The sequence below is a fragment of the Treponema sp. Marseille-Q4523 genome (assembly GCF_016901105.1).
GTDB lineage: Bacteria > Spirochaetota > Spirochaetia > Treponematales > Treponemataceae > Treponema_D.
Genome location: NZ_JAFEVM010000001.1, coordinates 1 through 57,362, shown reverse-complemented (window position 1 = coordinate 57,362; position 57,362 = coordinate 1). Strand labels below are relative to the sequence as shown.

53 protein-coding genes and 1 tRNA gene (1 of these 54 running past the window's edge) are annotated in these 57,362 nt (G+C 50.6%); 27 read left to right on the top strand and 27 right to left on the bottom strand.

The window, feature by feature from the left end; all coding sequences use genetic code 11:
* On the top strand, positions 1-828 hold the 3' portion of the coding sequence (locus tag JSQ97_RS00270; protein WP_205074190.1) for a glycosyltransferase family 2 protein. Its footprint begins 210 nt before the window's first position; the window shows 828 of its 1,038 coding nt (coding positions 211-1,038); its start codon lies off the left edge, out of view; its stop codon occupies positions 826-828.
* Between the two features lie 24 nt (positions 829-852).
* On the opposite strand, the gene JSQ97_RS00265 is transcribed toward JSQ97_RS00270, so the two are convergent.
* The 4 genes from JSQ97_RS00265 to JSQ97_RS00250 form a co-directional block, all read right to left on the bottom strand.
* Positions 853-1,230, bottom strand: coding sequence for a type II toxin-antitoxin system HicB family antitoxin (locus tag JSQ97_RS00265; RefSeq protein ID WP_205074189.1), 378 nt, complete (start codon positions 1,228-1,230; stop codon positions 853-855).
* A complete protein-coding gene (locus JSQ97_RS00260; protein ID WP_370590014.1) occupies positions 1,227-1,412 on the bottom strand; it encodes a type II toxin-antitoxin system HicA family toxin in 186 nt (61 codons plus the stop codon). The genes JSQ97_RS00265 and JSQ97_RS00260 overlap by 4 nt, the downstream gene beginning before the upstream one ends.
* A 216-nt stretch (positions 1,413-1,628) precedes the next feature.
* On the bottom strand, positions 1,629-1,976 hold the full coding sequence (locus tag JSQ97_RS00255) for a hypothetical protein (protein ID WP_205074188.1): 348 nt from the start codon (positions 1,974-1,976) through the stop codon (positions 1,629-1,631).
* 186 nt (positions 1,977-2,162) lie between these two features.
* Positions 2,163-2,495: a winged helix-turn-helix transcriptional regulator gene (locus tag JSQ97_RS00250; RefSeq protein WP_205074187.1), complete on the bottom strand. Its 333-nt coding sequence runs from the start codon at positions 2,493-2,495 to the stop codon at positions 2,163-2,165.
* Positions 2,496-2,842: 347 nt separating this feature from the next.
* Between JSQ97_RS00250 and JSQ97_RS00245 the strand changes: the two genes are divergently transcribed.
* From JSQ97_RS00245 to tpiA, 3 genes are all read left to right on the top strand, one after another.
* On the top strand, positions 2,843-3,232 hold the full coding sequence (locus JSQ97_RS00245) for a nuclear transport factor 2 family protein (RefSeq protein WP_205074186.1): 390 nt from the start codon (positions 2,843-2,845) through the stop codon (positions 3,230-3,232).
* Positions 3,233-3,389: 157 nt separating this feature from the next.
* Positions 3,390-4,661, top strand: coding sequence for a phosphoglycerate kinase (locus tag JSQ97_RS00240; protein WP_205074185.1), 1,272 nt, complete (start codon positions 3,390-3,392; stop codon positions 4,659-4,661).
* 363 nt (positions 4,662-5,024) lie between these two features.
* Positions 5,025-5,774 carry a triose-phosphate isomerase gene (gene tpiA / locus JSQ97_RS00235; RefSeq protein ID WP_205074184.1) on the top strand — a complete coding sequence of 250 codons (750 nt, stop codon included), beginning with the start codon at positions 5,025-5,027 and terminating at the stop codon, positions 5,772-5,774.
* 50 nt (positions 5,775-5,824) lie between these two features.
* Here tpiA and JSQ97_RS00230 read toward each other — a convergent pair whose 3' ends face one another.
* The 5 genes from JSQ97_RS00230 to JSQ97_RS00210 all read right to left on the bottom strand — a co-directional run bounded on the left by JSQ97_RS00230 (position 5,825) and on the right by JSQ97_RS00210 (position 14,520).
* A complete protein-coding gene (locus JSQ97_RS00230) occupies positions 5,825-6,775 on the bottom strand; it encodes an MBL fold metallo-hydrolase (RefSeq protein WP_205074183.1) in 951 nt (316 codons plus the stop codon).
* On the bottom strand, positions 6,772-9,225 hold the full coding sequence (locus tag JSQ97_RS00225; RefSeq protein WP_205074182.1) for a hypothetical protein: 2,454 nt from the start codon (positions 9,223-9,225) through the stop codon (positions 6,772-6,774). Before JSQ97_RS00225 ends, JSQ97_RS00230 begins: the two co-directional genes overlap by 4 nt.
* Before the next feature lie 93 nt (positions 9,226-9,318).
* Entirely contained in the window at positions 9,319-12,021 is a 2,703-nt protein-coding gene (greA, locus tag JSQ97_RS00220) for a transcription elongation factor GreA (RefSeq protein WP_205074181.1), read from the bottom strand.
* Positions 12,022-12,122: 101 nt separating this feature from the next.
* Positions 12,123-13,055: a tetratricopeptide repeat protein gene (locus tag JSQ97_RS00215; protein WP_205074180.1), complete on the bottom strand. Its 933-nt coding sequence runs from the start codon at positions 13,053-13,055 to the stop codon at positions 12,123-12,125.
* A 202-nt stretch (positions 13,056-13,257) separates the two neighbouring features.
* Entirely contained in the window at positions 13,258-14,520 is a 1,263-nt protein-coding gene (locus JSQ97_RS00210) for a branched-chain amino acid aminotransferase (protein ID WP_239446788.1), read from the bottom strand.
* A gap of 223 nt (positions 14,521-14,743) precedes the next feature.
* Between JSQ97_RS00210 and JSQ97_RS00205 the strand changes: the two genes are divergently transcribed.
* The 8 genes from JSQ97_RS00205 to JSQ97_RS00170 all read left to right on the top strand — a co-directional run bounded on the left by JSQ97_RS00205 (position 14,744) and on the right by JSQ97_RS00170 (position 23,986).
* On the top strand, positions 14,744-15,571 hold the full coding sequence (locus JSQ97_RS00205) for an FAD synthetase family protein (protein WP_205074179.1): 828 nt from the start codon (positions 14,744-14,746) through the stop codon (positions 15,569-15,571).
* A 10-nt stretch (positions 15,572-15,581) separates the two neighbouring features.
* Positions 15,582-15,851: a 30S ribosomal protein S15 gene (gene rpsO, locus JSQ97_RS00200; RefSeq protein ID WP_205074178.1), complete on the top strand. Its 270-nt coding sequence runs from the start codon at positions 15,582-15,584 to the stop codon at positions 15,849-15,851.
* Between the two features lie 577 nt (positions 15,852-16,428).
* Complete coding sequence (gene pnp, locus JSQ97_RS00195) at positions 16,429-18,525, top strand: polyribonucleotide nucleotidyltransferase (RefSeq protein ID WP_187383998.1); 2,097 nt, start codon at positions 16,429-16,431, stop codon at positions 18,523-18,525.
* A 17-nt stretch (positions 18,526-18,542) separates the two neighbouring features.
* Positions 18,543-18,992 (top strand): dUTP diphosphatase, encoded by a 450-nt coding sequence (gene dut / locus JSQ97_RS00190; RefSeq protein WP_205074177.1) that lies wholly within the window; start codon positions 18,543-18,545, stop codon positions 18,990-18,992.
* A complete protein-coding gene (locus JSQ97_RS00185; RefSeq protein WP_205074176.1) occupies positions 18,989-20,227 on the top strand; it encodes an LptF/LptG family permease in 1,239 nt (412 codons plus the stop codon). Before dut ends, JSQ97_RS00185 begins: the two co-directional genes overlap by 4 nt.
* A complete protein-coding gene (locus tag JSQ97_RS00180) occupies positions 20,161-21,294 on the top strand; it encodes an LptF/LptG family permease (protein WP_370590013.1) in 1,134 nt (377 codons plus the stop codon). Before JSQ97_RS00185 ends, JSQ97_RS00180 begins: the two co-directional genes overlap by 67 nt.
* Before the next feature lie 2 nt (positions 21,295-21,296).
* Positions 21,297-22,430, top strand: a complete 1,134-nt coding sequence (gene tgt, locus JSQ97_RS00175; RefSeq protein ID WP_370590012.1) for a tRNA guanosine(34) transglycosylase Tgt — start codon at positions 21,297-21,299, stop codon at positions 22,428-22,430.
* Positions 22,431-22,471: 41 nt separating this feature from the next.
* Positions 22,472-23,986 (top strand): HEAT repeat domain-containing protein, encoded by a 1,515-nt coding sequence (locus JSQ97_RS00170; protein WP_205074175.1) that lies wholly within the window; start codon positions 22,472-22,474, stop codon positions 23,984-23,986.
* A 228-nt stretch (positions 23,987-24,214) separates the two neighbouring features.
* On the opposite strand, the gene JSQ97_RS00165 is transcribed toward JSQ97_RS00170, so the two are convergent.
* The 4 genes from JSQ97_RS00165 to pta form a co-directional block, all read right to left on the bottom strand.
* Entirely contained in the window at positions 24,215-25,270 is a 1,056-nt protein-coding gene (locus tag JSQ97_RS00165) for a uroporphyrinogen decarboxylase family protein (protein WP_239446783.1), read from the bottom strand.
* Positions 25,271-25,375: 105 nt separating this feature from the next.
* A complete protein-coding gene (locus JSQ97_RS00160; RefSeq protein WP_205074248.1) occupies positions 25,376-27,946 on the bottom strand; it encodes a helicase-related protein in 2,571 nt (856 codons plus the stop codon).
* Positions 27,937-29,190, bottom strand: a complete 1,254-nt coding sequence (locus JSQ97_RS00155; protein WP_205074174.1) for a CapA family protein — start codon at positions 29,188-29,190, stop codon at positions 27,937-27,939. The genes JSQ97_RS00160 and JSQ97_RS00155 overlap by 10 nt, the downstream gene beginning before the upstream one ends.
* On the bottom strand, positions 29,191-30,222 hold the full coding sequence (gene pta / locus JSQ97_RS00150; protein ID WP_205074247.1) for a phosphate acetyltransferase: 1,032 nt from the start codon (positions 30,220-30,222) through the stop codon (positions 29,191-29,193).
* 987 nt (positions 30,223-31,209) lie between these two features.
* Between pta and JSQ97_RS00145 the strand changes: the two genes are divergently transcribed.
* From JSQ97_RS00145 to JSQ97_RS00115, 7 genes are all read left to right on the top strand, one after another.
* A complete protein-coding gene (locus JSQ97_RS00145; protein WP_205074173.1) occupies positions 31,210-32,313 on the top strand; it encodes an ABC transporter substrate-binding protein in 1,104 nt (367 codons plus the stop codon).
* 2 nt (positions 32,314-32,315) lie between these two features.
* Positions 32,316-33,311: a FecCD family ABC transporter permease gene (locus tag JSQ97_RS00140; protein ID WP_205074172.1), complete on the top strand. Its 996-nt coding sequence runs from the start codon at positions 32,316-32,318 to the stop codon at positions 33,309-33,311.
* Positions 33,304-34,092: an ABC transporter ATP-binding protein gene (locus JSQ97_RS00135; protein WP_205074171.1), complete on the top strand. Its 789-nt coding sequence runs from the start codon at positions 33,304-33,306 to the stop codon at positions 34,090-34,092. The genes JSQ97_RS00140 and JSQ97_RS00135 overlap by 8 nt, the downstream gene beginning before the upstream one ends.
* 141 nt (positions 34,093-34,233) lie before the next feature.
* Positions 34,234-34,593, top strand: a complete 360-nt coding sequence (locus JSQ97_RS00130) for a bactofilin family protein (protein WP_205074170.1) — start codon at positions 34,234-34,236, stop codon at positions 34,591-34,593.
* Between the two features lies 1 nt (position 34,594).
* Entirely contained in the window at positions 34,595-35,452 is an 858-nt protein-coding gene (locus JSQ97_RS00125) for a tetratricopeptide repeat protein (RefSeq protein WP_205074169.1), read from the top strand.
* 15 nt (positions 35,453-35,467) lie between these two features.
* Positions 35,468-36,889 (top strand): tRNA (N(6)-L-threonylcarbamoyladenosine(37)-C(2))-methylthiotransferase MtaB, encoded by a 1,422-nt coding sequence (gene mtaB / locus JSQ97_RS00120; RefSeq protein WP_205074168.1) that lies wholly within the window; start codon positions 35,468-35,470, stop codon positions 36,887-36,889.
* A 59-nt stretch (positions 36,890-36,948) separates the two neighbouring features.
* A tRNA-Pro gene (locus JSQ97_RS00115) sits at positions 36,949-37,021 on the top strand.
* A gap of 73 nt (positions 37,022-37,094) precedes the next feature.
* On the opposite strand, the gene JSQ97_RS00110 is transcribed toward JSQ97_RS00115, so the two are convergent.
* Complete coding sequence (locus tag JSQ97_RS00110) at positions 37,095-38,222, bottom strand: lipid II:glycine glycyltransferase FemX (RefSeq protein WP_205074167.1); 1,128 nt, start codon at positions 38,220-38,222, stop codon at positions 37,095-37,097.
* 160 nt (positions 38,223-38,382) lie between these two features.
* Between JSQ97_RS00110 and JSQ97_RS00105 the strand changes: the two genes are divergently transcribed.
* The 3 genes from JSQ97_RS00105 to JSQ97_RS00095 all read left to right on the top strand — a co-directional run bounded on the left by JSQ97_RS00105 (position 38,383) and on the right by JSQ97_RS00095 (position 41,336).
* On the top strand, positions 38,383-39,378 hold the full coding sequence (locus JSQ97_RS00105; protein ID WP_205074166.1) for a hypothetical protein: 996 nt from the start codon (positions 38,383-38,385) through the stop codon (positions 39,376-39,378).
* A gap of 59 nt (positions 39,379-39,437) precedes the next feature.
* A complete protein-coding gene (locus JSQ97_RS00100) occupies positions 39,438-40,301 on the top strand; it encodes a CPBP family intramembrane glutamic endopeptidase (protein ID WP_205074165.1) in 864 nt (287 codons plus the stop codon).
* A gap of 210 nt (positions 40,302-40,511) precedes the next feature.
* Positions 40,512-41,336 (top strand): Mrp/NBP35 family ATP-binding protein, encoded by an 825-nt coding sequence (locus tag JSQ97_RS00095; protein WP_205074164.1) that lies wholly within the window; start codon positions 40,512-40,514, stop codon positions 41,334-41,336.
* A gap of 134 nt (positions 41,337-41,470) precedes the next feature.
* Here JSQ97_RS00095 and JSQ97_RS00090 read toward each other — a convergent pair whose 3' ends face one another.
* The gene (locus JSQ97_RS00090; protein WP_205074163.1) at positions 41,471-42,328 is read right to left on the bottom strand and encodes a hypothetical protein; all 858 of its coding nucleotides are present in this window, start codon (positions 42,326-42,328) and stop codon (positions 41,471-41,473) included.
* A gap of 126 nt (positions 42,329-42,454) precedes the next feature.
* Here JSQ97_RS00090 and JSQ97_RS00085 point away from each other — a divergent pair, with 126 nt between their 5' ends.
* The 5 genes from JSQ97_RS00085 to csrA are packed head-to-tail and all read left to right on the top strand — an operon-like array spanning position 42,455 to position 46,761.
* Positions 42,455-42,889, top strand: coding sequence for a hypothetical protein (locus JSQ97_RS00085; RefSeq protein WP_187383809.1), 435 nt, complete (start codon positions 42,455-42,457; stop codon positions 42,887-42,889).
* Between the two features lie 38 nt (positions 42,890-42,927).
* Positions 42,928-44,802: a flagellar hook-associated protein FlgK gene (gene flgK, locus JSQ97_RS00080; protein WP_205074162.1), complete on the top strand. Its 1,875-nt coding sequence runs from the start codon at positions 42,928-42,930 to the stop codon at positions 44,800-44,802.
* Positions 44,803-44,834: 32 nt separating this feature from the next.
* Positions 44,835-46,079 (top strand): flagellar hook-associated protein 3, encoded by a 1,245-nt coding sequence (locus JSQ97_RS00075; protein ID WP_205074161.1) that lies wholly within the window; start codon positions 44,835-44,837, stop codon positions 46,077-46,079.
* A gap of 6 nt (positions 46,080-46,085) precedes the next feature.
* The gene (gene fliW, locus JSQ97_RS00070) at positions 46,086-46,529 is read left to right on the top strand and encodes a flagellar assembly protein FliW (protein WP_205074160.1); all 444 of its coding nucleotides are present in this window, start codon (positions 46,086-46,088) and stop codon (positions 46,527-46,529) included.
* 1 nt (position 46,530) lies between these two features.
* Positions 46,531-46,761, top strand: a complete 231-nt coding sequence (gene csrA / locus JSQ97_RS00065; protein WP_187383813.1) for a carbon storage regulator CsrA — start codon at positions 46,531-46,533, stop codon at positions 46,759-46,761.
* 59 nt (positions 46,762-46,820) lie between these two features.
* Here the strand turns inward: csrA and tsaB are convergent, their stop codons facing one another.
* The 12 genes from tsaB to JSQ97_RS00005 form a co-directional block, all read right to left on the bottom strand.
* Positions 46,821-47,513, bottom strand: a complete 693-nt coding sequence (tsaB, locus tag JSQ97_RS00060) for a tRNA (adenosine(37)-N6)-threonylcarbamoyltransferase complex dimerization subunit type 1 TsaB (protein ID WP_205074159.1) — start codon at positions 47,511-47,513, stop codon at positions 46,821-46,823.
* 29 nt (positions 47,514-47,542) lie between these two features.
* On the bottom strand, positions 47,543-47,974 hold the full coding sequence (gene tsaE, locus JSQ97_RS00055; protein ID WP_187383815.1) for a tRNA (adenosine(37)-N6)-threonylcarbamoyltransferase complex ATPase subunit type 1 TsaE: 432 nt from the start codon (positions 47,972-47,974) through the stop codon (positions 47,543-47,545).
* Positions 47,971-48,234, bottom strand: coding sequence for a hypothetical protein (locus JSQ97_RS00050; protein ID WP_205074158.1), 264 nt, complete (start codon positions 48,232-48,234; stop codon positions 47,971-47,973). The genes tsaE and JSQ97_RS00050 overlap by 4 nt, the downstream gene beginning before the upstream one ends.
* Before the next feature lie 31 nt (positions 48,235-48,265).
* On the bottom strand, positions 48,266-49,360 hold the full coding sequence (locus JSQ97_RS00045) for a PilZ domain-containing protein (protein ID WP_205074157.1): 1,095 nt from the start codon (positions 49,358-49,360) through the stop codon (positions 48,266-48,268).
* Complete coding sequence (locus tag JSQ97_RS00040; RefSeq protein WP_205074156.1) at positions 49,350-49,949, bottom strand: hypothetical protein; 600 nt, start codon at positions 49,947-49,949, stop codon at positions 49,350-49,352. The genes JSQ97_RS00045 and JSQ97_RS00040 overlap by 11 nt, the downstream gene beginning before the upstream one ends.
* A 26-nt stretch (positions 49,950-49,975) precedes the next feature.
* Entirely contained in the window at positions 49,976-52,036 is a 2,061-nt protein-coding gene (gene fliD / locus JSQ97_RS00035; protein ID WP_205074155.1) for a flagellar filament capping protein FliD, read from the bottom strand.
* Positions 52,037-52,062: 26 nt separating this feature from the next.
* Complete coding sequence (locus JSQ97_RS00030) at positions 52,063-52,449, bottom strand: flagellar protein FlaG (RefSeq protein ID WP_187383820.1); 387 nt, start codon at positions 52,447-52,449, stop codon at positions 52,063-52,065.
* A gap of 102 nt (positions 52,450-52,551) precedes the next feature.
* Positions 52,552-53,403, bottom strand: a complete 852-nt coding sequence (locus JSQ97_RS00025) for a flagellin N-terminal helical domain-containing protein (RefSeq protein WP_187383821.1) — start codon at positions 53,401-53,403, stop codon at positions 52,552-52,554.
* 272 nt (positions 53,404-53,675) lie between these two features.
* Positions 53,676-54,536, bottom strand: a complete 861-nt coding sequence (locus JSQ97_RS00020; RefSeq protein WP_187383822.1) for a flagellin N-terminal helical domain-containing protein — start codon at positions 54,534-54,536, stop codon at positions 53,676-53,678.
* A gap of 227 nt (positions 54,537-54,763) precedes the next feature.
* Positions 54,764-55,417, bottom strand: a complete 654-nt coding sequence (gene rdgB, locus JSQ97_RS00015) for an RdgB/HAM1 family non-canonical purine NTP pyrophosphatase (RefSeq protein ID WP_205074154.1) — start codon at positions 55,415-55,417, stop codon at positions 54,764-54,766.
* A 111-nt stretch (positions 55,418-55,528) separates the two neighbouring features.
* Positions 55,529-56,443, bottom strand: a complete 915-nt coding sequence (locus JSQ97_RS00010) for a helix-turn-helix domain-containing protein (protein ID WP_205074153.1) — start codon at positions 56,441-56,443, stop codon at positions 55,529-55,531.
* 188 nt (positions 56,444-56,631) lie between these two features.
* On the bottom strand, positions 56,632-57,318 hold the full coding sequence (locus tag JSQ97_RS00005) for a DUF2715 domain-containing protein (protein WP_205074152.1): 687 nt from the start codon (positions 57,316-57,318) through the stop codon (positions 56,632-56,634).
* Between the last annotated feature and the right edge of the window lie 44 nt (positions 57,319-57,362).

Here is a 57,362-nt window from a genome sequence, read left to right as displayed (position 1 = left end):
ACATATACAAAGCGGTTTAAGGAGCGGGGGCTGCCGCTCGTGTTTTTGGAACACGGTAAAAACCTCGGTACGCTCGAAGCGCGCCGTACTGCGGTGAACGCCGCCTCGGGCGAATACACAGCCTTTGCCGATCCGGACGATGAGCTTCCGCCTAATGCTCTCCGTATATTGTACGATACTGCCCGTACGTCGGGTGCGGACATCGTGCACGGTGCGGGTACGGTGTGCGGCATGGAAGGTGAGCCTGATGCGCGCATCGCCTCTTTTGCGCGAAAAGCGCAAAGCGTATACGAGGGCGTTTTAACCGGTGGCGAAATCCTCCGTAAGTTTATCGTTGAAAGCGCATATAACGGCTTTGTGTGGGGTAAACTCTTCAAAACCGCCCTCGTTCAAAAAGCATACGATGAGATCCCCTTTGCCTATTGCACGATGGCCGAAGACCTGCTCCTCTATTTTTTTATCGCATTGACGGCATCGAAGTTTGCCGACGCGCCGGCGGACGGGCGTACTCGAAACGCGTGTACGTATTTCGGCATACGGGACACGGTGTATAACTACCGCATCAATACCGGTATTTCTTCCCGCCGACAAATTGCCGACCTTGCTTCATGGCAAAAAGTGTGTTCGGCTTCTTCGGTATTTACGATCATTTTCTCCTATTTGGATGAGCATCCCCTTTCCGACGACATACGCGAAGCGGTACGGGCTTCGGGGCGCGCGCACTATGCCGATAATTTGAAGCAGCTCGAAGTCTGTGTTGACCCCGCACTACAGCAGGAAGCGCGCGCGGTGCTCGACGAGTGGTGGGGCGTGGAAATCGCACGGTAGGAAGCGGAGGATGTGCCGTTCCGGTTATATCACAAGATTCAGTTTTTCACATAATGCGTCTTGTAATGTTTTGCTGAAATTGACTCCCGCTTTTTCCGCCTGAATATTAAGCCATGCAGGAATTGTCAATGTCTTTTTTATTGCCTTTTCATTTACTTTAAATTCGCCGCATACAAACGATACGAAACTTTTTTTATCCGTTTTAATTTTATTTGCCGCCGACGCCTTCGGTAAGGTGTCGACCGTATAATCGTCTTGCAAAAAAAGCTCCATCGCTTCAACCGCATTTGTATACGTTTCGGCTTCCGTATCGCCCTGCGTAGAACATCCGGGTAAATCGGGAAACTCAACCCAGAAACCGTCGTCTTCATTATGAAAAATAGCAGGATATATAACTTTCATTTTTTTACCTCCAGTTCGGTTCGTTTTAGAATAGCCGCTAAAAGACCTTTTTTCACATCTTTGCCGTGCACGGGAATTATCTCTGTTTTTCCGTTTTTCGTGATTTTATGATGGCTGCCTTTTACCGATACCAATTCCCAACCGTCTTTTAATAATAAACGTAAAAGTTCTTTGTCTTTCACATCTATTATTGTAATACGTGTAATACGTATTTGTCAAGGGTTCGCATAACTCAATAGAAAATGCACGACGAGGCGATTGTATCGTAAATGTATGCGTGTAAAAATGAGGCGCTTCGCTCCCGCACTTGTTGCCGTCCGACGGCAACGATAGGGTGGCACACGGAAATCAATTTTTACCTAAAAGGTCGGATGTCGAGTTTTTGAAAGCAAATGACACTACAGTTTTTCGATCTCCGCTTCCGAAAGACCGGTCGCTTTCGCTATCACTTCAATGCTCAGTTGCATACCTGATAAAATTTTTGCCGTTTCCCGCTTTGCCTGATACGATCCAGCGGCGATACCATCGCGTCGGCCTTGTAAGATTCCGTCTCTTCTGCCTTTGCGTATTCCCCGTTCAAAACCGATCTTTTCACCCGCCATGCGTAAGTCATCTTCATGAATATTCAACGACATATACCAGCTCCTATAAAAACTGCGGAACTCGTAGACGGGTAAGCCTTTGCCGAAGGGATCCTGCGCCGTTTCCGCATAAAAGAGCGAACGGATTTCCGTCAATAAAAGCAAATACAATAAGTTTTAAGCCGTATTTTCGCCTGCTCTTTTTGATTCGTTTTATTCGTGCGGAGGCTTTAATACCCCGCTGCCGCTTGAAGCTTCGCTGCGAGGCTGCGTCGGATTGTTAATTTTATCATATCTTTTTTCCATCGCGTCAAACAGATATGCGTATTCGGCTTTTTTCCCATCGGGCATTCAGCTTTGCATTTTATGTAATTCGGCGATATAACTCAAACCGAAAATCTCAATCTCGTCTAACACTTTTTGAAATTTAGTTCCCAATTTACTCAAAGAGTATTCAACATGAGGCGGGACTTCGGCAAAGACTTTTCGGTCGATCAGTTTATCTTTTTCAAGCTGACGCAGCTGTCTTGTTAAAACTGTTCGAGTTGTTGCAGGCATTACTCTTTGAAGTTCATTAAACCTTTTTGTACCCGTACTCAGATGATATAAAATTATAATCGCCCATTTTCCTTGCAATACTCTTTGCGTAGTAGCGAAGGGGCACTTATCATAAATCGACATCATAAAAAACTCCCATAAAAACTTTTGCAGGAAATATCAATTTCCGAAAAAGTTTTTAGCCGTGCGCGTGCGAGCACACGTTCAATAGTCGAGTTTGCAAAATAAAGCGTATTCGTATTCATGCGATTTTTATCGAAACACTACGTATACACGTTTTCTGCAAACATCCAGCAAACTCGAGATAAAAAGCGACGGCGATATTTCAGACGGCGTTTTTTATCGTACCTCCTTGTAAGTATTATTTTTGATACTATATATTATAAATGTTCGTACTTGTAAAATCAAGACAAGAGAGTATAATTATACCTATAGAAGCGAAAAAACTTCTAAATATTTACCGGAGGACTTTTATGAAAAATGAAGCAATGAAGGTATTTGCTGCTTATCGAGATGCATTGGAAAAGGGTGATTTTGCCGGAGCTTTTGCAGCAATGGCCGATACTGTTGTATGGCACATGGGAGGCGAAAGTTCGCTTTCAGGTACGATTACGGGGAAACAGGCGTTGGGTGAGCGTTTAGGGGAATTTGCGAAAAGGAGCGGCGGCACATTTAAAGTTATTACCAATTGGGCTGCGAGCAACGGGTGTTTTGTTGCTGCAAGTGTTGTTTCCTTAGCGCAGAGAGGTTCTGACACGCTCAATGATCCGGGTATTGATCTGTTCAAAATAGAAAACGGCAAGATACAAGAAGTATGGACTTTTGCCGAACAACAATCGGCAGAAGATACATTTTGGGGCTAAGTATAGAATTTTAAGGTAAAAAATAAAACGTAAGATAAACTTCGGAGAACCGCCTGCGACAATTCTCCATGCGTACGATTGAATATTGCGCCGAAAAAACATATAATAAAAAAATCGAATCGCAAAAAAAATTCTAACCATTACAGCAGGGGGCATTATGATTAAAACCGTAAAAGATGTCGATTTGAAAGGCAAGCGCATCGTCATGAGAGTCGATTTCAACGTTCCGATGAAAGACGGCGTCGTTCAGGACGACACGCGCATTATGGCGGCGCTGCCGACGATCAAATACATACTCGAACAAAAGCCGCGGAGTCTCGTTCTCATGAGCCACCTCGGCGATCCTGCAAAAGACGTAAAAAAAGCCGCCGAAAAAGCGGAAAAGGCGGGAAAGCCGTTTACCGAAGAGGACAAAGAAAAATTCATCGCGGGTAAAAACCGCATGGCGCCCGTTGCCGCGTATTTGGAAAAAAAACTCGGTACGCACGTCGCGTTTGCGCCCGATGCGCTCGGTCAAAAAGCCGCCGTCGACGCTCTGCCTGAAGGCGGGGTCATGATGCTCGAAAACGTCCGCTTCCATAAAGAAGAGACGGCAAAGACGGCCGAAGAGCGCGAGGGCATGGCGAAAGAGCTTTCGACTTACGGCGACATTTTCGTCAACGATGCCTTCGGCACTGCGCACCGCGATCAGGCATCGACTGCGACGATCGCAAAGTTTATGAAAACGGAATGCGTCGGCGGTTTTCTCATGGAAAAAGAAGTGAAGTATCTCGATCCGATGCTTCACAATCCTCCGAAACCGATGGTCGCGATCATCGGCGGGGCGAAAGTTTCTTCGAAGATCGCAGTGCTCGAAAGCCTTTTGAAAAACGCATCGACGCTCGTCATCGGCGGCGGTATGTCGTACACGTTTTTGAAAGCGCAGGGACACAGCGTCGGAAAATCGCTTGTCGAGGACGATTTTATCGATACGGCGAAAAAATTGTTAAGCGAAGCGAAAGAAAAAGGCGTAAACATCATTTTGCCGGTCGATCATCGGGGCGCCGAGTCTTTCGACGCGAACGCTTCCGCCGTTGCGATCGACGGTACCGATATTCCCGACAATCTCATGGCGCTCGACGTGGGGCCGAAAACGCTCGAACTCTATAAAAAGGCGATCGGAGAAGCGAAGTCGATCATTTGGAACGGGCCGGTCGGCGTCTTCGAATTCGAAGCGTTTTCGAAAGGAACCGAAGCGGTTGCACGCATGGTCGCAGAAGCGACGTCACGCGGCGCTATGACGGTAGTCGGCGGCGGAGATTCGGTCGCTGCGGTGAACAAATTTCACCTCGCCGATAAGATGAGCCACGTTTCCACGGGCGGCGGGGCGTCGCTCGAATTCCTTGAAGGAAAAACGCTTCCGGGCATCGCGATTTTGGCACAAAAATAATTTATCGATAAACGGCGAATTTGGAATGCCGATTGACAGCTATGCTTTCGGCGAGAACTTCGTTCGCTGCGCTCACTACCGAGTTTGCTCTGCAAACTCGCCGTGTATGCCGCGGTCGAGCTTTTGGAGACAGGCTTCCGTAAGCCTAACGCTCGAAACGGCACGCAGCCGGAACCTCGCCGTAAGCATAATTTGATTTTCTTTCCAAACTCGCCATTCTATCGGTGAGCGGAACGGTTGGAAAAGGGACTGTCTTAAAAGTTTCTTATTTTTTCGACAATCCTGCGAGTTTTGAAAACTCGAAATTGAACCTATTGATAAACGGCGAGTTTGGAAATTATTAATTTTTTTACAGGAGTTTTTATGGCACGGACACATTATATTGCGGGAAACTGGAAGATGAATACGAGCAAAGCCAAAGCGGTCGCGCTCGCAAAGGATTTGGTTCTGCAGCTGAAAGGCAAACCGAACAAGTATATGATCGCTCCGCCTTTCGTCTACCTCGACGCGGTCGCGCAGGTTGTAAAAGGGAGCAATATTATTTTGGGCGCACAGGATGTCGCCTCTACCGGAAACGGCGCGCACACGGGCGAAGTGTCGGCGGAAATGCTCAAAGATATCGGAGTGCAAACGGTGATCATCGGGCATTCGGAGCGGCGGCATGAAATCGGCGAAAGCGATATGCTTATCAACGCGAAAGTGCGCAAAGCGCTCGCATCGGGTCTCGATGTCGTGCTGTGCATCGGAGAGCTGCTTTCCGAACGCGAAGAAGGAAAGGCGGAAAGCGTGTGCGCGTTCCAGCTCGACGCGGGGCTTTCAGGCGTAACGGCCGCCGAAATGGCGCGCGTTACGATCGCATACGAGCCGGTGTGGGCGATCGGTACGGGAAAAACCGCGACGCCCGAAGACGCGCAGGCGATCCACGCGTTTTGCAGAGCTCACATCGAAAAGCTCTACGACAAAAAAGTCGCCGACGAAACGATCATCCAGTACGGCGGTTCGATGAAAGCGGCAAACGCAGCGGAACTGCTTTCTCAAAAGGATATCGACGGCGGGCTCATCGGTGGGGCGGCGCTGAAAGCCGACACTTTCGTTCCGATCTGCGTTTTGTAAAAAGTCTTTGCGTGGGAGCGCTGTCCGGGAATTTCCGTTTTGGACAGCGCCTAAAGCGCTCTCCACAGCATTTTATTGTCAACGATTTCGTACGTTATGCGTCCTTTTTCATACAGGCACGTGAGAAAGGAGCGTAGCGTACAGCCGATGAGTACGTACTGCGTGAGCTTCATGGAAATGCCGTTCGCGTTTGCGACTTCGGTCAATAATTCTTCGGCCGTGTGCGGCTTCTTTTTTAAAATCTTCATAATGCAGCTTATCGTCTGTAAAACGGCGATTTGGTTCATTTCAACAGTTTCATCGATCCTCGTGACCGCTTCCCCGTGACTCGGCACGTACCGGTCAGCACGTACGGAGCGGAGCTTTTCAAGCGTATCCGAAAATGAAAAAATATCGATCATAAACGGGATCGAAAATTTTGCAATCACGCTTCTGCCGAATACGGCGTCTCCCGCAAAGAACGCGGACTTTCCGTCGGGGGTCTTGCACATAACGCCGAGCATTTCAAAATAGTGACCGGGCAGGGCGATAAAGCGTATTTTTTTGCCGTCGGTAAGCTCGACGCACTCTTCATCTCGTATGACGCGTGTCGCTTCGCAGTGCGCGGGAACGTAATAGGGTACGCGCAGTTCGGGAAGCGGAAAGCCGCCCCATGCGATGGAGGACTGTAAAAGCGTGTTTTCGACGCTCCCTTTTTCAAGGTAAGGCATCCATATTTCGCATTTTGTTTTTTCTGTAAAATAGGCGTTGCCGCCGGTATGGTCGGCGTGCGAATGCGTATTTATGATCGCTCGGAGATGCCAGCTCCTAAAATGCGCGTTGAGGATTGCTTCGATGTTGCGCGCGTCTTTTTCGCTTCCGCCCGAATCGATGAGGTAGAGAGCACATCCGCTTTCGTCTTTTACGCGTATGACGCCGACGTTCGTTCCGCCGGGAATTACGTAGACGTCGGAGATGAGTTCCCTTATGGCAGCCGCGCTCATCGCGCACTTCCCTGTCATCTGTCCTCTCCGCTTGCAAAGAGCGGGAGCCGCTTATTTAAAGATTTATTGACTTCGATTTTCGCCTCTTTCCCGTCCCATGTGTATGTGCCCGTCCTGCTCATGATGTATGAGCGGATGCCGGTTTTAATAAAGGCCGATCCGCTTCCGGAAATGGTTCGAAAGACGACGGGCGCGGTAAAGGGGGTTTGCTCTTTTTTTATATCTTCGATGAGCGACGGGAATTCGATAATGACCGACTGAGCGTTCGTTTCATCTGCGTATTCCATGCGTAAAACGGGAAGCGTTGCACTTATCCTTCTGATCGTCGTTTTGTAGCGTTTCTTTTTATATGTGACGGTGCCGTAGGTTACGTCGGGGATATGCAGTGCGTCGAAGTATTCTCCGTACGTGTTTTTGAAAAAAGGATCGACTCTCGCGCCGCCTTTTTCGGCTATTCGCTCTTTGAGCGAAGTACACTCGTCTATGACGTTTTGTGCCGCGGAGATCTTGTACGGGTTCGTATACAGTTCGAACATGGAAATGAATTTGAAATTGTCCGCATTCTGCGCCATAAGCTGTCCGCCGAACGAGGTCAGCGTTTTTATTTTCGGCACGTCTACGCGGTTCAGCATCGTCACGGCAGCGATCGTATCGAAGATATTGTAGCCCCATCTCGAAAGCTCGGATCGCGCGGCGTTTTTGAGATAGGCTTTCATCTGCGTGTCGGCTTCGGCTATGACGCTTTCGTTTTCCCGTATGATACCGTCGAGGAGCGGCACGTCGCTTGCCGTGTACGTCTTTGCCGTGTCGAGCATACGAAGCGATTGCGTTTGTACTCTGTTTGCCGTCAGCTCTTTTTTAAACTCCGACTCTGAAGCTTTTGTCGCACTGAGCGATATCGTGTATTCGTTCGGTTTTTTTCCGAACGTAAACATGAGATAGGGACCCCATGCGGTCGCCGTCGCAGAAAAGAGATCGAGGTTTTTTCCTTGGAACGCGCCGTGAAGGAGCGCATCGAACGTTTCGTTTTGTGCCGAAATATCGGCTTCGGAAAAATGAGGAGTGGCGAAAAAGCTTTTCGGCGTCCCGTCGAATACCGGATTGTAGCGCGTCATATACGTCCACATCGTAACGAGGTAGAGCGGAATCGATTTCGCTTCGTCTCCGCACTGCAGCACGAGCGTACAGGAACCTTCACTTGTGAGCGTCATATCGCTTACGGAACAGGTGATACCGTTTACCGTTTTACCGTTTTTCGCGATTGTGCCGGTATACGAATATTCGTTTTTCTTTTCGGCTTCCGATTTTGCGCCTGAAAGAAAAGCGGAAGGAGAGAGAACGAGGGGAGCCGGCTCGAAGCGCCATTCGGTATCGGTTAAATTTTTATAATAAAAACCGATTTTTCCCGCGGGATCGGTACCCGCAACGCGAAGAACGCGCGCATCGTTTCCTTTGCCGTTTTGAAATATGCAGATATATTTTGAAAGGCGTGCGTTTCCCGAAAGCTTGATGTCGGGCTGTTTACGCCAATCTTCGTTCGGCAGTCCCCAGCGCGTAAAATTGGAACGGTAATCGCTGCCTTTGTATCGCTGCTTTTCGGCGACATAGGTGTATTTGAAAAACATCGGATCGCATCCCATCGTGTCGTAATCGATGAGGCGAGTGTACATCGTGCCGTCGTCTCCGATGAGAAAAAGAGTGGAACCGCTTGCGCTGATGTTTTGCGCGGTAAAGGCGCCGCGCTCGGGGCAGAGGATCGTATCGCTCAAATCGGTCGGAAGCCCGGAATCGGTAAAGCGTATTTCCCGTCCGTTTTCTGTAAGAAAGTAGACGGTCGTAACGCCCATCGTTCCCCAATTGTGTTCGTTGCCGAAACGGTCGGTATACCATTCGATGCTCGATCTCCTCGTACCGGTCGCCCAGCCGCGCTTATGAGAAACGAGATCGTTTTGCACGAGCTGATTCTTTTCAGGCCAGCCGAAGCCGTTCGTCCATACGAATTTTTTATCGACGCGGTTCGACGCGAGCGGACAGACGAACATTTTTTTTTCGTCGTCGAAAGCGAGCAGCATATCGTCGTCGGCTGCGATTTCGACGATTTTTTTCGGCACGTCGAAGCGTTCGCCTCTCTCGATGCGCTTCTTTTTCGGAAAGGGGAGACCCGTCCCTTGAAAGAGCGCCCAATTTTCCGCACCCGCTTTTTTCATCATGATTTTTCCGCCCGAAAGGCAAAATTCATAACCGCGCGAAAAAGTCTGCGTGAGGGTGGCGACAAAGACGTGCTTCGGGAGATTTCCGTTGATATCGTTTTCCGAAAATACCCGTCCGCGCGCATCCTGGGCATTGCCCGATGAACTGCGTTCCGTCATGTGTGCTCCGTGCATTTTTTTATCCTTTCCGTATAAAAAAAGGATCAGCGCCCCCGCGATGGGGATAAGGACGACCGGCAACAGTTTTCGATATTTCATACGCTTACGATAAACGCTTTTTTACGCATCCCCCGACTGCGCAGCGCCTTTCGAATTCTTAAAAAGTTCGCCGCGCCGAAGGACGCAGCTTGTTTACGCTTTCGCCGCTTTTATCTCTTTTACGGTGTAGTCGTAGTTGTGGTCGTTGATCGTAAAGACGACATGCTCGCCGACTTTTTTGTCCATAAGCGCGTTGCCGAACGGCGACATATACGAGATGACGTTGTTGTCGGGATCCGATTCCCACGGTCCGAAAATCGTGTACGTTTCGTCTTCATTCGAATCGTTGTTGTGCAGCGTCGCCGTCGTCGAAAATGAAACGAACGCCGTCGTGATCGTTGTCGGATCGAATACGACCGAACGTCCGATTTCCTCCTGAAGCGTTTTAAGCCGCTCGTTTAAAAAGTGCTGGTGTTCGCGGGCTGCTTTGTATTCCGCATTTTCCTTTAAGTCTCCCTGAGAACGCGCTTCGCCGATCTCTTCCGCGTTTTTCGGAATGTCGACGGTACGGATCTGCTCTTCCTGCGCTTTTTTTTCTTCGAGCTTTTTCGCCGTAACGAGCATGCCGCGCTGTTGGGTCGAAGATTTTTCTTCCGCCGCCTGAAATTTGAAGTCGGGATATTTTTCGAGGATCTTGTTTCGCAGCTGAGCCTTTTTCGCGGGATCGAGATCCGCAATGTCCGCAACGAGCGTATACATACGCTTTACCGTATCTTCGTCGTTTTCGAGCATATAGTCGATAAGCGTGTCGCCTGAGAACAGCAGATCGATCGCGGCCGCATTGATTTTTTTGTTTTCCGTCGTATTGACGTGATTGCTGATTTCACGAAATGTGAGTTCGACGATATTGATCAGTGCGATAAGCTGCTTTTCGTACGGAATGCCGGCGCTTTTAAACCAATCGTCGTCCCTGCATTCGCGGAAGAAAAACAAAACGGCTTGGCGGTTGTCTTTGAAATTGTCGAACGAATCGGATGCAAGGCGCTGCACCATATCCGTCTTCCCCGCGTTGATGAGAGATGTGAGCATGGAGCGGCTGAGCACCGTCGGAAAGAGGCGCACGTACTGTTTGTCCCAGTCGGGAAGGAGTTTTACGTTTTTAATAAAATCTTCGCGGAGCGTCGTGTTTTTCGTATCTTTGAGCGAAAGATACATTTTACGCGGTTCTTCGATTTTATCGTATACATCCTTAAAGGTGAATTTGATTTGATAGGCCGAAGCGGGGACGAGCATGTTGATTTTTTGAATCGTCAAAAAGGAAGCGACGACCTGTTCGTTGATGTGCGAAACCGATTTTAAGAATCCGATAAAATAGGAGAGCATTTCGTTGAACGTTTCGCCGCTTTTATCCGTTTCGTCGTCTTCGATAAAGCGCATGAATATGTCGATCCGCGGGAAGAATTGCTTTTGCGCTTTGAATTCGTTTGCGAGCTTTATGTCTTTGCTTACGTCGTGATCGCGCACCGTATACATATCGATGTCGTTCGTGTCGACGCCGAAATGCGGGTTCGACTCGAGGATCTTCTTTGCCCCGCTGTTCCACGACGTCCACTCGGATGCGGAAAGAACGTCGTCCACGAGTTCGGCTTTGATGCGCTTGAGGTCGCAGCGGTTTCCGAAACTTTGAATGATCGTTTTAAGCGCCCACTCTTTATCGCTCTTTACTTTCTTGGCAAGTTCTTCGTGCTTTTTCGTCGCTTTGAGTACCCAAATGTGATCTTTCGCAAGCGGCTGCAATGCGCTCACGGCCATTTTGAGCGACATGGGCCGCACTCCGTATTTTTTTCCGAAATTGATTTTCAGCGTATCGTCTTCGACCGATCGGATGATGCCGACACCCCACGTGCGGTGGTACACGTAACTTTTCGCATCGAAGGCGATGTGCTTTTCGAAGTCGTTGAGCGCTTCGAATACGTTGCGGAAACTCTGCGCGAGGTTCGACGAACGGATGTAGTCTTCGAGATGCCCCCGTCCTTCGTATTTTCCGCGGTAGCAGTCGACGAGTTCTTTACGCGCCCAGGTATCGTGCTGATCGATTTCGAGGATCTGCTTGAGGATATCGATCGCCGTATCCCATTTTTTATTGTCCTTATACCACGTGTACAATTCCTGCATGAGAACGGCGCTCCGCTCTTCGCTGATCGTCTTTGCGATCTTTCGTTTGGCGAGCATAAAAAAATCGATCTCTTCGGGAATGAGCTGGACGAGGCGAGACCACGTTTCTTTTACCGCGTTCATGTTTTTTGCGGTGATGTAGCGGAGATGCGCCTTTTTGTAGTAATCGATCGCCGTTTCCGTATCGTTTGCCGCTTCGGCGTGTTCGGCGAGCAGCTTCGCCAAATCAGCTTCTTCGAAATCAAGCTTTACGATTTTTTCGTAGAGTTCCCACACTTTATCGCTCGATTCGGCGCGCAGGCAGTCGGCGAGCGTGCGAAGAGCGAATTTGTTGTTCGGATCGTCCGCGAGGATCGTTTCGCAGAGGTAGATGACGATATTCTCTTTATGATTTTTTTGAAAGATGTCGACGAGGTTTTCAAGAGAAGAATTGTCTAGCGCGCCTTTGCCGAGCGACACCATGCCCGACAGGTACAGCGCGATAATGCTGTCTTTCGTGTGTGAGAGGTGCTCGTCACAGATTTGCTGCAGTTCGTCGGCGCATCCGGCTTCCCGCGCTTTTTCAACGATGTCGGCGAGCTCCATGAGATTGTTCTTTGTATAATTGCTGATCGCAGCCCGTGTCCACGTCTCCTCTTTGAGCATGTTTTGAACCTGCGTCACGAGATTTTCATCTGCCATACAAAACTCCTTAATTATTAATTTATAAATAACGCTTGTGCTGTTTTCTCTTCGAACATCCGTTTGTTTTTACCGTTTTCATCGACCGTCCGTTTTGCCCGTCACTTGGTGTACTGCTCGTAAATCGCCGAGTCGAGTATTTTTATCTTCAGCAGAGTATCGTTTACCGGCTTCGAAGTGTCGTCCGATGCGAGGTAGTGGTCGATGAGCCAAAAATACAGATTGATGAGGCGCGGCGTGAGATTCGCCGAATCGCAGGAAGGATCTTTCATCTCCGTTTCGATCGCGTAGATTTCCTGTTTTAATTTGCTGATCTCCTGCAGTTTGAGTTCCCGCCGCACATTAAAGACGCCGTAGAGCACCCCGTATACAGGGATCCACTGCATGAGCGTCGTACCCGTGTAGCCCTTTTCCGCGGTCTTTTCGATCAATACCCGAATCAGCTCGGAGTCGAGAAAGCTCGCGTCGATTTTCACCGGATCGATAAAAAACGCTTCGCGAAAAAGCACTTTTGCGTTCCGCTCGTGTCCGCACAGCGCAAAACAGTCGGCGAGTTCGGCAAGTACCGACGGAAGACCCGGCTGCGCATTGTTCGCGACGGTAAGACATTCCTGCGCGTCTTCGAATTTGCCGAGCTTTTTGCAGCACAGACCCGCTTTACGGTAGATTTCCGCTTTTTGCGCGTTGTCGCGTTCGTCGAACAGCTGCCGATAATTTTCAAGCGCGAGCGAAAAAACGCCGCGATCAATCGCTTCGACTGCGGGCAGATACGGGTTCTCTTTCCGCGAAAGAAAAACGCGAAACCGTTTCCAGTCAGCAAGGAGGTTTTCGCCGCGTTCGAACGCATTTTCCAGTGTGCCCAGCTGCCGTATGTGCGGGATCCAAAAATTGCAGCAGTCGGCGGTAAACACGAGCTCCGCGCAGTCGAATTCGTCTTCAAACAGATTTTCAAGTATTTTTTGCGCTTGTTCGGGATCGGTGCGTTCCATGCAGGCGATGACTTTTTTGAGCCCGGTTTCCGTTTGAATTTTCATAGCTACGGATTTAATTATAACAAAAGGATTTTTTTTAGTCAATTATAGTTTGGGAAGTGAAAATAAACTAATGTTTATACCCGCTTTTGAGAAATCTGTCAAGTAGATATTTTGACAGTAGATATTTTGACGAGTGCAGGAAGCGGAGTTCCGGAAATGTCGAAAAATTCCGGAACAGCTTCTCTTTGCGTATCGAAGGTGATTATGTTACTTCGTATATCCAGCCTTTCGGCGCGAGGATGTGTCCCATCTGTATGCCCGTGAGCGTGTCGTACAGTTTTTTGAGTACGGGTCCCATGCCGTTTTCGCAGGCCGAAAAGCGTATGTCTCTGCCGTGGTCGTATATGCTGCACACGGGGGAGATCACCGCCGCCGTTCCGCACAGGCCGCATTCGGCGAACGATGCAAGCTCGCTCTTGTCGATTTTGCGCTCTTCGACGGGGATGTGCAGAATATTTTCCGCGATGTACACGAGCGAGCGGCGAGTGATCGACGGAAGGATCGTGTCGGATTTCGGCGTGACGATTTTGCCGTCGTACGTGATGAACAGGATATTCGCACCGCCCGTCTCTTCGATAAACGTATGCGTGGCGGGATCGAGGTAGATGTTTTCGGCGAATCCGTTTTTGTGCGCGTCGACGATATTGTGCAGACTCATCGCGTAATTGATACCCGCTTTGATATCGCCCGTTCCGCGGGGAGCTGCGCGGTCGGAATCGGAAATGCGCACGGCGATCGATTTGACGCCGCCTTTAAAATACGGACCGACGGGGGTGACGAAGATGCGGAACTGGTATTCGTCGGCGGGTTTTACGCCGATGACGGGATTCGCACCGAACATATAGGGACGGATGTAAAGCGTCGCGCCGCTTCCGTAGGGCGGCACGTAGAATTTATTCGCTTTAACGACGGCGAGGACCGCTTCGACGAAGCGCTCTTTCGGAAATACGGGCATTTCGAGGCGTTCGCACGAACGCTCCATGCGTTCGGCATTCAAGTTCGGTCGGAACGTAACGATGCGGCCGTCTTCGGTCGTGTACGCTTTGAGACCCTCGAAGCAGGTTTGCGCATACTGCAGGACTCCCGCACATTCGGAAAGGGAAACCGTATCGTCGGAAGTGAGTTTGCCGGCGTTCCATTTACCGTTTTTGAATTCGGCAACGAAGCGCTTATCCGTCTTCATATAGCCGAAGGGGAGATTTGCCCAGTCGATTTTTTTGATCGATTTTTTCGCTGCGACTTTTTTCGCCGGTTTTTGCGCGCTCTTTTTTACCGCTGCGGCTTGTTTTATCGTCTTCGTTTCGGAACGTTTTTTTGACTGCGCCTTTGCCGCCGTCCGTTTTTTTGCTGCGGTTTTTGCTTTAGTCTTCGCCGATTTGTTTGCCGTCCCTTTCGATACCGCAGCCTTTTTCGCACCGGCCTTTGTCGTCTTTGCCGATTTTTTTATCGCTTTTACCGTCGCCATATCAACACTCCAAAATACGCCGCCGCTTTGCCGCCGCGGGAAAATAGTAAAAATTAACATTATTTTAACGCGTACGATCGTTTTTTTCAATACGTATATTTGCAGGGGTTGTCCAAAAATTTCAATTTTTTGGACAGTTTTCTTGATGTGCTTTGCAGTACGTCGTCTGTCCCTGCTTTTTTTCGCGCGACATTTTTTCCGAAATGTGATAGAGTATGCCGTCATGATACGTTTTACGTGGGAAGATATCGAAAGCGCCGTCGCCGGAAAAACCGCGCCTCCCGATGTGTTTGCGCGCGGTACGGCGCTCACGGTCGGAAACTTCGACGGTCCGCATATCGGACACGATTCGCTGTTCACCCGTGTCCGAACCGAAGCGGAAAAAAACGGTCTTACACCCGGGGTCGTCGCGTTTAAGCAATCGCTCGGCGCTTTCAAATCCAAAGGATTTTACGAAGGCGATCTTTCGACGCTCGTACAGCGGCTTTCGGTCATCGAAACCAGGGGCATGGCCTTCGCGATACTGATTGACTTTTCCGATAAATTCGGTAAAATGGAAGGACGCAGTTTTTTATCGATGCTTGTGCGAGGCTGCGGCATGAAATTCATTGCGGAAGGCTGGGATTTCCGCTGCGGCTACCGCGGTGCGTGCGGCATGAACGAAATCCGCGCGTTTTCCCGCGAGAGCGGCGTCGTTTCGGATTTTCCCGATCCGACGCTGTACAAGGGGGAGCGCGTAAGCTCTTCGCTTATCCGCATGCGCGTTTTCGAAGGTGATATCCGTTCGGCCGAAGCCATGCTCGGCAGAAAATACGCGCTCGATTGTTCGGCTTCCGTTTGGAAAAAGGACGGATGCGCGCTTACGGCGGAACGAAGCGCTTTTGCGCAAGTGCTGCCCGAACACGGTACTTACGGCGTTTGCGTCGTCGGAGACGGATGCATGGCGGAAGCCCGCTTTACGGCAGAATCTCATATCCTTCGCCTTGAGAATTTGCAAAAAGACGTACAGCACATAAAGACTGTAGAATTTGTAAGAACGATAAAAGAATAGGAGTATACGAATGGCACTCTCGAAAGAAACGGCATCCGCCGTTATCGCAAAATACGGTGTAAACGAACACGACACCGGCAACACAAAGGTGCAGGTCGCCCTGCTCACCGAACGCATCCAGCAGCTCACTGAGCACGAACGCGCCTTTCCGAAAGACAAAAGCGCAAAGCGCGCGCTGCTGAAAATCGTCGGCGCGAGGAGAAAGCTTTTGAAATATTTCGAGCGTACGAACCTCGAAGCGTACCGCTCTCTTATCAAAGAGCTCGGTATCCGTAAATAGCGCAAGCAAAAAAGCCTGCATGACCGCTTGCTCGAGCGGCGCAGGCTTTTTTTATAGGTCGAATGTCGAGTTTGGAAAGTATCAGCTACTAAAGCTGTGCTTACGGTGAGAACCCGTCCGCTTAGCCGCGGTCGAGCTTTTTAAGACAGGCTTCCGTAAGCCTAACGCTCGAAACGGCACGCAGCCGGAACCTCGCCGTAAGCATAATTTGATTTACTTTCCAAACTCGCCCTTCAGTTGGTGAGCAAAGAGGATGAAAAATTTCGAGTTTCGAAAAACTCGAAATTGAACCTTAAATAGCTTTTGCGATATCGGTCGGCATTCCGGCCGATGCACGTGAACATGAATTTTATTGATTAGTAATTTCGGAAAAGAACGACAAAGAATTGAGAACGGTAAAACGAAACGCTGAAATAGCGCGTCTCGTTTTACTTCGAGTTTTCTTTTGAAAACTCGTGATGTACGTGTGCGCCGCTCGAAACTTCGCGCTTACGCGCTTGTTGCGAGTCCCGCGCACGAATGCGACATCTTCGGAAGTTGACACTTCCTGCAATGCCGCATTTTTAGGAAGGACAAGATGGTACAAAGAGTAACTGCAAGAGTCGGAGACGCCGACTTGATTTTGGAGACGGGAAGGATCGGCAAACAGGCAAACGGCTGCGTATTCGCTCAGTGGGGCGGAGCGGCGGTCATTGCGACGGTGTGCGCATCGCACGATGCGGTTGAGGGTATGGATTATGTTCCGGTCACTGTCGATTACAACGAAAAATTTTACGCTGCAGGAAAAATTCCCGGCGGCTTTGTAAAGCGGGAAGGGCGGCCGAAAGATAAAGAGATCCTCGTCTCGCGCCTTATCGACCGGCCGATGCGGCCGCTGTTCGAAATGGCGTTCGGACGCGAAATTCAAATCGTGCCGACCTGCGTTTCCGCCGACGGCGTTCACACGCAGGATATCATTGCGGTTATCGCGGCAAGCGCTGCGGTGACGATTTCGGACATTCCGTTTCACGGACCCGTTGCCGCCTGCCGTGTCGCATATTTGAACGGCGAATACGTCGTCAATCCGACGTTTGCGCAAATCGAAAAGGCCGATTTGGAAATCGTCGTTGCGGGTACCGCCGAAGGCTTTACGATGGTCGAAGGCGGCGCGAACGAAGCGTCGGAAGACGTGATGCTCGGTGCGCTCGAAAAAGCGCAGGGCTTTATCACGGAGATGTGCCGCCTACAGGAAGAGCTGCAAAAATTGTGCGGCAAAGAAAAGCTTCCGCTCGCGCCTCTTTCGGTGACGCTTGCAAATGCGGAAGCGATCGAAGCCGAAGCGACGCCGCTCATGAAAGAAGCGTGTTTCCGCGACGGCAAAATGGAGCGGAGCGCCGCAGTCAAAGCGGTCAAAAATAAAATCGCCGAAAAATACGCCGAACAGCTTTCGGACGAAGTGCAGAAAAAGCTCTTCGGCGCGCTCATGGACGACATTCAGTATAAGCTGCTGCGCAAAGCGATCCTCGACGAAGGCGTGCGCATAGACGGACGCAAGTGCGACGAAATCCGTCCGATCACGTGCGAAATCAACGTGCTGCCGCGCCCGCACGGTTCGGCACTCTTTACGCGCGGCGAAACGCAGTCGCTCGCGGTGACGACGCTCGGTACGACGCTCGACGAACAGGCTTACGACGATATCGACGGAAACAGAAGCGAACACTTTATCCTGCACTACAATTTCCCGCCGTATTCGGTCGGAGAAGTCGGCAGGCTTATGACCGGCCGCCGCGAAATCGGACACGGAAACCTCGCCCGCCGCTCGCTCGCGCCTATGGTGCCGGGCAGAGACGAATTCCCGTATACGATCCGTGTCGTTTCGGAAATCATGGAATCGAACGGCTCGTCATCACAAGCGTCTACTTGCGGCGGTTGTCTTTCTCTGCTTGCCGCTGGTGTGCCGATGAAAAAGATGGTCGCGGGCGTCGCGATGGGACTCATCACCGACGGACCGAAATACGAAAAGTATAAAATCCTTTCCGATATCCTCGGCGAAGAAGATCACTTGGGCGATATGGATTTTAAAGTCGCGGGAACGAAAGACGGCATCACCGGTTTCCAGATGGACATAAAGATTGCGGGTGTTTCGACCGAAATCATGCGCGAAGCGCTCGCTCAGGCAAAAGCCGGCCGCTTGCATATTTTGTCGATCATGGAAAAGACGATTGATAAGCCGCAGCCGATCAGCCGCTATGCGCCGAAGATCATTTCCATGAAAATCCCCGTCGATAAAATCGGTGCGCTCATCGGACCGGGCGGAAAAAATATCAAAGCGCTCTGTGCCGACTACGACGTTACGATCAACACGGATGACGACGGAACGGTTACGATTTACGGAAAGACGGGGAATGCCGCCGAAGAAGCGAAAAAAGCCGTCAAAGGCATCACCGAAGATCCGGAGCCGGGAACGATCTACAACGGAACCGTCAAGCGCATTATGGACTTCGGCGCCTTCGTCGAAATTCTTCCGGGAAAAGAAGGGCTTTGCCATATTTCAAAGCTTTCGCATTCCCGCGTCGAAAAAGTTACCGATGTGCTTAAAGAAGGCCAGCAGATTCCCGTAAAGCTGCTCGAAGTCGATAAGATGGGACGGCTGAACCTTTCGTACATAGACGCGCTCGACGAACAGGCGAAATAACGAACGAGGAAAGAGCCGTGACAAAACCGGTCGCCGTTGCGTGTACCGCGCTTTCTGGCGCTCTTCTTCCCGAATACAAAACGGAAGGAGCTGCGGGCGCGGATATATCCGCGTTTCTCCCGTATCCCGTAACGATAGAGCGCGGCGCCTTTGCGCTCATTCCGACGGGCTTATGCTTTGCAATCCCCGAAGGCTTTGAAGCGCAAGTGAGGCCGCGTTCGGGGCTTGCGGCGAAGTCCGGCGTTACGGTTTTAAATGCGCCCGGTACGATCGACAGCGACTACCGCGGCGAAGTGAAAGTCATCCTCGTCAATTTCGGAAAAGAACCCTTTGTCGTGCAAAACGGCGACCGTATCGCGCAACTCGTTATTGCACCCGTTACGCAGGCGAATTTCGTCAAAGCGGATTTTCTCGATGAAACCGTACGCGGGGAGGGCGGCTTCGGTTCTACCGGAGTGAACGTATGAAGCGCCGAAGCGCCGATTCGGGCGGCTCGTATTTTTCCGCGTTTCGAAGGTATCTTTCCGTCTTGAAAAATCGTTTTACCGATTGTGCGCAATCCGTTCGGACAAAGCTTTTCGGCGCTTCTCTCCGCCCTCACGTTCTTACCCGCTATCTCGTGCGGGAGCTTTTGCTGTATTTTTCCGTCGCATTTTTATTTTTCTTTACGATTTTTTTCGTCAATCAGATTTTACTCATCGCGGATAATATTTTAAGGCAGGGCGCTCCCGTGTGGGATGTCGTAAAGCTTATGACGTACAGCCTGCCCTTTATCGTCGCGCAGTCTTCCCCCTTTGCCACTCTCGTCGGTTTTCTCATGTGTTTGGGCCGCTTTATGAGCGACAACGAAATTATTATTTTCCGGGCGTCGGGCTTCAGCTATGTCCACATTTTGACCCCTGTGCTCGTTTTGGGACTCGCTATTTCGATCGCGTCCTTTTTCGTAAACGATTATCTTTTGCCGCTCGGCACGATCCGCTATCATCGTCTGCGCCGCACGATTTTGTCGTCGAACCCCGCCGTCGCCCTCGACTCTCATTCGATAAAGAGGCTCAACACCGCGACGCTCGTCACCGGAGATGTGTCCGACACGAAAGTTTCCGACCTCGTCATCATCGATACGGGAAGCGACGGCAAGATGCGCATCATCTCTGCCGGAGAGTCGGAGTTGAAATCGGTGCGCAAAGAGGGCGTACTCATGCAGCTTACGATGACGGATGCTCTCGCGCTTTTTTTTAATACGGGTTCGTTTTCCGATTACGATTTGCTTTTATCCGATAGAGTGGCGTTCAACCTTTTTGAAAGCGCTTTTTTCAGCGACGGCGGAAGAACGAGTCCGAATGAAATGACGTCTTACGATCTGGGAAGGACGCTGCGCGATATGCGCAAAGACGCTTCCGCCGACAAATACACGATCAATAACTATACGCTCGAATATAATAAAAAATTTTCGCAGCCCTTCGGCTCTCTCTTCTTTGCGTTCCTCGCACTGCCGCTTGCGTTTTTGTTCGGCAGGCAAAACGGACAGACGATAGGCATGATCGTCGGGATCGTCATCAGTTTTTTGTATTGGACGATGATGATACTCGGACAATACGCATCGAGCAGAAACGGCTTTAACGGATTTTGGAGCATGTGGATCCCGAATATCGTGACGGGCGCGGCGGGGGCGGCGTTTTATATCGCGCTGAAAAAGCGATGACGCTCGTAAAATATTTATTTAAACGGTTTTTGCCCGTCTTTTTAGGCGCCGTATTTTTTTCGGCGATCGTTTTAAATCTCGTCGACCTTTTGATGAACTTGTGGCGCTATATTCAAAATCAAGTACCGGCTTCCGTCGTGTTTAAAATCATGGCGCTCTATACACCGAAAACGATTTGGTACGCCGTCCCCATGGGTATCCTCTTTGCCTCGTCATATACGCTGAGCGCCCTCTATGCGAATAACGAGCTTACGGCCGTGTTTGCGTCGGGCGTCTCTCTTTTCCGTTTTACGACGCCGCTTTTGCTTTTATCGCTCCTTTTGAGCTTTGCCTTATTTTTTCTCGACGATGCGCTCGCCGTCACTACCTATGCGCAAAAGCAAAAGCTGCAAAGCACCGTTTTGAATCAGGAAAAAACGCTCGACAACGATGCGATAGTCATCCTCGCCGAAGGGGGCAATCTCATCTATAAGGCCGCCGTCTACGACGATGCGCAAAAGCGGCTTTACGATCTGTATTGTATTTTTCGAGGCGACGATAAAAAACTTGAAACCGTCATTCATGCCGATTCCGCGCTGTGGGATGCGGATCGCTGGAGACTGCAAAACGCGGTACAGTTTTCGCTTGCAGGCGGGACGGTTACGCGCAGTGTTCCCGACGCCGCTTTTACTTCCCGCCTTGCAGAACCTTTCGAAACGTTTCGGAACAACGTCGTTTCGGTCGAAGCGGTTACGGTGCGCGAAGCGAAAGAATACATCGAACACTTGATGCGGACGGGGCTGCCGTTCGGAGAAGCTCTTTCGCTGTACTACAAAAAGTTCGCATTCCCGTTTATCGTGTTTATCGTCGTCTTCCTTTCAATCGGTCTTTCCGGGCGATCGAGAAAAAACGTCATGCTCATAAGCCTCGCGCTTTCGATAGGAGCGGCGGTTTTGTTTTACGTTACGCAGATGATCACGATGCTCCTTGCAAAGTTCGGTTATATAACCGCCTTTTCCGGAGCGTGGTTTCCGGTCATCCTGTTCATCATAGCGAGCGCCCTTCTTTTGCGCTTTACGAGGACATAAAAGTGAATATTTTTGAAGTGTGCCATACGAGCTCGGACGGCTCGGCGCGAACGGGGCTGTTGACGCTGCCGCACGGCACTGTCCGAACTCCCGTCTTTATGCCGGTCGGAACGAATGCGACGGTAAAAGCGGTGTCGAAAGAATCGCTCGAAGAGATCGGCTTTGAAATCATCCTCGCCAATACCTACCACCTCTTTTTGCGCCCCGGCTCCGATTTGATAAAAGAAGCGGGCGGACTGCACGGCTTTTCGAAATGGCAAAAAAATTTTCTCACCGATTCCGGCGGTTTTCAAGTGTTTTCGCTTGCAAAGCTTCGGAAGATCGGCGCCGAAGGCGTCGCGTTCCAAAGTCATATCGACGGCTCGCGGCACTTTTTTACGCCCGAAAACGTCGTTGAAACGCAGGCAAAATTCAACAGCGATATTCAAATGCAGCTCGACGTGTGCACGGGCTGGAATGAAGGCAGAAAAGAAGCCGAGCGCGCTCTGGCGATTACGACGGATTGGGCGAAGCGGGCGCTTTCGGAGTGGAAGCGGGAGACCGAGCGCGGCTATCGCGGTTTTCTCTTTCCGATCGTTCAGGGCAATTTTTTTGAAGATCTCCGCAAAGAAAGCGCTCTCTTCGTTTCGTCTCTCGATACGGCGGGCATCGCGATCGGCGGCCTTTCCGTCGGAGAGCCCGCTGAAGAGTTCGCGCACTTTTTGCAGTATACGGTGCAATACTTACCCGAATCAAAACCGAAATACGTTATGGGCATCGGTACGCCCGAATACATACTCGAATCGGTCGCCTCCGGTATCGATATGTTCGACTGCGTGCTTCCGACGCGCAACGCGCGTAACGGTTCGTACTTTACGCACGACGGTATGCTGTCGATAAAACAGGAACGCTTTGCGCACGATTTTTCTCCGATAGATGCCGAGTGCACGTGCAAAGTGTGCCGCACCTATTCCCGCGCCTATCTCCGCCACCTCTTCAAAGAGCAGGAAATACTCAGCGCGATGCTTTCATCGTATCACAATCTCTATTTTCTTCACGCGATGATGGGCGAAATCCGTAACGCGATCGAAGAGAACAGGTTTTTAGAGTATAAGCGCGATTTTCTTGCGCGATTCGGCACCGGAACCATCCGATAATACCGGTGACGGATACATAATCGACGGATCGAGGATTGCCTATGAAGATACACTATGCCGCAGCTGCCCTGACTTTTTTTGTGCTGCAGCCCTTTTGCCGCGCTCCCTCCGCTATGAACGCTTCGGCTTTTGCCCAAAGCGCTTCGACTTCTTCGGCGCAAAGCGCGGCACCGGCCGGAACTTCGATCGGAGGGGTTTCTCAAATCAAAAAAGCCGTCACGATACCCGAAGCGAAGCGCCCTGCAGCTCCCGATAAAGAAAAAAGCGAAAAAGCCGCTCTTTCCGATAAAAGCCCCGACACTGTAAAAGAATACCGCGATACGTTCCGCTACGGTGTGTCGCCTGAAATCACGTCGCTTTTGCAAAAGTGCATAGACAACGACGATCCCCGTTTTTCGGACGACGCGTACGATTTATTTCATACGACGCGCTCTTCGCAAGTGCGCGAAAAGATTCTCGAATATTTTACGCATCTGAAAGATCCGTGTTTGGAGGATTATGCCGTCGGCGTTTTGGACGATCCCTACGATACGAAAAACAGCACGGTCGAAGCGGTGTTCCGCTACGTTTCCGCGGTAAAGTGCAAAGAAGCCCTGCCGCCTGTCCTCGCCCTTTTGGATACGGACAGCGATGCGTATTTTCAAGCCGCGCTTACGACGATCGGAGAGATCGGCGGGCCGGAAGAAGCGCAGTACCTTGCAAGCTATATCGACCGCGATGATTTGACCGTGGTGCAAAAGCAGGCGCTCGCTCGCGTACTCGGAAAACTGCATGCAAGTGAAACGTGGGCAAAGCTCGTTTCGATTGCGCAGAATGAAGACGAAAACGCTTTTGTGCGGATGTACGCAGCGGAAGCGATCGGCGCGATGCAAAAAAGCGAATCGATTCCTATCCTCGCCGAACTCTACGAATCATCCGATCCGAATTTCCGTCAGTACGTGATCAAAGGATTGTCTCACTATCCCGGAAGCGGAGAGGCGAAAGAAATCATCGTGCAGGGAATCCGCGACGACCACTATAAAGTGCGCCTCGAAGCGATAGCCGCAGTAAAAAAACTCAAATTTACCGAAGCGTCTCCGTACCTCGTCTACCGTGCAAAAAACGATAAAGAAAAAGTCGTGAAAAATGCGTGCTACGATGCGCTCGCATCCCTCGGCACAAAAGACGGAAACGGCTGTCTCATAGAGATCGTCTCCGATCCGAAGTCAGGCGATACGGCAAAGGCGGATGCGGCGAAAGCGCTCGCTTCTCAAGGCTCGGTCGGTGAAAAAGAGATACTCGCCCTTGCCGAAGAAACGCTCAAAGACGATAGGCGAAAGCAGTTGCGCTACGCGCTCGGGAAACTTTTTGCACAATACGCGAGAGCGGGCTATGCGGATATCTGCCGCGATTTTTTGCTTTCAAAAGATGCGGCGACGGTGAGTCTCGGCCTCGACATGTACGCTAAAGCGAAATACGCTTCCGCCGCCGCCGCCGTCTCCTCTCTTGCGAACGATAAAAAATCGGGGGCGAACGGAGGACGCGCTCGGAAGATACTCGGCATGAGCGAAGAGTAGGGGCGGCTGACGCGCGCTTGTTGCAGAGGCGGCTTTTCGATCGCCCTGCGACGGTCGAATAAGCTTGGATCAATTTTATCGATTGCACTTTGTTTCCGCTTGCTGCACAGGGCGATTGATCTATCGGCGGAGCTATAATAAAAAGCGGCGTCCGATGCCGATCCCCGTATCGTCTGCACATTTACGCAATACGGGTGCAAGCATCGGGCAGCCTTTTGAAAAGCTTCGTTATTTTTTGCTGTATTTTTCGGCGTAGCGTCTTACTTCATCGAGTCGCTTATATCCTATCTGCGGAGGAATAGTGCAGTCGGCTCCGATGATGACGCCGACGGTTCCCGCATCAGCTATGAGCTCCTTTACGCGATTTTCGATTTCCTCATCGGATCCGATATCGAGAAGCGTACCCTTGCTGTTGGGAAAGCCGCCCAAAACGCAGGCGCCGCCGAAATATTTTTTCCCTTCCGAAAGCGACATTTTTTCCGCATGTATTGACCAGTTGTATACTTTTGCTTTGTAGTCGGTATAGAACGATAAATTGTTTGTCGTACTTCCGTAGCCGCATATATGCAGAATATTGTTATCCCATAAGGTATTTATTTTATGTAAAACTTGGAGATCCGATTTTTCCACGTAGCGCTTGTGAAAGTTTATATCGACTTGCTTTGCCTGTACGCTTTGCACGCTGTAATAGATGCCGTCGACGGAGGTATTCCGTTTGATTTTATCTGCGAGGACTTCAAGGTCTTTCGCGATTTCCAAAGAAGCTGCAAGCATAGCTTCGGGGTCTTCGATAAAGAGCTCGGCAAATAATTCGGGACGCTTTTTATAGCACTCGGTGTACAGGCGGATATAATTGAGCGGGGCGAAGATATTGTAAAAAGCTGCGATTTCTCCGTTGAAATGTTTGAGGATTTCGTTGAGCATATCGACTTGCTTATCGTACCACGGAGAAGACGCACCTATCGATTTGATTTTTTTTATGTCGTCGATAGTGTTGATATCGTTTTCCATGATGGACGGATGCCCGAAAAAACCGTCGGACATAACCTTTGCCATATCGGGCTTGAGATCGTCGTACATTTTTTTCGTGCCGTCGATCGTAGCCTGAATGATCCCGTCATCCATGAGTCCGCGGAATTGCCGGTATTCGTCGGCGAAGTGCCACCAAAATCCTACCGGAACGCGGTCGACGGTTTTGTTATTAAATGCGTCCAAAATCAGTTTTCGCTTTTCCTTCATCGTATCGTGCGGGTTCTCCTTCGATTGAGTTTCATTACAAGTCATCGTTGCACCTCCGTAGCAGTATAATTATTAATTTTTCGGGAAATATTTTTCCTGCGGTCTATCATACCCCGAACGGAGCATTTTGTAAATTGCGGTACGGATGCCTCAGCTTTCATACAGCGAGTGGAGGGCGCGGTATACGCGGTTCGCTTTTTCTTTTTGCGCTTCGGTAAAGTCGGCGTTTACGTCGTCGCTCAAAAGTTCGAGCGATGAAAGGCTTTCGTTGAGCGCCGTGGTAAAACCGCGCGACACTTTAAACCAATAGGTGCCGTTACCGTCGGTGAAGAGGCACACGAAGCCGTACTCTTTGCTCTTTTGTTTTGCGACCGCCACTCCCAGCACGATGTCGAGCGCATCGGAAAGGCGTGCGGATGCACCTTCGTCGGCAAGGCTTATGTTGAGTTTTTTGTCGAATTTGTTTTCCGGCATCGGCGAAAGCGAAATCGATTTTGCAAGCTTTAAAGCAAGTTCGAGCTTTTCACCGTCGAGCAGCGTATAGCCGTTTTCAAAGAGTATTTTGCAGCGGAGTCCTCCGACTTGTTTTACAAGGCTTTCGTCGGTTTCGCTTTTTGCCGCTTTGATAAAAGCTTTGTACGGTAAAAATACGGTTTTTTTGCCTTTTATCTTTTTAATGGCGAAGGATTCTCCGCCGAACGAAACGCAATCTTCGTCTTTTATCTCTTTAATAATTTTTTTCGATTTTCCGTTTTCGTCTTTCGCCCTTTGTTTCGGAGAAGCGATATCCGTTTCGCGCGCTTTGGTTTTCCGTGTACATTTTTTTTCAAGTTTTTCGCGCAGCTCAGGATCGATCGCGTCGAGCAGTGTCCTCGTCAAGGGAGAGACGCTCATGGCAAACATGCGCGATGTGCGTACGATTTCCCCCGCGACGATGTACAGCGGATCGGTTCGGAACATGCTGCTTCCCGGATGGATGCAGATGTGTTCGGTCGTCAGCGTTTTGTAATTGTCTTTCCCTTCGCGCACGCATACGAACTGCATCATACCCGCGGCTATGCAGCACAGATAATCGCTCATCGCTCCGCCTCCGGTGATCGGGATCCGCATATCGGCGACGATCTGCGAAAGCTGTATGTCTATGTTTTCGATTTCCGCCATAACGCGTTCGTCAAGAAAACTGTTTTTGCAAAAGCGCGCTTTATTCGAAGAACCGCGGTACGCGCGGAAGATATGCAGGTAGGAAACGAAGTCGCCCTGCACGTCGCGGAACGCGTGATGTGCACGGCGCGCTTCAAGCTCTTCTCCGGGAGGAAGTACGAAGGGGGAATTGGCCGAAAGAAAAGAGGCTGCGACGAGCGCTTCTTCGAGAACGGAAGGATATTTCATAATCGCTTCGACGATGATGCGGCTTATCCTCGGTTCGAGCGGAAATTCGACCATGAGTTTTCCGATCGAAGAGAGCGTATTGTCTTTCGTTATCGCTTTCAGCATGACGAGCGTTTCGACCGCGCCTGCGATCCCTTCGCGGGAAGGCGGGGAGAGAAAGTTGAAATCGTAAAAATTCGTAATGCCGAGTTCGGCCATGCGCAAAACGACTTCACTCAAATCGGTGCGGTAGATCTCTTCGGTCGTGTACATTTCACGCGTTTCGTAATCTTTGCGCGGATAGAGGCGGTAACAGCTGCCGGGGCACGTGCGTCCAGCCCTTCCTTTTCGCTGATTGCACGACGCTTTTGAAACAGCCGTTTCGACGAGGCTCGACGTGTACGTGTGCGGATTGTAAAAATTGAGCTTTGCCAGTCCCGAATCGATGACGGTCGTGATGTCGCTTATCGTGACGGACGTTTCGGCGATGTTCGTGGAAATTATTATTTTCTTTTTTCCGAACGGGGGAGGGGCGAAAACGCGCTCCTGCTCTTCTTTCGGAAGCCTGCCGTAGAGCGGCAGCGTGTGGATTTTCCGTGCGAAGGGCGAACGGTCTAGACGGAAAAGGCAGTCTTTAATAATTTTTTCTCCCGGCAAAAAAATCAAAATGCCGCCGTCGATTCTGTTATCGAGAACGCGCTCGACCGTGTTTTCGATTTTCGTTAAAAGCGCGTCGCATGCGGCGTCCGATACGGTGCTTGCGGAGACGGCCGGCGGATCGTATACGAGAGTAACGGGAAAGGTAACCGTGTCGATCGTAACGATGGGGCATCCGTCGAAGTAGGACGAAAAGGCTTCGGCGTTCATCGTCGCCGACGAAACGATGACTTTGAAATCTTTGCGTTCGGCCAAAACGCGTTTTAACAATCCGAGTACGAAGTCGATATTCAAACTCCGCTCGTGCGCTTCGTCGACCATAATGACCGAATACTTGGACATCCACGGGTCGAGCTTCATTTCCTGCAGCAAAATGCCGTCGGTCATGATTTTGATCCTCGTCGTCGCATCCGTTTTATCTTCGAAACGCATTTTGTATCCGACCAGTCCGGGATAAGTCGTGCCGAGCTGCTTTGAAATGAATTCGCTTACGGAAAGGGCGGCGATCCGTCTCGGCTGCGTCACCGCGACGACACCCGTTTCGGCGTAGCCCGCTTCGTAGAGGATGACCGGGATCTGCGTCGTTTTGCCGCTGCCGGTCGGGCTTTGCACGACGATCACTTGGTTGTGTGCGAGCGTGTCCAAAATGCGCTGCTTTTGTTCGTATACCGGAAGCGATTTGTAATCTATAGCCATGTTTTTCGTACCCGTGTGTTTTCCATGATGATCTTCCGCGCGGCGATGTAGCGCATCCACTCCCGCCGTCCCGCGTTCTCAAGGTATGCGATAAAATCGTCGTCGAGATATTTTATGACGAATTGATATGCCGTCGTGATGTACGTCGTTATGTAGTGCGCTTTCGTTTCGTGCAGGATCGCGATGCCGCCTTTTTCTTTTTTATAATAAATCACTTTGTATAAAAGTCCGTCGCCCGTATATTCGTGCGGTGCATCGGGCGTATCGAAGGCGGGTTTATAGCGCTGAGCGCTTATCGTATTGCCGTTCGCGTAGAGTATGAGCTTCGAAAAACGCCGCTCGGATTTTTTTCCGATAAACTCGCGCTCCTGTACGACGTGCGGGTGATTCGCCCAAATGATGTCGGCTCCGCAGTCGAGCAGTTTGTAATAATATGAGCGCTGCGAAGCGGAGACGCTCCGGATGTATTCCGGAACGTTCGCATGAATCGAAAGGATAAAAATATCGCACTGGTTTTCCGCTCTGATGCGCCGTATACGGTTTCCGAACGCTTTCCTCGCATCGGGCGCGGGCGGCACGTAGTTCATATATTCGATATGATCTTTTTCGTTCAGCACTTCCGTTACCGCACAGAAAATGATCGTCCATCCGTTTTTTTTAATAATTTTATACCCGATGGCATCTCCGCCCGATTTTTTCAATCCCGAAAAAAAGACTTCGCGCTCCGTGCCTTTGTGTGCGCTCTCCGTTTTTTCCGCCCACTCGCGCGTATGCTTCATACCCGAAAGCCCCTGATCGTTCGAGTGATTGTTTACGAGAGAAAAGACGTTAAAACCTGCGCTGATCGCCGCTTCGGGATATTCGGAGTGCATGTTGAAGCGCGGATATGTCGAGTACGGCAGGCTGTCGTCGACCGGAGCTTCGATGTTTGCAAATGAAAAATCGCACGAGAGGGCGAGCGGGGCGATGTCTTTCCAGATGAGTGAATGATCGCTCATCGAATAGTTCGGCTTATGCGCCATGATATCGCCTGCAAACAAAAGCGTGAGGTTATGCTGTATCTCTTCGCGATCGTTTTTTTCGCTTCCGAAAGAAAGTGCGGAATTCTCTTCGGCCGAAACGGAAACGCTTTGCCCGCTCGGCGTTTCGGGCGCTTCCGATGCGGGCCTTTGCTTCGGAACAGTCTTACACGAAGCGAGAACGATGATGCAAAAAAGCAGGTAAAAGCTGTTCCTGATTTTCATTTATACGGCGCTTCCCGCCTGTACGAGCGTGATCGCCGCCGTTATGACGATATCGTCGACCGAACAGCCGCGAGAGAGATCGCTTATCGGCTTGGCAAATCCTTGCAGGATCGGGCCGTACGCATCCGCATGGGCGAGGCGCTGCACGAGTTTATAGCCGATATTTCCTGCCGAAAGGTTCGGGAATACGATCGTGTTCACTTTGCCTTTTACCGGAGAGCCGGGAGCTTTTTTGTCGGTGACGGACGGGATAAGCGCCGCATCCGCCTGCAGTTCTCCGTCGAGCAAAAGAGAGGGCGCTTTTGCGTGCGCTTTTTGTACCGCTTCCTGTACCGTGAGAACCGAAGGTTGAGCGCCGCCCGAGCCCTTTGTCGAAAAGGAAAGGAGTGCGATACACGGATCGCAGCCCAAAAGCGCTTTGCACGATTTTCCCGCTGCGACTGCTATGTCGGAAAGCTGTTCGGCATCCGGTTCGGGAACGACCGCACAGTCTGAAAAAATCATCAAGCCCTTATGACCCCACGACGAATCGTGCATGTCCATGACAAAGCACGAAGAGGCCGTTTTGCTTTCCGTGCCGATAACTTTTAATCCCGCGCGGAGAAGGGCTGCCGTCGACGAGCGCGCGCCGCTTACCATGGCGTCGGCATAACCTTTTCTCACCATCATCGCACCGAAGCTCAAATAATCGGAAAGCATATACGCTTTGCCCGCCGCAGCGTCGCTCACTTCGGGAAGATTCGTTTTTTTGTTGATCTTTCCCTGCCTGAGTTCAAAGTAGGTTTGACCGAAATCGTCGAGCCACGGAGAGGTTGCGGGGTCGATGATGTCGATGCCGGCAAGCGAAACTTTAAGCGACTGCGCCGTGCTTTCGATTTTTTCACGGGAGCCGAGAAGCGTCACTTTTTTTGCGATTTTTTTTGAGACGATTTTTGCGGCGGCTTTGATCGTCCGCTCTTCATCGCCTTCCGGCAGCACGAGCGACTTTTGATACGCTTTCGCTTTTTTGATCATTTCCGCGGTAAAATCGATTCCGCTCTTTGCCGCAGTCTTTTTCGCTGCCGGTTTTACGGCGGCTTTTGCCTTTACCGGCGTCTTTTTTGCAGCGGATTTTTTAGCGGAAACTTTTTTTACCGTTTTTTTCACGGACGCTTTTTTTTCAGCCGCCTTTTTTGCCGTTTTCGACGTTGCCTTTTTTACAGTCGTTTTTTTTGCCGCTTTACCGGTGCTTGTCTTTTTTACCGCCGTCTTTTTTGCAGCGGATTTTTTTACAACAGCCATATTCCTCCCATAAAAACTTTTGCAGGTACTTGCAGCGAAGCTTCAAGCAAGTTGCAACTTCCGAAAAAGTTTTTAGCCGTGCGCGTAAGCGCACATGTTTAATAATCGAGTTTGCGAAATAAAGTGTATCGTATTCATTCGATTTTATCAAAACGATACGTATACATATCTTCCGCAAACATCCGTGCAAACTCGAGATAAGAACGCTGCGATTTCAAGCAATGCACAGAAATCGCGAGTGTCTCCGATAAAAGAAAAACGCTTCAGCGTTTTTCGGCTCTAGACTCCAGCGACGGCGATATTTCAGACGCCGCTTTTTATCATTCCTCCTCTATGCGCCCTTACAGCAAAGAGCGCCGCTTCGGTATTGCCACAATTAGTATAAATAGAATGTACGATACGTACGCTTTTATAATAAACCCTCGTACATAAAATAGCAAGGGATGGGCAATTTATTAATTTAAATGGGGGCGGTCCAAAAAATTCAGTTTTCAGTTTTTGGACCGCTTCCTTGATGTACTATGCCCAAACAATGTCAACAAGTTGCCTGTTGACTATTTGATGCGGATGTACTATCTTAGTTAGCTATAGCTAATATTTTACAGAATTTTTTATTCGTGCGGAGGGTTTAATACCCCGACGCTTGCGTCGTAACAAAGGGTATTAAAGCCGACTGCAACCACCTTATGAGAACAACATATCCCGACGCTTGCGTCGGGGTCGTTGATTGGAGTTTTTATGAAGAAAATTATCGTATCGGTGTGCGTCGCGTGTGTTTTGCTTGCATCGTGCGCACAAAGGAAAACTGCTGCCGCGACGGAAAAGATAACCGTCATCGATCAAAACAATATGGAAGCGACACTCAACGGCAAGCCCGACCGAATCGTGCTGACCGCGCTTCCGCTTCCGAGCATATACGCGCTGACCGGTGAACCGATCGAAAAGCTTGTGGGTATGCATCCGGGCGCTACAAGCGCGATCAAAAATTCCGTCATGGGCACCATGTACCCCGCGCTTTTGAACGTGCCGTCGAATTTTATCAACGGAGTCGATATCAATATCGAAGAGCTCATGAAGCTTGAGCCCGATGTCGTCATGTATTGGGCGGAATACACGAATCAGTATGAATTGTTAAAGTCTGCCGGCATTCCGGCCGTAGGCGTGAAAACACAGGGCGACGGAGACGTCATTGTAACGATGGACAGCTGGCTTGCCATCATGGGCGAGATGTTCGGCAAAAGCAAAAAAGTCGACGCGGTTTTGGAATACGGCCGCTCGCTGCAAAAAGATATTTTATCGAAAATCGAAGGGATCCCCGACAGCGATAAGCCGAAAGTCTTGTATATATTCAATCACAGTTCCGAAGAGATATCGGTGAGCGGCAATAAATTTTACGGCGGTACGTGGATAGAAAACACCGGCGGTATAAACGCCGCTCGCGAAATTCAGGGACACTCCATCGTCAATATGGAACAGATCTATAAATGGAATCCCGATATCATCCTCATTACGACATTTACGGAAACCATGCCGGAAGACCTCTACGAAAATAAAATACGCGGACAAAATTGGAGCAATGTCGCCGCGGTCAAAAATAAAAAGGTGTTCAAAGAACCTCTGGGTGTGTACCGCTGGTTCCCGCCGTCCGGAGACGCACCGCTCATGTCCATGTGGATGGCGAATCACATGCAGCCGACCGTTTTCAATTACGATATGAAAAAAGAAATCAAAGACTATTATAAGCGTTTTTATCAATACGATTTGACCGACGAACAGGTTGAAGGCATTTTGACTGCGAACACCGAAGCCGCCAAAGGCGCAAATTTCGGGGGAAGACAGTAAAAATGTTTAGAGGAAAAAGCGGCATACATGTTCTTTTGGCTGTGCTTTTATGTGCCGTGAGCGCGGCTTCATTATGTATCGGAAGATATACGATGAACCCGCTCGACGTGTTCCGTTCCGCCGTTCACTACGGGGAAAACTCCGCGCTCGATACGGTTATTTGGTCGGTACGGCTGCCGCGCATTATAATGGCCGCTGCGGTCGGAAGCGGACTTTCCGTTGCGGGATTGAGTTTGCAGGCTATGTTCGGCAATCCGCTCGTAAGCGCTCACGTGCTCGGCGTTTCGTACAGCGCGGGTTTCGGCGCCGCGTTGGGCATATTGCTCTTTTCCAATTTTGCAATAGTCGAAACGAGTTCGCTTTTATTCGGTCTTGTCGGTATGGCGCTGACGTACCGGCTCAGCAAGCGGAAGGGCGGGCGCAGTACGCTGACTCTGGTGCTTTCGGGCATTATCGTCGGGGCGGCATTTGAAGCGCTGACTTCTCTTATAAAATTCGTCGCCGACCCCGAATCGAAGCTTCCGACGATCACGTATTGGCTTATGGGAAGTTTGGCCGGTACTTCGTATGCGGATATCGCAAAAGCCGTTCCGCCTTTGCTCGCCGCGATCTTTGTGCTGTGGCTGTTCCGCTGGCGGCTGAACGTACTTTCTCTTTCCCGCGAAGAAGCGCTTTCGCTCGGCGTCAACATAAACAGAACCCGCGCAATCATTATCGCAGCTTCTACGCTCATCGCTGCCGTTACCGTTTCACACTGCGGCGTCATCGGTTTTGTCGGTTTGGCGGTTCCGCATCTTTCGCGCATGCTTGTCGGCACCGATCACAAATACAGCTGTTTGACGTCCGTTTTGCTAGGTGCAATTTTTTTAATCGTCATCGATACCTTTGCCCGAAGCGTTACGGCGACCGAAATTCCGCTGTCGATTTTAACGGCACTTATAGGCGCGCCGATCTTTGCGACTCTTTTGAATAAAAGCGGAGGGGCTTGGTATGATTGAAACGGAAAACGCTTCGTTTGCGTATCCTGATTCGCCGCCTTTGTTTCGAAACGTATCGTTTCATGTGGACGCTTCTCAAATTCTTGCGGTTATGGGCGCGAACGGTATCGGAAAGACGACGCTCATAAAATGCATTATGGGCTTTCTTCGGCTGCAAACGGGAAGGATTTTTATCGGACAGAAAAAAATCGAGCGAGCCGCCATGGACGATAAAACGTTTTGGGATACGGTCGCTTATGTGCCGCAGGCGAAAAAAAGCATTTTCGGTTATCAGGTAAAAGAGATGGTCGTGCTCGGACGGAACGCGTCGGTCTCTTTCGGCAGGGTGCCGTCGAAACGCGACTACGAATACGTGGATGCGGTGCTGGAACGCTTCGGCATCGCCGACTTGAGAGAACAATCGTGCAACCGCTTGAGCGGAGGCCAGCTGCAGATGGTATTGATTGCACGCGCTCTCGTAAAAAATCCCGAAGTGCTGATATTGGATGAGCCGGAATCGAATTTGGATTTGCGCAATCAAATGCGCGTCTTAAGCGTTATTGAAAAACTCGCGCATGAAGACGGGCGGGCGGTCATCTTGAATACACACTTTCCGACAAACGCGCTTAAAATCTCCGATACGGCTTTGCTTTTAAAAAGAGATTCGTATGTGTTCGGAAAATCGTCCGATATCATTACCGAAGAAAACATCCGCGAGTTTTTTAAAATAACGTGTTCCATCGTAAGCGTTTCGACCGAAGACGGGGCAGCGAAGGGGATCGTACCGATCGGCGCGCTCTAGCGTACGCTTTGCGGTTATCGTGCGGTTTTGCTTCCGTGTGCTATCGTGTGCGCAGCGTATAGTTTCATCGTAAGTTTGCCGAAGCCGCGTCCTTTACCGCGCCGTATTGACCGAGCAATTTTTTCACGTTAAAGTGTAGCCATGTTCGATGTAAAGGATATAGATCTGTTCGACCTCGAAGATGAAGCGTTCGATACCGTCATAGAAAGCGATATCGCGTTTACGGGAAGCATCCGATTTACAAAGCCGTTTATGATACGCGGTAAGGTAAAGGGCAGCATCGATGCGACGAGCGATCTGGTCATAGACAGCGGCGCATCCGTCGAAGCGGACATAAAGGCGCTCCGCGTACTCGTCAAAGGAAAAGTGAAGGGCAACGTCGCCGCAAAAAAAATGGTATTCGTCACGGCGACGGGTTCGCTCGACGGCGATATCACGGCGGAACAGGTGGTGCTTGAACCGGGCAGCACTTTTACGGGCAAATGCACGATGGTAAAATAGTATGCAGCGATTTTTACGACGATCGATTATAGGGGCATTGGCTATCGCCTTTACCGTTCCGCTTTTTTCTCAAATCTCGGACGAAGCCGAACCGGCTCCTTCTCCTCAAACGGCACCCGCTCCGCAAAAGCCCGCAGCACAAGCCGTACCCGGAGACGCTCTTGTTCCCGCGCCTCAAGCGCAAAACGAAGCGCCTGCTCCGCAATCGCCGCAGACTTCCTCTGTGCAAACCGCTCAGCCGCAGACGCCTTCCGTGCAGTCGGTACCTCCCGCACAGGCGCAGCGCAGGCAAAGCGCGCAAAAACGTGACGCGCTCGTCCTCTATCAAAACGGCGACTACGCGGCGGCGATTCAAATCTGCGAAACGGAAATCGCGCGCGATCGGACGCGCATCGAGTCCTACGTGGTTTTGTGCTGGTCGCTCGTTCGAAACCGGCAATACGCGGAAGCGGAGCAGCGTGCTGCGGACGGACTTGCCGTCAGTCCCTACGATCTGCGTCTCATCGAAATATTGGGAGAAGCGAAATATTATCTCGGAAAAAATAACGGCGCGCTCGAACAGTTTCAACGTTATGTCGCAAACGCTCCCGAAAGCGCTTCCCGCGTCGGAACGGCATATTATTTTATGGGTGAAATCTATATCCGCCAAGCACGCTATCAGCACGCGGATATCTCGCTTTCCGCCGCTGTAAAAAAGGAGCCGCTGCTCGACCGCTGGTGGACGCGGCTGGGTTATGCGCGCGAAATGGCGGGCAATTATTACGAAGCGGCCGAAGCTTACGACGAAGCGCTCCTTCTCAATGCCGCTTCTTCCGACGCGCAAAACGGCAAAGCACGCATCGCATCCCGTCTGCAATGATCGACAAGGTGTACGTTGCCGCAAATCATCTTTGAAACTTTGGGCTGCCGTCTCAATCAAATCGAAAGCGAGTCGGCGGCGCGTTTTTTCGTCGATGCCCGTTTTTCCGTTTCCATGACACCTCCTGCGGCTGCAAGCGAAGTCCTTCGCGATGTGCTTGTGTGCGTCGTAAACACGTGTGCGGTAACGCAAAAGGCGGAGCAAAAAGCGCGGCGCGAAATCCGATTGCTTTTGCAAAAGTGTCCGGCTTCTTCCGTCATCGTCACGGGCTGCTATGCCCAGCTCGCCGCGGATAAAATCGCCGAACTCGCTCCCCGCGTCGCAGTCCTTCCGGGACTCTGCAAAGACAGGCTTGCAGATGTTCCCTCTCTCCTTTCGGATTTTATCGAAACGCACGAAATATTTTCTGCGGAAGATTTTTCGAACCTCCTTGTATCGACGCTTTTTTCTGATACGAAATCGCATGCGGGAAAAGCCGAAGCATCTTTCCGTTTGGCGACCGATACCTTTCTTGCGCATTCGCGTTCATCCCTTAAAATACAGGACGGCTGCGACAGCGCCTGCTCGTACTGTGCGATCCGAATCGCTCGGGGAAAATCGGTTTCGCTTCCGGTGCGCGACGTGCTTTCCCGAATCGCTTCCCTCAAAGCGGAGGGACAAAACGAAATCGTTTTTACGGCGGTCAATATCGCCCAGTACCGCGGAGAATACGACGGCGCGTATTATACCTTCGCCGACCTCCTCGAAAAAGCGCTCGATGAAACGAGCGGCGTTGCATTTCGCATATCGAGTATGTATCCCGAACTCGTCGACGACCGCTTTTGCCGCATCGTCAAAGACGAGCTCGTGCGCCCTCATTTTCATCTTTCGGTACAGAGCGGAAGCGATGCGATTCTCGCCGCCATGAACAGAAGCTACCGTGCTGACGATATTCTCCGATCGGTTTCAATGTTGAGACGGGCGAAAGGCAACGCATTTTTTGCATGCGACATCATCGCAGGTTTTCCCGGCGAAACGGATGAAGATTTTTCGAAAACGCTCGAACTCTGCCGTGCGTGCGGTTTTGCATACGTTCACGTCTTTCCGTTTTCCCCGCGCCCGGGAACCCGCGCTTTTTTGATGAAACCGAAAGTTCCTTCGGCGGCCGTGCGCGAGCGGGTGCGTCTGCTTTCCGATTTCGCCCTGCAAAGTAAAATGTCCTATATCGAATCGATTTGCGGCACGACGGTGCGCGCGATTGCAGAAAACGCAAAAGAAGGCGACGGAGCTTTTCATATCCGGGCGGTAACCGAAAATTTCATTCACTGCAAAGTCCGCTGTGCGAAACTTCCCGTGCCGCGTCCGGGTACCGCCATCCGCGTGCGCATCCTCACGCCGTGTATCGATGCGATACTGCGGGGCGATGAACTTGAAGCGGAAGCCGAACTCGTAAGATGAGACTGCGCTTTCGAGCGATTTACAAAGATCGGCATTCGGGTTATACTTTCTTTCGTTTTCGGGATATAGCGCAGCCGGTAGCGCGCTTGCTTTGGGAGCAAGATGTCGGGCGTTCGAACCGCCCTATCCCGACTTACGGAAACCGTGCAAGGGGATACTCGGAAAATTGCAGGTTTTGAAAATCATTAAATGATCGCACATTCTTTTACCGCATCTGTTCTTCGAGCCTAAAGTAGGCGTACCGATCTTCATCGTACGGATAATCCCAGCTGCCCGCAAAGCGTACCTTTTCGCCGCCGAATCCGGTTTTGAAAAGATAGAGCCCCGCCATCGGATTCGATGCGTCGTCGTTCGGCGGAATGCCCATGAGGTCGTAGCGCGTACATCCCTTGCTCCGCGCAAAGCGTATCGCTTCCCACTGGAGTCCGTAGTTCGGCATGAGCTCTCTCAATTCCGTACCGGAACCGGCATACATATAATACGCATTGCGTCCCGAAAGCGCGATGACGATTCCCGAAAGAAGTTTGCCGCCCTTCGATGCGGTCATGATGTGGAACTGCGGAAGCGGAGCGGGGGCGGCGAGCGGTATGATCTCTTTTTTTATCGATTCGATTTTTTTCCCCGGCGGAGGTTCGTGAAAGGTATTTTCCTGAATGCGCTTGTGCGAAAACAAGGTATTGAAATAATCTTCGCCTTCATAATAAAATCCTTTGCGCTTTGCCGTCTCTTCGTACAGCGCGTACCAATCGTGCAGCATATCGATGCCGCCGACGGCAAAATCGATTCCGCTCCGGTACGAGCGGCGTATGCAGTTCCTCGTCGTCCCCCTCATGCGGGAGAGGATCCGTTCGGGCGTAAGCGATAAATTGATAATGACGGTGTCGGGTGCAAGGTGATTTCTCGGCGATTTCCGCAGTTTATGCGTTTTCGTGCCCCAGTTGAGCGCAAGCTGTGCCGTCTCCGGCTTGACGATTTCTTTTCCGCCGTATTGACTCCGCCACGCCAAATCGCAGCGCAGGCAAATGCAGTTTTCCGGAACATGGGGACGGAGGGCGAGCGCGAGCTCTTCGAGAAGCGTGCCTCTCTGTTCGGCCGGCAACGCAATCGACGGAGCTTTCGGCGCGTATGCATAACAGCTGCCGTCGTGACGAGATCGAAGGAGCGCCAAAAACGGAAAGGTGTACACGGATGACGACGCGTCGTCCGTAAAAGTCACCGAAAAAAAATACGGTTTTTGTCCGGCGCATTTTTTAAATGTTCCCCAAAACGCCGTTTGAAAAAGATTATCCTCCGGCGGAAACGCTTCCGGAGATACCTGTTCGATCGCAACCATAAAGGCTACCATAACAATTAAACGCAAAAGGCGCAATGCCGGCGTGCGGCTTCCGTGCGAATCGTATTTTTTTTGTTTTTGCGGTATACTGGAGCGGGAGAAAAAATCCGATTGTGTCGATAGCTGTCCGATCGGGGTTCCCTGCGTTACAGGAATCCGTATGAAAAAGAAATTTTTTGCAGTCTGTGCCGTGCTCGTTGTACTGGGCGTCTCTTTTGCCGAAAACGCCGTGCCGGAAAGTCCGTGGGATTTTTCGATTACAACCGATTTTGCCTATTATCCGAAAACGGATGCCGTTCCTTCAACCGGCGGCGTGCATTTTGCGCCGCTGACCGGTCTGTACGGCGGAGTGAAGCTTAGCGTAACGGGAACGGCAGGCTATACGATTCCCGTTCCCTTTGGAGATAATCCGTTGGTAAGCGGAAACAAACTCAGAGTATACGGGCAGTTGGAATTAAGTCCCGTATCGATCGCACCGGGCGTGGGAGTGAGTTTTTCGCCCGTCGCTTTTTTTAGTTTTTCCGCCGGCAGTTCAATCGGTATCGGATGGACGATTAAAACCTGCTCTCTTAAGCTTCAGGGGATTGCGGCATGGAATCCCCTGGCGTCTGCATACGACGATCGTACCTTTAAGAGCGTATTTTGGGAGGCATGGTTTCAGGGTGCTTTTATGTTCGATTTTGCCGCGGTCAAACCCGGCGATTGGAACCACCTTGTCGCTTATGCGGCCTATAAATCAGTCTATCAAGGCATCACTTCAGGCGGCGAAAACGGGAACCCGTGGCTGTACCAGCTTGCAGGCGAAAAAATAAACGGCTGGCAGTATTCGGTAAGTTTTATTGCCGCCTATCAAATGCCGCTCGTGTTGCAAACGGTCGGTGTGCAAACCGAATTGGGCGGTCAGCTGAATGGTAAAAAAGATTTCGCGGCCCGATATCATTCGATGAATCCGAATTTTATGACCATATCGATAAGCCCTCTTATGGTATTCGAATTTTCAAAAAAAGACAGTCTTACCCTGCAGTTTAAATTTGCAAGCCGCCGCAGCTATACCGAAAAGGCTTCCGCTTCAAAAGACGTTTTAACGGGCTTACGGCAAAGCGGACGCGAATGGTATTTTAATCGCATCGCACTCAGTTACAGGCACGGCTTTTAATTTTTCTTTTAATCACGAGTTTTGGATTTATCGCCCGACACGGACGAAGGAGCATACGAATGGAACAAAATAAAAAGGTGATCGGAAAAGTCGTCTTTCAATATCCCCTGTCGGTATGTATTGCAATATACCTTATATGCTATGCGTTTCGCCTGTGGGAATATTTGACGCTCAAAACGGACGAAAGCGTTATCGGTGAAAACTTTATTCATAAAGTGTGCGGTATCGTTGTAATTTTCGTCGTGCTTTTCGTATCGGGCTTGCATTGGCGGGATATAGGTTTTACGTGCGCCAATCGGCTGAAAAACATCGGCTTGGGTTTTGCTTTGGGCTTTGTTTTTTATGCGTTCGTATATGCGGCCGAGTGTATCGCACTGTATGTGCAGGGAGCGTCTCCTTTTTTGACGATAGCTTCCGGCAGTTTTTCGCTGATAAAAAAAACCGAGTTTATAAGCGTGGGAATCGGTTTTATTCTTTTATTCAATATCCTCAACGTATGGATGGAAGAAGGTTTGTTCCGCGGACTTTTTACGCGGATTTTGCGCGAACGATATGATTTTAAGGCGGCTGTTTTTATAAGCGCTTTGCTGTTCGGCCTATGGCATATAGCAATGCCGGCACGTGCGTTTATAGAAGGGCAGATGAAGTTCGCTCCGATGCTGCTTTTGAGCGCGGGGTATGTAGCGTTCTCATTCGTCTACGGTTTGAAGATGAGTTTTTTATACAAGATGACCGGCTCTTTGTGGGCGGGTATGGCAGACCACTTTTTTAACAATACCGTTATCAATATAGTTCACGTTGTGTCGAGCAGGGGAAGCGATCATTTGCAAATCATACGGATCGTAACGGCACAGTTCCTGTCCTTTATCTTTGTGTATATTCTATATCTGCGTAAACGGAAAAACTTGCCTTCCGTATTTTGATGCCATATATTCTTTGCGATATACTCCCGAATTATGCGCGATATTCAATTCCGATTTGCCGAAATTGACGGTACGGTTTTCGGAAAGCTGTACCGTCGGAGCTCCTCGAAGTTGACGCCGCCGTTTTTTATGAGTACATTATACATACGGCTGTTGCGGAAAACGTCTGCGGTTTTCGGAAAGCGGCCGTAATCCAAATTGAGGCATACGATGGCGGAAGAACAAAATTGCAATAACGAATGCAGCTCGTGCGGCAAAAGCTGCGAGCAGCGGGATTTTCGCGCAAAGCTGCACGAAGGCAGCAGCGTCAAAAAAGTGATCGGCGTTTTAAGCGGGAAGGGAGGTGTCGGAAAGTCGTTCGTCACCTGTCTTTTAGCCTGTGCCATGAATCGTAAAGGAAAACATACTGCAATCCTCGATGCCGATATAACCGGTCCTTCGATCCCCGAAGCCTTCGGTCTCTCTTCGGCGCGCGCCGAAGGAGACGAGCAGATAATTCATCCGGTAACGACGGACGGCGGCATTCAGCTCATGTCTATGGACTTTCTCCTTGCGAGCAATACCGATCCCGTCATCTGGCGGGGGCCGGTCATATCCGGCGCGGTAAAGCAGTTTTGGACGGATGTGATTTGGCGCGACGTCGACTATATGTTCGTCGATATGCCGCCGGGTACGGGCGACGTGCCGCTCACGGTATTTCAATCGCTTCCGGTCGACGGCATCGTCGTCGTATCCTCTCCGCAGCAGCTCGTGCGCGTCATCGTTGAAAAAGCGGTCAAGATGGCGCAGATGATGAAGATCCCGATTTTGGGGCTTGTCGAAAATATGAGCTATGTCAAATGTCCGAAGTGCGGCGAAGTCATCAACGTGTACGGCAAAAGCAATATCGAAGCGATCGCAAAAAACTATAACCTTCCGGTGCTCGCGAAGATTCCGATAGAAGAACAGTCGTCCGCTGCAATCGATTTGGGAACGATCGAAGACTTAAACGTCGATTACGTCGATCGGGCTATCGATATGATACTCACTCTGTAAAAGCCGAGCGTACGTTTTTTCTTTAAAATAAAAAAAGGGGCCGCAAGGAGGATACGACCCCTTTAAACTTTTTGTATGCCGATATAAACAGTAGTGTTTTCCATAAACTTCGGTTTTTCGAAGCTCTCTTTAAATCAATTTCGTTTTGCAAGTTTTTTTTCGATGTCGGCGGGCGTCATCTTTTTTGCATTGTACTGCAAAAGCGAATAGCCTGCCGTATTGACTTTTTTGATCCACGCGATATAGCTTCCGCCGCTTTGAAGGGCGTCCGCTTCGCCGAGCAGCTTTGCGCTTTCCGCTTCAAGGGCTTTGTCGTCGAACAAAAACTGCGAAAGAAAGATCTTCGCAAAATACGTTTCAGCATCAGTGCGTGCATCCCTTACCGCGCGCTCGAAATACTCTCCCGCTTTCGCTTTGCTCCCGCCGCCGATGGCCGGTGCGAAATAATACCACTGTGCGATATTCGTGAGCGCGTACGACATGGCAGGGTCTTCATCGAGCGCTTTTTGATAATACTTTTTTACGGCGATGCCGTCGTGCATGATGACGCCGACCGTCGCATAGCTCAAATTGCACGAAAGCATATCGGCTGCCGTACACCACAGCCATTTGTTTATCGCTTCGTTTTTGTGCGCCGAAAAGTATGCGTCGTTTTTATCGTACTGCGTGCGTATGAGCGATTTGAGTGAGCCTTCCATCGACGGGATTTGGCGCATATAATTGTACTGTTCGAGGATTTTAAAATTCTCGAAGATCAATTTTTCTTCATCGGTAAAAGATGCAAGCGCGCTGTCGGAAAAATGCTCTGCGGCGTAGGATTCGATTTTTGCAAGCGCGCTCTCGGGGGAAGCGCTGGAAGCGAGGTTCATACGCAGCGTCATAAAGCCGTCGATTTCCTTTTGCGCGTCGGCTGAAATCGTTTCCGAGGCGAGGGCTGCAAGAGGCAGTGCGAGCGCGAAAATACATAAAAGACTTATTCGAATCCGTTTCATTTTCGATAAACAATAGCGAATCGGCCGAAAAATGGCAAGCATTTTTTTGCGTTTTTTCGACTTATATAAAAAAATCGTAAAGTCGTCGTTTTTCCGCACCGATAATCAACATGAGGTAATCTGTATATGGCGGACATAACCGAAATGGAACGGCTCCTTTTGCGCGAAAACGAAATTCTCGATCGTATGCTTGAACGACAGTCGGCGCTGCGTACGGCGGTGCTGCAAAAAAAATGGGACGGCGTGCTCGAATCGATTTCCGCGATCACGAAGCTTACCGAAGGTTTTGAAGAAGCGGAAAAGGCGAGAAACGCACTTTCGACCGGCGGAAAGGACGAAGCGAAAAAGGCGATGTTACCGCTTTTGACGCAAGTGCGCGGAAAGCTCGTCAGATCGAAAACGGCGAACAGAACGCTCGGCAATTACATAGCGGTTGCGAGAGATTTTATTCAAAGCGTACTTGACGAAGCCTTTCCTCAGAGCGGGGCGACGGTGTATTCGAAGGCGGGAAAAATCATGAGAGCAAAGCCGTCGAGCGTCGTCGTCAATACGTTATATTAATTAATAAAATACCCTGTAGCGATTTTGAGAGGTGATGTATGGGTTCGACATTTTCGGGAATAGAGCTCGGTAAGCGCAGTATCATGGCGCATACGACGGCGATCACGACCGCCGGACACAATATTTCGAATGCGAATACGGAAGGCTATTCGCGCCAGCGCGTCGCGTTTAAGGAATTCGATCCGCTGTATCTGCCGGAACTCGAACGTCCCGAAGAGCCGGGTATGATCGGGCAGGGCGTGAGCGCGACGAGCATACGGCGGATCCGCGACGAACTGCTCGATCGGCGCATCGTCGAACAGGCGAATCAGGAAGCGTATTGGGATACGCGCAGCAAATACTATACGATGCTCGAACAGATTTACAACGAGTCCGACGACGTTTCGATCCGCGGCACTATGGATAAATTCTGGGAAGCGTGGCAGGAGCTGTCGATTCATCCGGAAAACATCGCATCCCGTCAGGCTATCGTCACGCGCGGTATTTCGCTCACCGATACGATAAACCAGCGCTACGAAAGTTTGCAGGGAGTGAACACGCTCATAAACGGCGATATCGACGCGACGGTAAAGCAGATCAACAATTATGCCGAACAGATTGCCGCTCTCAACGGAGAGATCGTGCGCTCGCGCGGTATGGGAGACAATCCGAACGATTTGCTCGACCAGCGTGATCTCCTCGTCGATAAGCTTTCGGAACTCGTGAATTGTACGGCGAGCGACCGCGACAAAGACGAATTCATGGTACATGTCGACGGGCGCGTGCTCGTTCAGGGCGGCATCCCGCGCAGTTTCGACCTCCGTACGGTTGTCGACAATAACGGAAATCCCCGTCTCATCTGGGGCGATACGAAAAACGACGCCGTCGTAAAAGGCGGGAGACTCGGTTCCCTCATCGAACTGCGCGACGTCGATATCAGAAGCGAAATGCAGTCGCTCAATACGATGACGATGAACTTTTCCGATTTGGTAAACGATGTGCACCGTAACGCAACCGGCATGAACGGTACGACGGGTCTCGACTTTTTTACGTCTCATCCCTTTGTCGAAAACGTGCGCGGTAATTACGATTACGATGCGGACGGGCGGATGGACAGATCCTATATTTTCCGCTTTACCGGACGACATAAATTGAACTCGCAGGAGCAAATAGGTCTTGCAGGTACGATGACCTTTTCCGCGCCCGAAGGTACGGTCGAAGTCGCATACAACGCTACCGATACGGTTGCCGATGTCATCGACCGGATCAACGATTCGAACGGAGAAGTAAAAGCCTATCTCGACAGAAACAACAATCTCGTGCTGAAAGCGACGACGGCTCTTTCGCAATCGAATCCCGATTTTGTCATACGCCATGTCGAAGACAGCGGAATGTTTTTGACCGGCTATGCGGGCATTTTGCGCGAAAGCGGAGAAGAAGGCGCATACGATTATCTCCGTGCGGACGCGGTCGACGGTCTTGCCGACGGCGCCCAATTTGCGGTGACGCCGCAGGTAAATCCGTCCGCGTATATCGCGGTAAATCCGCTCATCAGAGGAGACGTCAAAAGCGTCGCTGCGGGCTTTGCCGATACGCGCGGCGCTCTCGCGTCGGGCGACGGTCGGGCTGCGATCGAAATCGCTTCGATCAGAAACACTCAGGTGATGATAGGACACAAGCGTACTTTCGACGATTATTTTGCCGACAGCGTGACGAACGTCGGTTTGAAAGGAGAGCAGGCGGCAACTCAAACGGCAAATCAAAATAAAATCATGGGAGATTTGCGCACGCTGCGGGAGTCCGTCAGCGGCGTAAACATAGACGAAGAGCTTGCGGATATTATTAAATTCCAGCACGGCTACAATGCCGCTGCTTCGTTTATCAGTACGTGGGACAATCTCGTCGATACGATCATCAACAGGATCAGAGCATAAAATCGGGGTAAAGCCGAATACGGAGGTGCGATATGCGCAGGGTGAGTTCACAGATGAATAATATGGATGTGCAGTCGAATCTGCGGCTGCAGGAATCCCGTCTCAATAAAATCAATAATCAAATCGGCAGCCAGCGCCGTATTCAGGAACTGCGCGACGATCCGATCGCTGCGGGGCACTTGGTGCGCTATCAGTCCTATGCGGCGCGCATCGAAAACTTCGAAAAAAATGCCAAAACGCTTTCCGAGCTTTTTATGCAGCGTGAAGGCTACATGACGAATTCGCTCGATGTGATGCACCGCGTGAGGGAGCTTGCCGTTACCGGTGCGAACGGCATCTACACGGGCGAGGATATGAAAAACATGGCGGCGGAAGTCGACGAGCTTTTAAAAGAGCTCGTGCAAAATGCAAACGCGATCGGGGAAGACGGAAACTCGCTCTTTGCCGGTACCGACACGAAAGTGAAAGCCTTCGACGTCGAAATGGGAAACGTCGCAGGTTCGGGCGTGCCGCTCATCGAAGGGGTGCGTTATAACGGAAATATTTCGGAAACGCAGGTCGAAATCGACGAGCACAAATATTTGACGACGGACAACGCGGGCGTGCGCACTTTTTGGGCGGAGCCCCAGCAGATTTTCGGCGGAAGGGATGCGACCGGCTGGAGAGCGGGGGAAGACTCGGTTATCGCCGTAGACGGTGCGGAAATCAAAATCAACGCAGGCGACAACGTGTATTCCCTTATCGCAAAGATAAACGACAGCGAAGCTGCGGTAAAGGCGACGCTCGATCCCGTGACAAAGGCACTGAATTTCACTACGACGGACGCGCGGCAGCTGTGGCTCGAAGATGTTTCAGGTTCCTCACTCGCCGACCTCGGCATTATTAAAGATGCAAGTCAAAAGCCGCCGTACAATCTCGCTTCCGGCGTGCGCGCTTCAGGCGGTTCCATGTTCGATGCGGTTATCTCTCTCCGCAATGCGCTTTTGGCGGGCGACCATGAAGCGATCGGCGGCCGCGTGCTCGGTTCGATCGATCAGGGTCTTAACAATTTGACCACAAGAATCGCAAAGTCGGGTTCCGAATACGAGCGGGCGGAACTCAACGTAAAACGCAATTCGGGAACAGCGCTCAACGTAACGCAGCGCATCTCAAGCGAAGGCGATCTCGATTTGACGAAAGCCGCATCCGATATGAAGATGATGGATTTTACGCATCAGGCGACGCTGAGCACGGCCGCGCGTTTGTATTCGAGTACGCTGCTCGATTATTTGAGGTAAGCTTCGATGGACGTTAAGACAAAGGCGATGGGCGTAAAGAGCGTCGAAGAAAATCACATCGTTACCTTTCCCGAAGGACTTTTCGGTTTTGAAGATTATAAAAAATACGCGACGATGGAATCGGAATGGGCGCCGCTTATCTGGCTGCAGTCCCTCGACGACGAGCGTCTTGCGTTTTTGCTCATCGATCCGTTTTTGATTTGCGACGATTACGAAGCGGACATCGACGACGAAAGTTTAAAAAAAATCGACGTGCACTCTCCCGAAGACCTTATCGTCATGGCGGTCGTCACCGTTCCGCCCGACGGGGGCGCCGTTACCGCAAATCTGCAGGGACCCCTCGTCATCAATAAAAAAAACAAGCTGTGCGTGCAGGTGATTTTGAGCGACGGCCGCTGGACGACGAAATACGCGATACTCGACGCGCTTAAAAAACGCGGAGGAAAGTGAAATGCTCATCCTTTCGCGTAAAGTCGACGAACAGATTAAAATCGGCGACAATATAACGATCACGATCATCGAAGTCCGCGGCGATCAAGTCAAAGTCGGGATCGAAGCGCCGAAAAGCGTTAAAGTATTCCGCGAAGAAGTGTTCAAAGCGATCCAAAAAGAAAACAAAGCTGCCTCTTCTCCCGATGCGGGAGCGCTCGCATCGATATCGGAACTTTTGAAAGGGCGGTGAGGGGCTGTTTCAAAAGTCGGTTACTTTCTCGACAACCTGTCGAGTTTAAAATCAAGTCTTTATGAAGTTTTTCGCTGGGCGATCTCCTTTCGTTTGACTTCCGCTTCGCTTGCGCGGATGTATACGGGGCCGTCGAAATCGGCAAGCGGTTTTTCTCCCGCTGCGATTTTCGCTTCGGCGAGTGCAAAGAGCGAGTCGGTCGTAAGTTCCGAAAAATCGAGCGCATACAGCGTTGTGCCGACACCGTTTTGTCGGGCGGCTTCGGCAAAACGCTTCGCATCGGGGCCAGTGCAGAGCGCTTCTTTCATATCTTTTAAGGCACGCAGTATCGTTTCGATTTCATAATCTCCGGGCGGAAGCATTTCCGTTCCGCTTTCGAAAATCGCCGCATAGAATCTGTTTTTTTTCGCATCGATTGCGGAAACGACGGGAAAGGGGAGGGCGCGGTAGGGATAGGCGTAGACTTCGAGTGTCGGGATGCCGCAGATGGGCGCGCCCGTCGCCTGTTCGACGGCTTTGAGCGCGGCAAAGGCGAGCCTGAGTCCCGTAAAAGAACCCGGACCTCGGCAGAGCGCCGTATAGTCGAGTTCGGCGCTCCGTAAGCCCGCTTTCGATACGACGGCGTCGATCGCGGGAAGGAGCGTTTCCGATTGTTTCATGCCGATGTCGTAGACCGAAGAGACGACGGCATCATCGTTTTTTGCCGCGACCGTAAGGCGCGTTCCGGCGGAATCTATCGCAAGCGCTTTCACATGATCCTCCCGAAAAACCTGAGCGCGGACTATCGTATCGCTTCGTGCGGCCAGTTGGAGATGCGCACGGTACGCGTGCCGTCGTCGTTTACGCCGATGTCGATCGTAATCGCCGTATCGGGCAGTTCGCTCATGATCTTTTCGCTCCATTCGATAACGCACACGCCCTCTCCGTAAAGCATATCGTCCGTTCCGAGATTGATAAAATCTTCGGCTCCGTCGAGACGATAGACGTCCATGTGGTAGAGCGGCATCGTTCCCGAATATTCGCTGATGAGGCAAAAAGTAGGACTCGTGATTTCATCGCGTATGTCGAGGGAACGTGCGATGCCTTTGGTGAGCGTCGTCTTTCCTGCGGCAAGAGGGCCGCGCATGGCAAGTATGTCGCCTTTTTTCAGGAAGGCGCCGATTTTTTGTCCGAGCGTTTCGGTTTCTTCGGCGCTCTTCGTCGTAAAGGTCATAAGGGCAGCTTTCCTTTTGAATCCGCTGTGATGATATATGTCTTCAATGCGCTTTTGATCGGAACGACCGGATAGTTGATCGACTCCGAAATGATTATGTCGATTTTTTTTGCGCCGAGCGGATCGGTTTCTATGCAGAACTCCACAGGCATTTCAAAATCGCCTCCGGGAAGCTCTATGACGGCGTCTCCTTTGAATTTGCGGAGATAATAAATGCTGCCTTCTTCGCGGCAGATGTTCCGAATTTCTACAACTCTCATTTCTGTACGATACCGTAATAAAGTTTAATAATCAAGACGGGATATTCCGCTTTTCGTCCGGCACGATATTGTATCGATACACGTATGCGAAGATACGGTTCCGCGCTTCGTCCGATATATCCGTAAAGAGGATACCGAGTGAAAACGTATTGTTTGCGGGGTTTTTATGAACTGCGACGATGAGTCCGGTCGCTTCGTATATTGTTTCGGAAAGCATGATCGAAACGCGCAGACGCTGGTTTTCTTTTATCGGGAGATTCGTCACGACAGCGCAGCCGTCCCCGGAAACGTTCGCAAGGATGCCGTTGTGCGGTTTTGTTTTTTCCTGTCTGTCGTTTACCGCTGAAAAAACGCAGGGAATATTGATATCGCAGCGCTTCGATTTCCGCTTTGTCTGCGGCTGCAGAGCGTTTGTATGCGACAATATCATCTCTGTGCCGTTATCGAAACCGATCGAATAGCGGATGACGCGCGTTTGAAAACGGTAGGTCATGCCGCTCCTCGTCATAAACACGAAATCGCTTTTTGAAAGCGGGGCGGGTTTGCGTTCCGAATTGTACAGCGAGCGCGGAATGGAAAGCGTCATATTTTCCGCCGTATTCTTTTTCAGCGTACATCGGATCTGTACGCCCGGCGACAGCAAAAACGAAAGCTTTGTCTCTTCGGGTATGCCTGCCGTCGATGTGATCCACGTATCCGCCGCATCCTGTATTTCGATTTTATGCCGCAGACGGAAAAGCGATGTGATCTTTTTTTCGTCGATGCCGTTTTGTACCATTGCGGCATACTGAGCGTTGAAGAGTTTATCGACTTCGGCCGCATTGTAGATGAGATAGCTTATATTGGGCGCTTTATTCGCACGACAGATCTCCCACAAAAGAGAAGCTTCGGCTTTGGAAAGCGAAAGACGCTTTGCCGTCTTTTCTATATCTTTATACGTCGTCTGCCGCTTTTTTTGCGCTTCAAGCCATTCGGGTGAGGAGCGGATGCGCTTCCGTATTTGATACAACAGGTAGATGACGAAAAAAACGAGTATGATAAAGGCAGGAATGAGGAGGTATGCGTAGTACTTCGTCGCAAGGCGCGCTTGCAGCGGGGTGATGCCGCTCGGTGCGTTAAAGCGCATGGAAAACCTCCAACGCTTTTGAGGCGAGCTTTAAGCGCGGGCATATTTCATATTCGGCCAAATCGCCGACGAGCACCGTATCGTTCGCTTTGAGCGCTTTTTCGAATTCCGAAAGCACGGGCGTAAGGTCGGCAAAAAACTCGGACACCTGTTTTCCGTCGACGACGATCGCGCTGTACGTGTCGGGAAAAAGGGATGCCAGAGAAGCCGTGCGACAGAAAACTTCGATATTGTCGGCAAGCTCCGCGATGGAGGCTGTCGCTTCTTTTCCTTTGCCGTTTTGCAGATCGACGGGAACGCGTTCCATGCGTTCGGCAAGAGAAGCGAAAAGACCGGAAAGCTTTTTAAAAGAATCGGCTATCGACTGTTTTGTCACGACATCGAATTCGATTTTCGTCGACGATGAAAGCGGGCGCTTTGCATATTCGTCGAATGAAGACGCGTCGACTTTTTGCCCGTCCGCGCGTATGCCGATGACCGCCGCGTCGTTTTCTTCGCAAGTCGCTTCAAACGAGCGCAGCACATCTCCGATCGTCTTTTCGCCTTCAAGCGTTACGTCGATTTTTGCACCGTTCACAAATAAATCCATAACAATTCCTTAATCGATTTTTTTTGTTATTCGGCGTTTCTGTTGTTTTGCCGTATAAAATTCGAAATGGTCGTCTGTTGGCTTTCGAGGCTGTTCAGCGATCCTTCCATGCTTGCAAATTTTCTTCGAAGCTCTTTTTCTTTTTTGTCCATCTGCGTTTCAAGCTGCGCTATCTTCGTTTCCGACGATTTGATACGCGTGCCGAGTGTGCTTATCTTCGTACCGATGATGCCGCCGGTTTGGACGTATGCGCCGAGTTCACGATCCAATCGGTATGCGATGCCCGAATCGGTTATGAGGTCACCGTCGCTGTCATAGCCGAACATATTTTTAATATCTTCGAGATGCGAGGCGAGAGCGGCGTCGAGTTTTTTTTCATCGATTTCAAGATACCCGCGGAGGCGGCTCGCCGTATAACCGCCCGTACTTCCGCTCGCGTTCGTCGAAATGCCGATCTGTGAGAGCATCGTTATGACCGCATCCTCTTTTGCCTGATAGCGCGCACTTTGGATCGCTTGGAAATTCGATTTCATACTCGTAAGGGAAAAGTCGCCCATAAAAAGCCCGAGCCGCTCTTTTTCTTTTTCGCGCCGGTCGTCGGAAAGATAGGTGAGCTCGTCGACGATTTCACTTTTGTTTTGAGAAAGGATATTGATTTGCGCGAGCGATTCGTTGTATTTTCCGACGAAAGTGATGAGCGCGTCTTTTGCCGATTTGACGTCCGGATCGATTTTGATCGTCGCCGTCCTTTCGGTTTTTTCGTGTACATGCAGCGTTACGTCTGGCACGACGTCGTCGATATCGTTCGTCGGCCGCTTGATCCTGATGCCTTCGTACGTGATGATCGCATCCTGCGCCGTCGATGCGGCATTGTTCGGCGTAAACCCGCCTGCAGATTTCGGATCGTAGAGCGAAACGGACGACATCGTAAAAGCGCTTCCCGTGTTCCGGTTCCGGATGACGATCGAAGCGATACCCGGGTAATCGTTCATGTCGATATCGATTTCGGTTTTATCGCTCGCTAAAATATTCGGCGTCGCGATTTCTTTTTCGCTTCCGTCGCTCATGGCAGCGTAGACGACGCTTGCCGACGTTACGGGCAAAAGATCCGCGCTCCTCGTCTCTTCGCCTTTCGGAAGCAGGGTGTCCGACGGATTGTTGTCGATGACGACGTCCTTAAACGACGCGTAACCCGCATTCGGAAGTTCGGGTGCAAGCGGTCTTTTATTGAGCGCCTCCGTTATATCTTCAACAGCTGCCGGCGCGAGCGTAAACGAAATGCGCTTTCCGTCATTTCCCTGCGGCACGGCGAGCGAAAATCCGCTTCTCGGCGGGATCGAGATTTTTCCGTTTGAAACGGCGATCTGCGTATTTGCGATGCGCGGAAGCCCTTCCTGTTCGAGAGAAGTCGTTTGCGGCGGGGCGGGGCGGAATTCCGTTTTCGTTTTCCCGAACGATGCCGTATCCGATTTTACAGGGCTTATCATCTTTGTTTCGATCGCAAAGGTTTTCGCTTCGTCTTCAAAGGTGAGGCGATTCGCTTCTCCCGTTTTTTTCGATTCGATGAGCAGCGTTTTTGTTCCCGCTCCCGATCCGATGACAAGCGAATTGATAAGATCGCCGCCTCTCTTGTTGAGCGCTTTTGAAAAATCGGTGAGCGAACCGCCTTTCCAGTTGAACGAAACGGATTTGTCGGCGACGCGGAACGTGTAGGTGCCTTGGGGGACTTTTGTATTATCGGGGAGTTCCGCCGTCAAAAAACGGTCGGCTGTTGCCGGCTGTATGACATTGACTTTGAACGATTGATACTGTGCGCTTCGATTCGCATCCGCCGTAATCGCGTATTCGTCGGACGATGAGGCGAGTTTATTGTTGAACGGATTTTCATAGGAATACAGGGTTTTAACGCTGTCGCGGAATTCCGTCAGCGTTCTGTTGACGTCCCGCCACGCGTTTTGCTGCGCCTGGTAGGTTTTCAGCGTGTCCTGCTCCCTTACGAGCGGGACGCGCTCAACCTTCATTAGTTTTTCTACCGTGTCGTTCGTGTTGTATTTGTCGGTAACACCCGGTATGTTCAATCCTGGCATAATCCGCGTTCGTCCGCAAGATGCGACTAAATCATTTCATCAAAAAGCAAACCGATCGCTTTTTTCATGCTGACTTTCATCTTTTGTATATCTTCGGACGGTATCTCCTTTATCACCTTGTTGGTGCTCGGATCCAATACGCTGATAACGACTTCACCGAGCTCTTCATTGACGCTGAAGCGCAGGGAACGCCGTCCCATCACCATATCGGACAGCCGCTGGAGCTGCTGTACGTTTTCCCGTATTTCGGCAAGATTTTGTGCAATGTTTTGCGCTACTTCAGCTCCTCCCGGTACGGAGCGGACGACTCCCGCCGTCGTCGTACCGGAACCGAGCATCTGCGGAGCGACTTTGAAATAATTCTGGCCATCCATTGCCAAAGCCTGCCCGATACTGCTGGTAATTGTATTCATAGGGCAATCCTCCTGAAAAAGAACGGGAAGGGGCGCATCCTTTCCGTTACGTTTATTGTCAAAAAGACGACATCCGGTTGTCTCTCGGACAATAATCCGATTTTATTGCAGCAACGCTAAAACGTTTTGCGTTTGGCTGTTTGCCTGTGCAAGCATCGCGGTACCCGATTGTGTGAGGATCGAGTTTTTCGTGTAGTCCACGATTTCCGCAGCCATTTCGGTATCTCTGATACGCGATTCGGCAGCCTGCATATTTTCCGCAGCGACGTTTACGCCTTTCGACGCCATCTCGAAGCGGTTTTGATACGCACCGAGATCCGCCCGCTGTTTCGTTACCCGAAGCAGCGCGTTGTCTACGGCACCGAGCGTGGCGTTTGCCAAGTCCGGCGTTGCGATCGAAATCTGCTCGTTGTCGCCGTTTGCGTTTTTCAAGCCGAGCGCCGTTGCCGTCATCGTGCCGATGTAGACGCGGACGTTTTGGTCGACGTTTGCACCGACATGGAACTGCATCGTCTTTGCGCCGTCCCAGCGGCCGAAACTGCCCGTGAGCATATTCATGCCGTTGAATTGCGCTTGACTTGCGACTCGGTCGACTTCCGACACAAGCTGAGAAACCTCAACTTGAATCTGCATGCGATCTTCATCGCTGTAGATACCGTTCGACGCTTGAATCGCCAGTTCGCGGACGCGCTGAAGGATATCCGTCGTTTCCTGAAGATAGCCTTCCGTCGTCTGCAAAAACGATACACCGTTTTCGATGTTTCGCCCCGCCTGGTTCAAACCGCGGATTTGACTCCGCAGCTTTTCGGACACTGCAAGACCCGATGCATCATCTCCGGCTTTGTTGATCCGTTCGCCGGAAGCGAGTTTCTCGATGTTTCCCTGTATGTTGGCATTCGAAATGCCAAGCACACGTTCCGCATAGAGCGAACTCATATTGTGATTGATAATCATAATTTGTGCCCTCCATGTTTACGTACCCGCAGAACATCATGCTCTGCGTCCTTGCCGTGAGGGCTGACTTTCCGGTTAGTGCGCCCCCGGAAAGCAGATTCAGACCCGTTACGGCAGGAAAAATCAGCCTTTTTACAAGCCGATTTTTCCTGCCGCCACAACCTATGGATTGCACATTTTCAAAGAACAAAGCATGTCCGAACGCATGCTCGATAGCGACCGTACACAAGGAAATAGGGCGGAACCCATTTTCCTTCTATAAGTGTACTACACTATCTCAGTAATGACAAGACATTTTGCGTCTGCGCATTCGCCTGTGCGAGCATCGCCGTTCCCGCCTGCTGCAAAACGGTATTTTTAGTAAATTCGACCATCTGTTTTGCCATGTTCGTGTCACGGATGCGGCTTTCCGACGCCTGCGTATTTTCGGCTGCAATATCGAGTCCGCGGATCGCGTATTCCATGCGGTTCTGATACGCGCCCAAGTCCGCCCGCTGTTTGTTGATCCGCTTGATCGCTTCGTCGAGCGTGCCGATGACGCGGTTCGCATCTTCCGGCGTTGAAACCGAAACTTTTTCCTCCGTTCCGAGTACGCGCAGTCCGAGCGCCGTCGCCGACATCGTACCGATGTACACCTGCATCCTCTGATCCATGTTCGCGCCGATGTGGAACCACATGGAACCGGTAACCGTATTTTCTCCCGTCGGGCGGGCAAAGCGGCCGGTGAGCATATTCATGCCGTTGAATTGGGCGGAACTTGCGACGCGGTCGATTTCCTCTACGAGGGAAGAAACTTCGACTTGGATCTGCATACGGTCTTCATCGCTGTAGATGCCGTTCGACGATTGGACTGCCAGTTCGCGGATGCGCTGGATGATGTCCGTCGTTTCCTGCAGATAACCTTCGGTCGTTTGGATAAAGCTGATGCCGTTTTGCGCGTTCGTCGACGCTTGATTCAAACCGCGGATTTGGCTGCGCATCTTTTCCGATACTGCAAGCCCCGACGCATCGTCTCCTGCGCGGTTGATCCGTTCGCCCGATGAAAGCTTTTCCATATCTTTTGCAAGACTGACACCGGTGACGCCGAGTTGACGGCTGGCAAAAAATGCCGACATGTTGTGGTTGATAACCATAGGTATTCCTCCGTGGAATAGATGTACGGCAGAATCCTTTCTGCCGGTTTGCAAAAAAGTGCATCTGTGTTACAAGGCTACATCTACACTTTTCTGCAAGTGAATCGTAAATATGCGGCGGTACGGCTTGACAAGTCGCGCCGCAAATTTCGATCCTTTTACACTATCGGCACGGAGAGCAAAAAACTTTAGCGATTTTTTTATTTTTTTTCACTTTTTTCAATGGATCATTGGAGCATTTCGATGATCCGCTGCATACTGCGTCCCGCTTTGCCGCGGTGGGAGATCGCATTTTTTTCTTCGTCGGAAAGTTCCGCTGCGGTTTTTCCGATTTCGGGGATAAAAAAAATAGGATCGTAGCCGAAGCCGCCGTTTCCCCGTGCGTCTTCGATCGATGCGACGATTACCCCTTCCATCGTTTCCTGCGCGGCGTACATGCGCTCGTCCCCCAAATAGAGCACCATCGAACACGTGTAATGCGCACTCCGCTTGCCGTGCAAAAAACGGCAAGCACCGGTACTCCCTGAAAGCGCGTCGTTCAGCTCTTCGATGAGGAAACGATTTTGCGCATCCTGTGCAGTCTTTTTGCCGTCCGCTCTGCCGCGCGGAAAAGACGGACCTCCGTAACGGGAAGAGAATATGCCGGGTCTCCCGCCGAGCGCGTCGACCGAAATGCCCGAATCGTCTGCGAGGACAGGGCAGCGCACGATGTCGTAGAGCGCGCGCGCCTTGATCAAAGCGTTTTCGAAAAAGGTCGCTCCCGTCTCTTCCGGATCAAAATCGATTCCTTCGTCTGCGGGGATGACGATTTCATGCGGCGAAAAGATTTCCGCCGCTTCGCGCTTTTTGTGCGCATTGTTCGTAGCGAGGTAGAGTTTCATACAATCCATCATACAGCGGAAGCAAAAGTTTCGCAACGCGGACGGAACTTCTCTCGCGGACGGAACTTCTCGCTTCTATTTTCCGTGTCCTTTTCGCGCGTTTCCCGTACCTTATTCGGGGCTATCCGCCGTTTCGGTTTCGTTTTGTTCTTCGCTTATGAGCTTTTGCGCTCTCGTGATGTAGTGACTCACTTGCCGCTCACAGATGCCGAGTATGTTTGCGATCATTTTATTTGTCGGGCAGACACGCCAACGGCTTTGCTGCAATTCTCTGTTTTTGTGTTTCCAGCTTTCCGTCTGTTTACGGTATTTTTTCAAAAGGCGCTCCGTATCGGTTTTTTCTTTGTCGCACATTTTGAGCTGCATATAATATTTTCGGTGGAAGTAATATGCGTTGTCCCGCCGCCTGATAATCGCATTGCGCCGTTCGATCCGCGAATACAAAAGCGAATTGAGTTCGGCGATGAGGCGCTGCAGTTCCGCGCTCTGCAGTTTGCAATACGAGCTTACCGCATCGATTGAAGAAGCGGGAATATAATAACTCGATTTCAGTGCGAGGATGAGTGCCGTTTTCGCATCGCTTGCGTTTTTCCGCTTGCATCTTCCGGAGAGTACTCTCCAGATTTTCGTATTCGAAACCGTCGTGTAGCTTGCGGCTTTTTCCGCAACGGTAAGCGCCGGATCGGTTTGCAATCGCTCTTCGTTTTCGCAGTACGAAAACGCTTTCATATTGTTCTCTGCAATAAATCTCCGCAGCTCTTCGCGTTTTTGCGTCAAAATCAGACCCCGCACGAAGGCATAGAGGTAGGAGCCGAGAGCGCCGCAATTTTCATCGAAGCGCTTGAAAACCTGTGCGCCTTTTTGCAAAACGGTAAGGATGATTTCGCTTTTAAAATCGTCATCGAATCCGGTAAGTCCGAAACGGTAGGGTTCGCGGTAAATATATTCGGCAATTTTTTTGACCGCTTCTTCCTTTGAAATCGTTCCCGTTTGTATGAGCTCCGGCAAATCATCGATTCGTTCCATATCCATATCTCCTTTCGTTTAGGGTATAAAACGAAAAGCAATATTTATGCCAAGCTATGCGGCGGGGCGCGACGAGTAAAAAAAACACCGGCAGACCGCGAGGGCAAGACGCGGAAAGCCGGTTGGAACAAGATTTTACCGCCTGAAAGCCGATGCTTCAAGGCGACCGTTATAAAAAATATGTACTGTTACAGTCTGAATACGGGGCCGATTTTTAACGAAAAGACATTTGTAAAAGCGGGTACGTCAATGTCGCCTGTTCCGAAATACGGTAAAGAGCCTAATCCGTTTGTATTGTACCAGACCCAACCGATGCCGACGGCGTCCTGTATGCCCAGATTTATGCCTATTTTTTCGGTAAAATAATACTGCGCGCCGATGTAAAAGGGGATACCGATATTTGCCAAATTTAATTGAAGGTCAAGCGCAGGCGATGTAACACCTGAAAAAGTAAACTTCGTTACTTTTAAGGTTCCGTAGCCCAAGTTTAGTCCTGTTGCAAATGTAAGGTACAGATTCTTGATACCGTGGTACGTATAGCCAAGTAAAGGAGTTACGTTTATAAACGGCCCGCCTTTAAAATCAACCGTGCCCGTTTGTTTATCCGATGAAGAAAATTCTTTTGCAACTTCCATCGTGCCGACAGCAAAAAAATCCGTCGAAAATAAAAAGGTAAACCCGCTTTCATTTACAGTTCCCAGCGATACGCCGAAATTCATGGACGTCCACGACACGGTATTCTTTTCTCCGTCATCGTATAAAAGTTCCGTCGAATGGAAATTGGAAATACCGATAGTCGGACTGATTACGAATTTTGCGAATATGTTTGCACTCAAACAGCATATTCCCAAAACGACCAATACTGTTTTTTTCATTTTATGTCTCCTCGCAATGGGATAAAATTTGTTCTATTATACTC

What these genes read in the sequence shown, in the direction of transcription:
- JSQ97_RS00145 (WP_205074173.1), top strand. Translation starts at nt 31,210, where the DNA reads ATGAAGAAAATTATCGTATCGGTGTGCGTCGCGTGTGTTTTGCTTGCA.
- JSQ97_RS00085 (WP_187383809.1), top strand. Translation starts at nt 42,455, where the DNA reads ATGGCGGACATAACCGAAATGGAACGGCTCCTTTTGCGCGAAAACGAA.
- JSQ97_RS00030 (WP_187383820.1), bottom strand. Translation starts at nt 52,449, where the DNA reads ATGAATACAATTACCAGCAGTATCGGGCAGGCTTTGGCAATGGATGGC.
- JSQ97_RS00050 (WP_205074158.1), bottom strand. Translation starts at nt 48,234, where the DNA reads ATGAGAGTTGTAGAAATTCGGAACATCTGCCGCGAAGAAGGCAGCATT.
- rdgB (WP_205074154.1), bottom strand. Translation starts at nt 55,417, where the DNA reads ATGAAACTCTACCTCGCTACGAACAATGCGCACAAAAAGCGCGAAGCG.
- JSQ97_RS00075 (WP_205074161.1), top strand. Translation starts at nt 44,835, where the DNA reads ATGCGCAGGGTGAGTTCACAGATGAATAATATGGATGTGCAGTCGAAT.
- JSQ97_RS00130 (WP_205074170.1), top strand. Translation starts at nt 34,234, where the DNA reads ATGTTCGATGTAAAGGATATAGATCTGTTCGACCTCGAAGATGAAGCG.
- JSQ97_RS00230 (WP_205074183.1), bottom strand. Translation starts at nt 6,775, where the DNA reads ATGACAGGGAAGTGCGCGATGAGCGCGGCTGCCATAAGGGAACTCATC.
- JSQ97_RS00160 (WP_205074248.1), bottom strand. Translation starts at nt 27,946, where the DNA reads ATGGCTATAGATTACAAATCGCTTCCGGTATACGAACAAAAGCAGCGC.
- JSQ97_RS00170 (WP_205074175.1), top strand. Translation starts at nt 22,472, where the DNA reads ATGAAGATACACTATGCCGCAGCTGCCCTGACTTTTTTTGTGCTGCAG.
- rpsO (WP_205074178.1), top strand. Translation starts at nt 15,582, where the DNA reads ATGGCACTCTCGAAAGAAACGGCATCCGCCGTTATCGCAAAATACGGT.
- flgK (WP_205074162.1), top strand. Translation starts at nt 42,928, where the DNA reads ATGGGTTCGACATTTTCGGGAATAGAGCTCGGTAAGCGCAGTATCATG.
- JSQ97_RS00265 (WP_205074189.1), bottom strand. Translation starts at nt 1,230, where the DNA reads ATGAAAGTTATATATCCTGCTATTTTTCATAATGAAGACGACGGTTTC.
- JSQ97_RS00040 (WP_205074156.1), bottom strand. Translation starts at nt 49,949, where the DNA reads ATGGATTTATTTGTGAACGGTGCAAAAATCGACGTAACGCTTGAAGGC.
- JSQ97_RS00165 (WP_239446783.1), bottom strand. Translation starts at nt 25,270, where the DNA reads ATGACTTGTAATGAAACTCAATCGAAGGAGAACCCGCACGATACGATG.
- JSQ97_RS00045 (WP_205074157.1), bottom strand. Translation starts at nt 49,360, where the DNA reads ATGCGCTTTAACGCACCGAGCGGCATCACCCCGCTGCAAGCGCGCCTT.
- JSQ97_RS00185 (WP_205074176.1), top strand. Translation starts at nt 18,989, where the DNA reads ATGAAGCGCCGAAGCGCCGATTCGGGCGGCTCGTATTTTTCCGCGTTT.
- JSQ97_RS00140 (WP_205074172.1), top strand. Translation starts at nt 32,316, where the DNA reads ATGTTTAGAGGAAAAAGCGGCATACATGTTCTTTTGGCTGTGCTTTTA.
- JSQ97_RS00210 (WP_239446788.1), bottom strand. Translation starts at nt 14,520, where the DNA reads ATGGCGACGGTAAAAGCGATAAAAAAATCGGCAAAGACGACAAAGGCC.
- tpiA (WP_205074184.1), top strand. Translation starts at nt 5,025, where the DNA reads ATGGCACGGACACATTATATTGCGGGAAACTGGAAGATGAATACGAGC.
- JSQ97_RS00105 (WP_205074166.1), top strand. Translation starts at nt 38,383, where the DNA reads ATGAAAAAGAAATTTTTTGCAGTCTGTGCCGTGCTCGTTGTACTGGGC.
- JSQ97_RS00010 (WP_205074153.1), bottom strand. Translation starts at nt 56,443, where the DNA reads ATGGAACGAATCGATGATTTGCCGGAGCTCATACAAACGGGAACGATT.
- JSQ97_RS00025 (WP_187383821.1), bottom strand. Translation starts at nt 53,403, where the DNA reads ATGATTATCAATCACAATATGAGTTCGCTCTATGCGGAACGTGTGCTT.
- JSQ97_RS00100 (WP_205074165.1), top strand. Translation starts at nt 39,438, where the DNA reads ATGGAACAAAATAAAAAGGTGATCGGAAAAGTCGTCTTTCAATATCCC.
- JSQ97_RS00155 (WP_205074174.1), bottom strand. Translation starts at nt 29,190, where the DNA reads ATGAAAATCAGGAACAGCTTTTACCTGCTTTTTTGCATCATCGTTCTC.
- JSQ97_RS00020 (WP_187383822.1), bottom strand. Translation starts at nt 54,536, where the DNA reads ATGGTTATCAACCACAACATGTCGGCATTTTTTGCCAGCCGTCAACTC.
- JSQ97_RS00005 (WP_205074152.1), bottom strand. Translation starts at nt 57,318, where the DNA reads ATGAAAAAAACAGTATTGGTCGTTTTGGGAATATGCTGTTTGAGTGCA.
- JSQ97_RS00250 (WP_205074187.1), bottom strand. Translation starts at nt 2,495, where the DNA reads ATGATGTCGATTTATGATAAGTGCCCCTTCGCTACTACGCAAAGAGTA.
- JSQ97_RS00225 (WP_205074182.1), bottom strand. Translation starts at nt 9,225, where the DNA reads ATGAAATATCGAAAACTGTTGCCGGTCGTCCTTATCCCCATCGCGGGG.
- JSQ97_RS00215 (WP_205074180.1), bottom strand. Translation starts at nt 13,055, where the DNA reads ATGAAAATTCAAACGGAAACCGGGCTCAAAAAAGTCATCGCCTGCATG.
- JSQ97_RS00125 (WP_205074169.1), top strand. Translation starts at nt 34,595, where the DNA reads ATGCAGCGATTTTTACGACGATCGATTATAGGGGCATTGGCTATCGCC.
- tsaE (WP_187383815.1), bottom strand. Translation starts at nt 47,974, where the DNA reads ATGACCTTTACGACGAAGAGCGCCGAAGAAACCGAAACGCTCGGACAA.
- JSQ97_RS00110 (WP_205074167.1), bottom strand. Translation starts at nt 38,222, where the DNA reads ATGGTTGCGATCGAACAGGTATCTCCGGAAGCGTTTCCGCCGGAGGAT.
- JSQ97_RS00090 (WP_205074163.1), bottom strand. Translation starts at nt 42,328, where the DNA reads ATGAAACGGATTCGAATAAGTCTTTTATGTATTTTCGCGCTCGCACTG.
- csrA (WP_187383813.1), top strand. Translation starts at nt 46,531, where the DNA reads ATGCTCATCCTTTCGCGTAAAGTCGACGAACAGATTAAAATCGGCGAC.
- fliD (WP_205074155.1), bottom strand. Translation starts at nt 52,036, where the DNA reads ATGCCAGGATTGAACATACCGGGTGTTACCGACAAATACAACACGAAC.
- JSQ97_RS00135 (WP_205074171.1), top strand. Translation starts at nt 33,304, where the DNA reads ATGATTGAAACGGAAAACGCTTCGTTTGCGTATCCTGATTCGCCGCCT.
- greA (WP_205074181.1), bottom strand. Translation starts at nt 12,021, where the DNA reads ATGGCAGATGAAAATCTCGTGACGCAGGTTCAAAACATGCTCAAAGAG.
- JSQ97_RS00240 (WP_205074185.1), top strand. Translation starts at nt 3,390, where the DNA reads ATGATTAAAACCGTAAAAGATGTCGATTTGAAAGGCAAGCGCATCGTC.
- pnp (WP_187383998.1), top strand. Translation starts at nt 16,429, where the DNA reads ATGGTACAAAGAGTAACTGCAAGAGTCGGAGACGCCGACTTGATTTTG.
- JSQ97_RS00205 (WP_205074179.1), top strand. Translation starts at nt 14,744, where the DNA reads ATGATACGTTTTACGTGGGAAGATATCGAAAGCGCCGTCGCCGGAAAA.
- JSQ97_RS00095 (WP_205074164.1), top strand. Translation starts at nt 40,512, where the DNA reads ATGGCGGAAGAACAAAATTGCAATAACGAATGCAGCTCGTGCGGCAAA.
- fliW (WP_205074160.1), top strand. Translation starts at nt 46,086, where the DNA reads ATGGACGTTAAGACAAAGGCGATGGGCGTAAAGAGCGTCGAAGAAAAT.
- JSQ97_RS00245 (WP_205074186.1), top strand. Translation starts at nt 2,843, where the DNA reads ATGAAAAATGAAGCAATGAAGGTATTTGCTGCTTATCGAGATGCATTG.